This is a genomic window from Prevotella sp. P6B4, from assembly GCF_000619985.1.
Taxonomy (GTDB): domain Bacteria; phylum Bacteroidota; class Bacteroidia; order Bacteroidales; family Bacteroidaceae; genus Prevotella.
This window is the reverse complement of the sequence record NZ_JHVE01000023.1, coordinates 1-56,748: the sequence shown is the minus strand read 5'-3', so window position 1 is coordinate 56,748 and position 56,748 is coordinate 1. Positions and strand designations below refer to the sequence as shown.

Here is a 56,748-nt window from a genome sequence, read left to right as displayed (position 1 = left end):
GCTTTGATATTAGCACATTTCTTTAGTCCGGCTTTTCCAAATATTTTGTACTTTTCCCATAAAACTCTGAGTTGAACACTGTCTATACCATATTCTTTATGGATAGATTTGAATGATCTACCAGTTTCTAATAGCCGCATATACTTTAGACGGTCTGCGTAATCATGTTTCTTTCTTTTTCTTTCTAACATAATAAACCCCGAAAGTTTTTTGTCTAACTTTCGGGGTTCACCTCAGGTGGCGGGGATTTCTTTTTGGTATTACTGATGCTGTTCGCGCAGCAGATCGTTCACAGTCTTTACTGGATTGAAGGTGCCCAGAGGAACCTCTACGAAGATGGTGCTCCAATCGCTCATGGCACCATTCCATAGTCCTGGCAACTCAAGGGCTTTCAGTTCCTTGCCAGCCTTTGATTTCGAAGAGATGAAACCTGTGGTCTTATCGACAAATGCAGGCAGGTTGAATGGCTTGCCCTGATAATCCTTAACGGCGCATACCAGATCAACGGGATTGAAGTGTGTACCCTGGGTAAACATCTTCATGTAGGCCTCGTTGTTGGTGTCGATCTGACTGCTTTCCAGAATCTGCAGGCTTACGGTGCCGTCCTGATTATATGTAAGGAATGGACCACCACCAGGTTCGCCTACGTTCTTAACAACACCGCATACACGCATAGGACGGTTCAGCTTCTTACGCAGATAGTCGGCATCAACCTTGTTGTTCTTGGCATCGGTGCACAGGTTCTTGGCTACGAATGCTGCCATTTCCTGCAACTGAGCCTCGGTAGCACCGGCATCGAGCTGACGAAGATACTCGAAAGCCTGCTTCTGTAGGGTTACCAGCACACCTGCAATCACCTGCTTCCACTCCACAGTCTCGGGCTTCAAACGGTCGGGTACCACATTGTCGATATTCTTGATAAAGATGACGTCGGCTTCGATTTCGTTCAGGTTCTCAATCAGTGCGCCATGACCGCCTGGACGGAAAAGCAGACTGCCGTCCTCGTTGCGGAACGGGGTGTTGTCGGGATTGGCGGCAACGGTATCGGTAGAGGGCTTCTGCTCAGAGAAGGTGATATCATACTTAATGCCATATTTCTTAGCAAAGAAGTCGGCCTTCTCGGCAACCTTTGCCTTGAACAGCTCCATGTGCTCGTGACTCACGGTGAAGTGTACGTGCGACTCGCCGTTAGAAGCAGCATAGAGTGCGCCCTCAACCAAATGCTCCTCCATGGGTGTGCGGGATCCCTCGGGATACTTGTGGAACAACAACAGACCTTTGGGTAGCTGGCCGTAGTTCAACCCCTCGGCCTTCAGCATATTGGCAGCTACAGCCTTGTATTTGCCTTCGGCGATAAGAGCCTTGATGCCCTTGCCCTCATTCTTCTGGCAGACAGCATCCAGAGCCTCGAAGAAGGCGAATTTCTCAATAGAATCGAAATATTTCTTCTCGAAATCGGTGGTTGGTACGTCGTAGTCGGCATCGACAAATGCGAACATGTTCTTAAACATACGACTGGCCGCACCTGAGGCTGGCACAAACTTAACAACACGCTTGCCTTCGGCCTTATATGCGTTCCATGCTTCCACCAGTTTCTGGCGCTCGTTGGCATCGGGGGCGATAATGCCGTTGCCGACACCAGCAGCAGCCTCTAACTTCAGGAATGGAAAACCTGTCTTAAACTCGTTCAATTGATTCTCAATCTGCTCCTGGGTAATGCCCTTTTGAGCAATTTGCTTCAAGTCTTTCTCTGCTAACATAATAAAAAAAGGTATTTTGTCAAAAAACTACGGCAAAAGTAACCATTTTTTTCGAAAAATGAAAATAAATCCAAAGAAAAATGTATCTTTGTAGCGAAAAATAGAGTTTATGGCAGAAAAATTTGCATTTACATATGAACAGAAGAAACGCATGGCTTCGCAGACGGCCGAAATCCTGACTGAGGAGATCGGGCTGAAAGGTGATGCTATAGTGGCTGTAGAGTTGATACCGGAAATTGAGTCGGGGCATATCACGCTCGATGAGGTAGAGAAAACTCATGGCGAGTCTGTTTCACGAATTCTTCATGGATTGAACCGCATCCAGCAGCTATATGAGAAGAATCCGGCTGTTGAGAGTGAGAACTTCCGTAACCTGTTATTGTCGTTTGCGGAGGATATGCGCGTGATTCTCATTATGATTGCCAACCGTGTGAATCTGATGCGCCAGATCCGCGATACAGAGAATATTGAGGCAAGACTGGAGGTTTCGCAAGAGGCGGCTTATCTCTATGCGCCGCTGGCTCACAAGTTGGGTTTGTATAAACTGAAGAGTGAGCTCGAGGACTTGTCGCTGAAATATATGGAGCACGATGCCTACTACCACATCCGTGAGAAGCTGAGTGCTACCAAGGCGTCGCGTGATGCCTACATCGAAAGGTTTATCAAGCCTGTAGAACAGAAGATGATGGCGGCGGGTATCCGTTGTCATATCAAGGGACGTACTAAGAGTATCCACTCTATCTGGCAGAAGATGCAGAAACAGAAATGTCCCTTTGAAGGCGTTTACGACCTGTTTGCCATCCGCATCATCATCGACTGTCCGTTGCAGCAGGAGAAGATGCAGTGCTGGCAGGCATACTCGATAATTACCGATATGTATCAGCCTAACCCCAAGCGCTTGCGTGACTGGTTGTCGGTACCCAAGTCGAACGGCTACGAGTCGTTGCACATCACGGTGTTAGGCCCGGAACAGAAGTGGGTAGAGGTACAGATACGTACCGAGCGTATGGATGAAGTGGCTGAACGTGGTGTGGCTGCCCATTGGCGCTATAAAGGCGTGAAGGGTGAGACGGGTCTCGATGAATGGCTGACCAATATCCGTACCATGCTGGAACATGCTGACGGACTGGACGCTATGGACCAGTTTAAGATGGACCTCTATGAAGACGAGGTGTTTGTCTTTACGCCTGCAGGCGATCTGTGGAAGTTCCCGGTTGGTGCCACCGTGCTCGACTTTGCTTATCATATCCACTCCAAACTGGGGAATCAGTGTACCGGAGGACGTATTAATGGAAAGGTGGTGCCTATCCGCTATGTGCTGAAGAGTGGTGATCAGGTAGAGATTCTGACTTCGGCAAACCAGAAGCCTCGTCAGGAGTGGCTTAACATCGTGAAAACCTCACGTGCCAAATCCAAAATCAGACTGGCACTGAAGGAGACTCAGGTAAAGGATGGACTCTTTGCTAAGGAAATGTTGGAGCGAAAGTTCCGTAATCGTAAGATAGAACAGGACGACAGCATCATGTTCAACGTCATCCGTAAGATGGGCTATAAAGAGGTGAGCGACTTCTATAAGGCTATTGCTGATGGTGTACTCGATACAAATGATGTTCTTGATAAGTTCTTGGAACTCAGAGATAAAGAGTCTGTTGTTACAGGAGATAATCAGGCCCGTTCGGCCAGCGAGTTCGAACTCGATGAGTCGAAGATTGCTGGTTTGAATCAGCATATGAACGATGATGTGCTGGTGATTGACCGTAACCTGAAAGGACTCGATTATCAGTTGGCAAAATGCTGTTCGCCCATCTATGGCGACGATGTGTTTGGCTTTGTGACCGTGAACGGTGGTATTAAGATTCACCGTTGCGACTGTCCGAATGCGCCTGAGTTACGTCGTCGTTTCGGATACCGTATTGTCAAGGCGAAATGGAGTGGTAAGGGATCGTCGCAGTATAGTATTGCACTACGTGTGATAGGAAACGACGATATAGGTATCGTCAATAATCTTACTTCTATCATCTCGAAGGATGAGAAGCTGGTGCTTCGCAGTATCAATATCGATAGTCATGACGGTTTATTCAGTGGTAATATCGTTGTGATGCTCGAAGATACCTCGCGTCTGGAAGCACTGATAAAAAAACTCCGCACAGTGAAAGGTGTAAAACAAGTATCACGCATCTAAATACCCATTTCAGTATGAATAAGAAACTACTATTTGCAGCATCAGTCATGCTTGCTCTCGTGGCTTGTCGAGGAGGTCGTCAGCCTATGACTCCTGTAGAGGAAGAGAATATCGAGTATCGTCCCTTGGTTACTGATTCGGCAGCTATCGACTCGATAGCCTATTCGGGTTTGGTTGACAATGAGGCAGCTCTTGAGGTGCCTGACATCCCCCAAGACAAGGATGTTAATATGAATGCCTCTGACGTAGAGATTACGGATATCATGTCAGGGGGTAACGTTGAGGAAATCAAGAAGTAGCTACTCTCTGTATATCCATGATAACAAGGCATTCACCCATCGTATGGAAAAACGGAACCAGCGATAGGTGCTCTGCTCCTTACCGCCGAATCGCAGAATGAATTCGCGGTAGGGATTCTTCTGGAACGGCAGGCCGACATCCATAAACCGCATGTGTTGATAGCCTTGTTCGTAGGCGTGCTTCATGACATCCCAGATGATGATGGTGTCGGGATGCAGGGCGTGGTAACTCTTGCGTTTGAAGGCCGAATACCATAAGTAGGCATCGCCCTCACTATATACACAAGCTGCGCAGGCAATCACTTTGTGATGGTATTTGGTAACGAAGAGGTTACCGTTGGTGCTTGCCATTAACTCGCGGAAGAATATATCGTCAGGGATATAGCGCTTAGGCTTGAGGATGTGGTGCTTGCGTAGTAATTGTGAAAAAGCCTTGAAATCAGCTTCAGTGTTAACAATCTCGGTCTGTGCACCACGCTGGTGGGCGTGGTCTATGCGCCGCTGCAGTTTCTCGCTGATACGTTCTTCGGGAGCATGCCGATGCAGAGAGTTGTGAATCGATATCCAATTCACTGGGTAATAGTTGTTCTGACGCAACTGCTTGTAGCCCAACATCTTTTGGCTGAGGTTGCTGACCTCTATGAATAATACCCGATTGTCTAACTTACGAGTTAAAGCATCCAGCATACAGCCGAACAGTTCATCTTTCTTATAGGCAGGGTCGTCACAGTAAATGCCTTCGCTCAATATGCGGCAGTGTATCAGCAGAAAAGGGGGTAGTATCAACGTGCGGAAGCGAATGATGCCTAACATGTGGCAGAGTTCGCGACCAGTGCCGTCGGTTATCACCACCATATAGGGACGTTGGCGTGGAGCGGCCTCACATACTTCCATCAGTTCGCGGCTGTGGAAATAGCTACCTTCGCGAAGTGCGGGCATGCCTTTGGATTTTGTGTATATGGTAGTAATCAGTTGATTCATGGTGCAAAGATATATAAAAAAAGCTACACAGAGATATAAAGTTGCATTGTTTTTTGTTTTTTTATTATAATTCTCGGTGTCGTTGTGTCACTGTATTGAAAAAAAATAGTACCTTTGCAGTATAATAATTCGAATGATATGACAAATTTTAAAGATTTGGCGCAGTTGCGTCGTAGCCATCGCAAATTCTCGGCTGAAGAGGTTGATCCTGATCACCTCAAATTAATACTTCGTGCAGCATTGATGTCACCCACGTCTAAGAGTCAGCGCGCCTGGCAATTCGTAGTGGTCGATGACAAAATGGATCTTGAGAAACTGGCGGATGCCAAGGACATGGGTAGTCAGTTCCTGAAAGGGGCGCCTGTTGCCATTGCCGTAATGGGCGATCCTATGCAGAACGACTGTTGGGTAGAGGATGGATCTATTGCAACCATCTCTATGCAATACCAGGCTGAAGAACTGGGGCTCGGTTCGTGCTGGATTCAGATGCGTGGTCGCGGACTAAGTGATGGTACGACGGCTGATGAGGTGATTCGTGGTGTGCTTGGCATTCCCGACAACTACAACTGTCTCTGTATCTTGGCTTTAGGACATTGGCAGGATGAGCGTAAGCCTCAGGACGAGGAGAAACTGAAATGGGAAAACGTTCACCTGAACAAGTTTTAAAGTTCAAAGCTCAAAGTTCAATGATTAACTACGATTTAAATAAGATCAAGGCCATTATCTTTGATATTGATGGCGTGCTTAGTGCAGAGACCATCAACCTGAGTGCAGATGGAACACCTCTGCGTACGGTGAATATCAAGGATGGTTATGCCATTCAACTGGCCATGAAGTTAGGATTGCGTATTGCCATTATCTCGGGAGCACGGGTAGAAAGTCTGCGTGTGCGTTACGAGGGCTTAGGCGTAGAGGATATCTATCTGGGGTGTGCTGTTAAGATAGCTACCTATGATGAGTTCCTGGCTATTTATGGCTACACGGATGAGGAGGTGATGTATATGGGCGACGATATACCTGATCTGGAGATTATGCGCAGGGTGGGGTGCCCGGTGTGTCCCAAGGATGCCTGTCAGGAAATCCGTGATATCTCGCTCTATACCAGTGACCGACGTGGTGGTTACGGATGTGGACGTGATGTAATCGAACAGGTTCTTCGTGCACAAGGCAAGTGGGTCATGAACGAGAAAGCTTTTGGATGGTAATGAGGAAATACAAATATGTGTTGGCGAGTAATTCGCCTCGAAGAAAGGAACTCCTCGCAGGACTCGGATTAAAATTCGAGGTGCGTGTGATTGACGGAATCGATGAGAGCTATCCCGCATCGCTGCCTGCCAGTGAGGTGGCTCAGTATATTGCTGAGAAAAAAGCCGATGCCTATCGGAGTACGATGCAGGCGGATGAGCTGATTATTACGGCAGACACAGTGGTGATTGTGGGAGAGGATATTCTTGGGAAACCCCATGACGAGGCTGATGCCGTTCGCATGCTGCGTGAAATCAGCGGTCGTACGCATCAGGTGACAACGGGGGTATCGTTGCTGACATCCACACAGCAGTGTTCGTTCTCCGTTACGACCGATGTTACCTTCAAACAGCTAACTGATGAGGAGATACAACATTATGTATCGCATTATCGCCCCTTTGATAAAGCGGGCGCTTATGGAATACAGGAATGGATTGGCTATATCGGGGTGACGGGCTTGCATGGCAGTTATTATAATGTGATGGGGTTGCCTGTGCAGCGCATCTACACCGAATTGCAGAAACTAACTTAGTATTGCCAATGAAGAAAATTGTTTCAATCTTAATCGTCTTGATGTCGGTCGTTGTACAGACTGCTTGGGCCGACGAGAAGCATACAGCTGATTATATCCGTCAGCGTATTGATTCTGTCTATAGTCATCATGGTATGGCTGATATCGACTCGACTTACTGTACCTTGCGGTATCTCGAACTGGTACGTCAGGCCTGGGATGAGTTGGCTGAGGGTGAGATATTGTTTGATGCTGATCATTGGATTAATGCACAAGATTGGAGTAAAGATTTCACGGCAGAGGCTAAGGATATTGATATTCAGACCGATACAACAGCTATTGTTAGGGTTGGAATTCATAATTTTGGGCGTGATTACGAGGTGGTCTTAAGCCTGCATTATGAGCGTGATGACTGGTTTGTAGATGATTTTCTCGCTGCTGATGGCGGTGAAGGCGAGCGGGCCTACCTGACTCAAACCATCTGTACCATTCTGTGGCGTCGAATCGGACTGACCGACTCTGGTTTCCAGGATGTAGATGTGGCAAAATATTGCTATGTAGATATCGATGGTGATGGTTATGATGAAATCTGGTTGCGTTCAGAAGATAATCGTTTCGGTGCGTTAGTCAGTCTGGCGGGTAATGCGCAGTTGTTGGTGATTGAGCGTAGTCCGCAGAGAGTGGTCTTTTATCGTGGAGCTGTAGGGGTAATCGGTAAAGCTGGTTACAACAGCGAGATCTCAAAGGTGGTAACGCTTCGCAATAGTCGCAAGTTTCATACTGTTGAATATCTCGCCACCGTGCCACTGGAGCTGGGCACGCCTATTTATGAATATTATTATGATGGACATCCTATATCGCCAGTTAAAGGCCGCCAGTTGATGCAGCGTGCCAAACAGAAAAGGAGTCAGCCTAAGCCGACTTGGCAGAATCTGCCCCAGGAAGAAGGTAGTGCTGAAGTTTCCGGTGATTGATGTTAAAAAAAGGAAAGATTATGGCTACAGGTAAATGGATAGGAGGATTTGTAGGATGGATGGCTGGTGGTCCCTTAGGAGCGCTGGCAGGCTATCTTTTAGGCTCGTTGTTCGAAAGTATGCTGAATGGGGTGAATAATCCTGACAACTCTGGTACGTGGCAGTCGTATAACGATGCTTATCAGCAGGCTTATCAACAACGTCAGCAACAGGGCCAACGTAACAGTTTCTTGTTTTCGTTACTGGTATTATCGTCGTACATCATCAAGGCTGATGGAAAGGCCATGCACTCCGAAATGGAGCTTGTCAGACAGATGCTTCGACAGAATTTCGGTTCGGTAGCCGTCCAGCAAGGTAACGATATTCTCAATCGCCTGTTTGAGGAACAGAAGCGTGAAGGATGGACCCAGTTTAAGCAGACTGTGCAGGCTTGCTGTGGCCAAATATGTCAACAAATGGATTATAGTCAGCGTTTGCAGCTGCTGAATTATCTGGTCATGGTGGCCAAGGCTGATGGAAGTGTGCCTCAGAGCGAGATTTCGGCTTTGAAGGAATGCGCTCAGTGGATGGGACTACGTGCAACAGAAGTTGACCAAATGCTTCATTTGGAAGGAGGCACATTGGAAGATGCGTATAAGGTGTTAGGCGTTAGTCCTGAAGCTACCGATGACGAGCTCAAGAAAGCCTATCGAAAGTTGGCTTTGGAGCATCATCCGGACAAAGTGGCAGCCTTGGGCGAAGATGTAAGAAAGGCCGCTGAGAAGAAGTTTCAGGAGATTAATGCAGCCAAAGATCGCATCTGGAAAGCCCGTGGATTGTGATTTTTTTAGTTTTTTTGGGGAAAATATTTGGCGGTTTGGAGTTTTTTTTCTAATTTTGTACCCAATCAAGGCTTTATGCCTGATTAAGAATGACTATTATGAAGCTGAAACTGAACTACATATTGCTGTTCCTGACATTTACCCTCTCGGTAAGTGCAGACAACCTCGGCTTCACCAAAGAGAAACCTCTGCTTTTTGGAATCGACGAAGATTATCCTCCGCTTGAGTTTATCGATGAGCAAGGAGAACCTAACGGCGCTGATGTAGAGTTTACTAAGCTTCTGATGAAGCGTTTGGAAATTCCATTTGAGTACAAACCTAATAATTGGGGAGCTATAGCCAATGACGTCTTGCAGGGTCGAGTAGATCTGGGCATGATGGTGTATTCGCCATATCGAAAGGATGTGACCAATTATTCACGTGCCGTTATTCGCTTGTATTATCAGATACTGACTCGTAAAGGTGCTAAGAAAAATTACGGTCTGCGTGACATGCATAACATGGAAGTGGCACTGATGGCCAGTCGGCCAGTTCGTGATACACTGCAGAAGATCGGAGCAAAACTGATTATCGTTGAAGATCTGACTAAGGCTATTAAAGATTTGTCGAATGGCAAATACGACGCATTAGTATGCTATAGATATCAGGCCAGATTCCTGACCCAAAAATATAATCTGATGAACATTGAACAGGAGGATCTGACGCTGACACCACGTGAATATTGCTATGTGAGCAATAATAAGAAACTGATTGATGCCATCAATAAGGAATTGGATAAGATGGAGGATGAAGGCTTGATTGACGAGGTGTATGGTAACGTGGCATCTACATTCAACGGGGTGATTATACCAGGCTGGGTGTATGGTTGCATCTTGGCTGTGGTGTTTGCGACATTGATAGGTGTGATTCTGATGCAGAAACGCAATACACATAACTTGAAAAATGCTTTGGATTTAGCCCGCCAGAATGAGGAGAGGGCGCTGGAAAGTGAAGCTAAAGCACGAAAGAGTGAGGATGAGGCGCGGGCTAATGCTGAGATGGCTAAGGAGAGCGAAGCTATTGCCAGAGCGAACGCAGAAAGAGCCAAGGTCAGCGAAGAAGAGGCAAAGCGTAATGCGGCTATAGCTGAACAGAATGCAGAGATAGCACGGCGAAATGCTGAGGAAGCAAAGAAGAATGAGGAGAAAGCCCGTCAGAATGCAGAGGCTGCCCGTAAGAGTGAAGAGTTGAAGGATATCTTCCTGGGAAATCTCAGTCACTCGTTGCGTACACCACTGAATGCCATTATCGGATTCTCTGACTTGTTGATGTCTATGGAGGACGATACAATGTCACGAGAGGAGCGCGATAATTTATTGCAGTTGATTAATAAGAATGGACTTGACTTATTGCATCTGATTAATGAACTGCTCTCTCTCAGTGAGGTGGAAGGTGATAAGCAGCTATTCAAGCGTGAGGTGACAGATGTGGACTATGAGATGGGACAATATGCTTCAGAAATTCGTCTACAATTGCACAAAGGCGTACAACTGGATGTCGTAGAACCTGTGGGCGGTCTCCGTGCTCTCATTGACAAAAAACTTTTGCGCATCGTTACGATGCATCTCTTGGAGAATGCCATGCAACACACCACCGAAGGCAAGATTACGCTGACATATTACCTGAAGGCTGGTGGTCTGTATGTTGAAGTGAAGGATACCGGTGAAGGTTTACCAGAAAAATTGAAGAATAATATTTTCGGTCTGTTAAGCGACAAGAATACATATACCCACGACGAGAGTCAGGATAATCCGGGACTTGGACTTAGTGTTTGTAAAGCTATCATGGACCGTTGTAATGGTAAGATAGGAGCACGTGATAATACAGAAGACGGAAGAGGGTCTATATTCTGGTATTGGACTCCTTCGGAGATATTAAACTAGGAGGCATAGAGAAAATGACATTAATTATCGTCATACTGCTATTATTAGGATACGTTGTGATAGCTACTGGCCACACAACGGGGGTAAACAAGTCGGCAATCGCCATTTTTATCGGTACTGTAGGATGGGTGGTCTATATATGTTATGGTACCGACTTTGTGATGCAGCGCCATGCACAGGATTATTGGAAATTCCTTGCAGGTAGTCTGCCATCGAGCGAAGCAGTAAAATATTACATATATAATAATATATTCCTATATTACGTAGGTCGTGCAGCCAGTATCGTTATGTTTCTTCTGGCAACCATGAGTATCGTCGAGATACTGCATAATAACGGCTGTTTCGATTTTGTAACAAAGTGGATTAAGACCCACAACTCAAAACGACTATTGTGGACTATCACCTTGGCAACTTTCATTCTGTCGGCTAATCTCGATAACCTGACAACAGCAACGATGATGCTGGTCATCATGCATTCCATTGTCCAGAACCGTCGTCAGCGTATGCTGATTGGTGCAGCCATCGTTATTGCAGCCAACTGTGGGGGGTGTCTGACTGTGATAGGTGATCCTACCACCCTAGTACTTTGGGGGGATGAAGCCATTACTGCAACCAGATATACAACGTATATGGCACTGCCAGCTATTCTGGCTTGGATTGTGCCAACCATCCTGATTAATCGTGAACTGCCAGAGCGACTTGATACCCAATGGGCACCGATGCCGTTCCGTGGTGATGATACCAATCTGTTGCCTTGGCAACGCATAGTGATGCTCTTTGTAGGTATTGGCGGTTTGTGGTTTATTCCGACTTTCCATACCATTACGAAACTGTCACCATTCCTCGGTGCTTTGTGTGTGCTGAGTGTATTGTGGGTAGTCAACGAGATTATGAATCGCAAGCTGATTGGAGCTGACCAGATGATGCAGCGGTTGACTCCTCGTTCGGTGCAGTATGGCTCACTGCAGCAAATACTATTTGTAATGGGTATTATGTTGGCAATGGGTGTTGTTACCGAGACTGGCGTGTTTAGCGATGTGGCCCAGTGGATAGATGATACTTTTGAAAATGTGTGGATTCTTGGAATAGTTTCTGGACTGCTGAGTGGACTTGTCGACTCGTTCACGATTGCCATGAGCGACGTTTCGCTTTATCCGATAGCTGATACTGCCATGGAAGGCTCGTATGCCGAGAATTTCGTGGTGAATGGTGCTTATTGGAAAATTGTTGCTTTCTGTACCGCCGTAGGTGGCTGTCTGCTCAGTGTTGGTTCGGTGAGCGGACTGGCCTTGATGAAAATGGAGCACATGCGCCTTAGCTGGTATCTGAAGAACCTGACGCTGAAGGTGATGGCAGGTATGCTGATAGGCTTGGCTGTGCTGTGGATTGAAGTGAATTATGTATAACTAAACAATAAATGATTAGGTAATATGACAAAGATTAAGACGATTGGTATCCTGACGTCGGGAGGCGATGCACCAGGAATGAATGCCGCTATACGTGCCGTAACACGTGCCGGTATCTACAACGGTTTTAAGATTAAAGGAATATATCGTGGTTATGAAGGACTGATTCATGATGAGGTTCAGGAATTCACCACAGAGAATGTGAGTGGCATTGTAACCCGTGGTGGTACAATCCTGAAAACAGCCCGTTCAAAGGAGTTCCCAACACCAGAGGGAATGCAGAAAGCTTACGAGACCTGTGTAAAGGAAGAGATTGATGCGCTGGTGGTTATTGGTGGAAACGGTTCGCTCACAGGTGCCCGCAACTTCGGTATGGAGTTCGATTTCCCTGTGATAGGTCTGCCTGGTACTATTGATAACGACCTCTATGGCACCGACTCAACGATTGGCTACGATACCACGATGAATACCATCATGGAGTGTGTGGACCGTATCCGCGACACCGCCAATTCGCATGAGCGTATCTTCTTTGTGGAGGTGATGGGCCGTGATGCCGGTTTCCTGGCACAGAACTCTGCCATTGCCTGTGGTGCCGAGGCTGCCATCGTTCCCGAGGAGTCGACGGATGTTGACCAGTTGGCACAGTTCATGAGCCGTGGTATCCGAAAGTCAAAGAAATCATGTATCGTGATCGTATCCGAGAGTCCCAAGTGTGGCGCACTCTACTATGCTGATCGTGTGAAGAAGGAGTTCCCTGAGTTCGACGTGCGTGTGTCCATCCTTGGTCACTTGCAGCGTGGAGGTACCCCATCAGCCCGCGACCGCATTCTGGCTGCCACCACAGGTGTGGGTGCTATCGAGGCCATTAAGCAGGGACAGCGTAATGTGATGGTAGGTATCCGCAACAACGAGGTGGTATACGTACCTTTCAGCGAGTGTATCCGCACCGATAAACGTTTTGATAAACGCCTGATTAAGGTTCTTGATGAGCTTAGCATTTAATCTATGCCAGATATTAAAAAGATAGTATTAACAGGAGGCCCCTGTGCGGGCAAGACCACTGCCTTGGTAAAGATTACCGAGTACTTCTCGGGCTTTGGCTACAAGGTGTTTAATGTACCCGAAGTGCCCACGATATTCAGTACGGCAGGCTGGAACTACCTGACCCCCAATCGCAACCTGTATTATCAGGGCGAGCGAGCCATCTTGGAGACGCAGCTGGCGCTCGAAAACCAGTTCATGCGTTTGGCTGAGGTGTGCGAAGATCCCGTTCTGATTGTATGCGATCGTGGCGCGATGGATATCTCTGCCTATATCAAACCCGAGGAGTGGGAAGAGATTACGCACATGGCTGGTACCAATAGTAATACGCTGCGTGAGAGCTACGATGCCGTGCTTCACCTGGTGAGTGCTGCTGATGGTGCTGAGCAGTATTATACCACTGCCACCAATGCCACCCGCTATGAGCAAGCCAATGAAGAGGGACTGCGTATAGCCCGTGAACTCGACAAGAAGGTCATCAAGGCCTGGACGGGGCATCCTCATCTGCGTGTCATCAACAACCACGACGACTTTGAGAATAAGCTCAACCGTGTGCTAACCGAGATCTCCAAGGTGGTAGGGCTGCCTCAGCCAGTGCAAGAGGAGCGTATCTTCAGGGTGGAGATTACCGGCGAGATTCCAGAGTGTTCTGTCAGCGAGATCACACAGACCTATCTGGTGGCAGAGCCAGGAACAGAGGTGCGTCTGCGCCGTCGTGAGTGGAGTGGTGGAAAGGTGGTCAATGTGCACCGTTCCAAGAAGCGTATCTCTGAGACCGAGGTGATAGAGACCGAGCGTCAGGTGGACAACAATCTCTATGAGCAGATGTTGCAACAGGCTGATCCGTATCGTACCACCATCCGTAAGAAACGTCAGAGTTTCATTTGGAAAGGCCAGTTCTTCGAGATCGACAGTTTCCAGAACCCTGTTAGTAATCTGGTGATGATGGAGACCAAGGGCGTTACCGCTCAGGAAACGGTTAACTTCCCGCCGTTTATACGTGTGCTTGAGGATGTTACCGGCAATCCTAAGTATCTCAATTACAATATTGCGTTAAGACGATAAATATAGAATCAAATAATAACTTTAAAAATTAACAGCTATGTCAAAAATTATTGGACACATTTCGCAGATTATCGGTCCTGTTATCGATGTTTACTTCGATACAGAGGGCCAGGATGCTGAAAAAGTGTTGCCAAAGATTTACGATGCTCTGAAGATTGATCGTGGCGACGGACGCGACCTGATAGTCGAGGTGCAGCAGCACATCGGTGAAGATACCGTTCGCTGTGTGGCCATGGACAATACCGATGGTCTGCATCGTGGACTCGAAGCAATCCCTCTGGGATCACCGATTGTGATGCCAGCAGGTGATCAGATCAAGGGTAGAATGCTGAACGTGATTGGTCAGCCTATCGATGGTATGCAACAGCTCAATATGGATGGTGCATATCCCATTCACCGTGAGGCGCCCACCTTCGAAGAGCTCTCTACCAAGAAAGAGATTCTGGCCACAGGTATCAAGGTGATCGACCTGCTGGAGCCTTACATGAAGGGTGGTAAGATCGGTCTGTTTGGTGGTGCCGGTGTAGGTAAGACGGTGCTCATCATGGAGTTGATCAACAACATTGCCAAGGGTCACAACGGTTTCTCGGTTTTTGCCGGAGTAGGAGAGCGTACCCGTGAGGGTAACGACCTGATCCGTGAGATGATTGAGAGCGGTGTTATCCGTTACGGCGACAAGTTCCGTGAGGCGATGGATCAGGGAAAATGGGATTTGAGTCTCGTTGACCCCGAAGAGCTCAAGAAGTCGCAGGCCACTCTGGTTTACGGACAGATGAACGAGCCTCCCGGTGCCCGTGCTTCAGTAGCCCTTTCAGGTCTAACTGTTGCCGAGGGCTTCCGTGATGGTGGCGGTAAGGATGGCGGTGCTGCTGATATCCTGTTCTTTATCGATAACATCTTCCGTTTCACACAGGCTGGTTCCGAGGTGTCGGCTCTGCTGGGTCGTATGCCATCAGCCGTGGGTTATCAGCCTACACTGGCTTCTGAGATGGGTTCGATGCAGGAGCGCATCACCTCTACCAAGACAGGTTCTATCACCTCTGTACAGGCCGTTTATGTGCCTGCTGACGACTTGACCGACCCTGCGCCAGCTACAACCTTTACGCATCTGGATGCTACAACCGTATTGGATCGTAAGATTGCCGAGCTGGGGATATATCCCGCTGTGGATCCGCTGGGTTCTACCTCGCGTATCCTCGACCCGCTGATTGTGGGCAAGGCACACTACGACTGTGCTCAGCGTGTGAAGGAGATTCTGCAGCGCTACAAGGAGTTGCAGGACATCATTGCTATTCTGGGTATGGACGAGCTCTCTGACGAAGATAAGCTGACTGTGAACCGTGCACGTCGTGTGCAGCGCTTCCTGTCACAGCCATTCTCTGTGGCCTCTCAGTTCACTGGTCTGCCTGGTGTGATGGTGCCTATTGAAGAGACTATCAAGGGCTTCAATGCTATTCTCGATGGTGAGGTAGACGATCTGCCAGAGCAGGCATTCCTGAACGTCGGAACAATCGAAGATGCTAAGGAGAAGGCCAAGAAACTGTTGGAAGCAGCTAAAGGCTAATTGACAATTGAAATTTGACAATTATGTTACAGCTAAAAATAGTTTCACCCGAGAAGGTAGAGTTTGACGGAGCAGTCGAGAGCGTTCTTGTGCCTGGCACAGTTGGACAGTTCGAGATACTTACCAACCACGCGCCGATTATCTCGTCGCTGGAGAAGGGAACCGTAGTATATACCTTGGAGTCTGGTGAGAAGAACAGGCTCGACATCTTAGGCGGCTTCGTTGAAGTGCAGAAGAATGTTGTAAGCCTATGTGTGGAAATAAGGAGCATCGGTGACAATGGACTTTGATAAACTGAGTAAACGCTACGCACGGCAGAGCATTTTGCTGACGACAGGGCTGGCTCTTCTGGGTTTGCTGGTGGCAAATGTCTACCAGACAGACGGAATAATCATACCACTGGTTGTTAGTTCGCTCTTTGTGCTGATAACAGAGCTCGCTTCTGCATTTCTGTGGCGTTGGGTGGCTGTCAAGCATTCCGACATGCTACCATCGTTCTTTACAGGTGTGTCAGGATTCCGCTTTCTGTTAGCGCTGGCCGTTATGTTTGTTTGGTATCTGGCTACGAACAGACAGGCAATAATCACGTTCTTCGTGGTGTTCCTGATCTTTTACTTCGTGTCCCTTATTCACCATTCCATCTTCTTTTCGAGAGTATCAAATCGTTTGTAACGATCTTAAAATGAGTTATTTCAAATGAAACAATTAAAGTCAATATGTCTCTTGTTGATGGTCGCGTTTCTGCCGCTGTCGCTCTATGCCAATGAGCAGGAGGACGAGAAACTCGACATCCCGGAAATCGTGCTTGAACACTTGGCCGATTCCTACGAGTGGCACATTGCTTCTTATCAAGGTAAGCATCTGAGCATTCCGTTGCCGATAATCCTTAGGAGTTCGAACACGGGTGCTTGGTACTTCTGCACAGCACATAGTCTGCCTGATGGTTTCTTCTTCAACGAAGAGGCACACGGCAAGGTGTATGAGCGGATGGCCGACGGGACGACAGAACGTCCGTTGGATCTGAGCATTACGCGTAATGTGTTGCAGATATGGATTGTGGTAGCCCTCTTGCTGGGGGTATTCCTATCCTGTGCCCGCTGGTATAAGAAGCATGACGAGAAGAGTAATGCGCCCGGCGGATTCGTGGGAGCTGTGGAGATGCTTGTGATGATGATTCACGATGACGTCATCAAGTCGTCAATTGGTGAGAAGCATTACAAACCCTACGCACCTTATCTGCTGACGGTATTCTTCTTCATCCTGTTTACCAACCTCGTAGGACTGCTGCCCATCTTCCCAGGTGGTGCTAACGTTACGGGTAACATCAACATCACGTTCTTCTTGGCCTTCTGCACATTCCTTGCTATCAACTTGTTTGGCAATAAGGAGTACTGGAAGGATATTTTCTGGCCTGATGTGCCTATCTTCCTGAAGGCTATCCCCGTGATGCCTGCTATCGAACTGTTCGGCGTCTTCACTAAGCCCTTTGCTCTGATGATCCGACTTTTCGCCAACATGATGGCTGGTCACGCAGTAATCCTTTCGTTTACCTGTGTGATTTTCCTTGGTTGGTCGATGGGAGTAGGTTATGGTCTTGGGCTTAACCTGTTCAGTATCCTCATGCTTCTGTTTATGAATGCACTGGAGCTGCTGGTGGCCTTCGTTCAGGCGTATGTGTTCACAATGCTTAGTGCCGTATTCATCGGTCTGGCTCATCAGGACCATCACGCTGAGTAAAATTAAGATTTTAGAGAATTAAGTAACAACATTATTAATAATTAAAAATTAAAAGTATTATGATTTCAGCTTTATTTTTAGCCGAGGGTCTGGCTCAGCTGGGCTGCGGTATTGGTGCAGGTATTGCAGTAATTGGTGCAGGTTTGGGTATTGGTAAGATTGGTGGTAGCGCCGTTGATGCTATCGCTCGCCAGCCAGAGGCTTCTGGTAAGATTTTCACCCAGATGATTCTGACCTCTGCTTTCGTTGAGGGTTGTGCTCTTTTCGCTATTGCAGCTTGTGCATTCCTTATCAAGTAAGGATTGAAGAATTCAAAAACTGAAAAATTGAAGTTTTATGGATTTCAGTAAACTGCCAGCAATCCTCACCCCCGATCTGGGACTTCTGTTCTGGATGCTTCTGGCGTTTGCCGTCATCTTCTTCTGTTTAGCAAAGTACGGATTTCCTGCCATTACCAATATGGTTGAGGAGCGGAAAAAGTACATCGACGAAAGTCTGCTGAAGGCTCACGAGGCCTCTGAGCGACTGGAGAACATCAAGCAAGAAGGTGAGGCTATCCTTCAAGAGGCACGCGACCGTCAGGCTCAGATACTTAAGGAGGCTGCGGAGACACGCGACGCTATTGTGGAGCAGGCTCAGGAGAAAGCCAGGGCAGAGGGTGCCCGTCTACTGGAAGATGCCCGTGTGGCTATCGACCAGGAGAAGAAGGCTGCCATTGCCGATATCCGCCAGCAGGTTGCCGCACTGAGTGTAGGCATCGCTGAGAAGGTTCTCAAGCAGAGCCTGAAGGACGACAAGGCCCAGATGGATTTGATTGATCGCATGCTGGATGAAGTTTCTACTGATAAATAAGTAACCCAACGTATGGATATAGGAGTCATATCGGTAAGATACGCGCGCGCACTTCTCAAGAGTGCTACCGACGCCAAGATAGAGCAGCAGGTGTATGCCGAGATGCAGCAGATAGCCAAGAGCTACATCGAGGTGCCGCAGTTGCGCTCTACGATTGACAATCCGATGCTCTCGAAGGATAAGAAGGAGGGCTTGCTGCTCACCGCGGCAGGCCGCGAGCCTTCTGGTCTGATGAAGGCCTTCATCCAGCTGGTGCTGAAGGAGGACCGCGAGAATGTGATGCAGTTCATCGCCAATTCGTACGTCACGCTTTACCGTCAGCAGAAGAATGTCATCCGTGGACGTCTCATCACTGCTGCTGCCGTATCTCCTGAAACAGAACAGAAGATGCGCCGCATGGTGGAGAGTAAGACTAATGGAACAGTGGAGTTTGAGTCGCAGGTCAACCCCGACATCATCGGAGGTTTCATCCTGGAGTACGACACCTATCGCATGGACGCCAGTGTCAAAACCAAACTCAACTCAATTCTTAACACTTTAAAGAAATAATAACAATGTCAGATAAGATTAAACCAAGCGAAGTTTCCCAGGTGTTGCTCGACCAGTTGAAAGGCATCTCCGATGCCGAGAAGTTCGACGAGGTAGGTACCGTTCTCACCGTCAGCGATGGTGTGGCACGTATCTACGGTCTGCGCAATGCCGAGGCCAACGAGCTGCTGGAGTTTGAGAATGGCACCATGGCTATCGTGATGAACCTCGAGGAGGACAACGTGGGCTGCGTGCTCTTGGGCTCTACCTCAGGCATCAAAGAGGGCATGGTGGTGAAGCGCACCAAGCGTATCGCTTCTATCCGAGTGAACGACAACATGCTGGGACGTGTTATCAATCCGCTGGGCCAGGCTATCGACGGTAAAGGAGAAATCGATCTCACCGAGGCATTCGAGATGCCTCTGGATCGTAAGGCTCCTGGAGTTATCTACCGTCAGCCTGTAAAGGAACCGCTGCAGACCGGATTGAAGGCTATCGACTCGATGATCCCTATCGGTCGCGGACAGCGTGAGCTGATTATCGGTGACCGTCAGACGGGTAAGACCGCCATCGCTGTTGATACCATCATTAACCAGAAGAGTTTCTATGAGGCAGGAAAGCCTGTCTATTGTATCTATGTAGCTATCGGTCAGAAGGCCAGTACCGTTGCTGCTCTCGTATCTACACTGCAGGAGCACGGCGCTATGCCTTATACTATTGTGGTTGCAGCTACCGCTGCTGATCCTGCTGCTATGCAGTACTATGCGCCTTTTGCTGGTGCTGCTATCGGTGAGTACTTCCGTGACCGTGGTCTGCCCGCACTCGTAGTATACGACGACCTCTCTAAGCAGGCAGTGGCCTATCGTGAGGTATCTCTGATTCTGCGCCGTCCTTCTGGACGTGAGGCCTATCCTGGCGATGTATTCTATCTCCACTCTCGTCTGCTTGAGCGTGCAGCCAAGATGAACGAGCAGCAGGAGGTGGCCGAGCAGATGAACGACCTGCCTGAGTGTATGAAGGGTCACGTAAAGGGTGGTGGTTCGCTCACCGCTCTGCCTATCATCGAGACACAGGCAGGTGACGTGTCGGCTTACATCCCAACCAACGTTATCTCTATCACCGATGGTCAGATCTTCTTGGAGAGCGACCTCTTCAACCAGGGTTTCCGTCCCGCCATCAACGTAGGTATCTCAGTATCTCGTGTGGGTGGTTCTGCTCAGATCAAGAGTATGAAGAAGGTGGCTGGAACACTGAAGATCGACCAGGCGCAGTATCGTGAGCTCGAGGCCTTCTCTAAGTTCTCAAGCGATATGGATGCTGTGACAGCGATGACACTTGACCGTGGTCGTAAGAACAATCAGCTGCTCATCCAGCCTCAGTACAGCCCAATGCCGGTAGGCGAGCAGATTGCCATCCTGTATTGCGGTGTGCATGGTCTGATGCGCGATGTGCCCATCGCTAAGGTACGTGAGTGCCAGACCTCGTTCCTCGACAAGCTGCGCTCAGCTCATCCCGAGGTGGTCGAGACTCTGGCCAGCGGTAAGATCGACGACGAGACCACCAAGCTGATTGAGGCCGTTATGGCTGATATCGCCGGAACGTATAAAGCCTGATAGCCTATGCCAAGCCTGAAAGAAATTAAAGGCCGCATAGCCTCAGTCAATTCTACGCGAAAGATCACGTCGGCTATGAAGATGGTTGCCTCCAGCAAGCTGCACCACGCTCAGGTGGCTATTCAAAATATGCTGCCTTACGAGGAGCTGCTGGAGCACATCCTCAAGTCGTTCCTGGCTGCCGAGGCCGAGGCTCAGACCATCTACGATCAGGAGCGCCCTGTTAAGAGGGTAGCCTTGGTGGTGTTCTCAAGTAACTCGTCACTCTGTGGCGGTTTCAATGCCAACACCATCAAGCTCATGTCGCATGTGGTCGATGAGTATGCCGAGACCATCGGGCGCGACCAGGTGGAGATCTATCCCATTGGCCGCAAGGTGTATGAGAAAGCCCGTAAGATGGGTTTGCAGGTGCAAGGTGAATACTCTGCGCTGGCCGACCATCCCAACGTGCAGCAGTGCATCGAGATAGCCATGGATCTGGGCCGTAAGTTTGCTGCGGGCGAGATTGATAAGGTGGAGCTCATCTATCATCACTTCAAGAGTGCCGGTTCGCAGGTGCTCACCCGCAAAACGTTCTTGCCCATCGATGTGGAGTCGGAACTGCAGGCTGACCACGAGCGCGATCTCACTTCTACGATTGCCACCAAGCAGTCGCAGGAGTATCTGAAGAAGCGTGGTGAGCGCGAGACAGAAATGAAGCAGGAAGACGTGAAACCGCTGAACGATAACTTCATCGTTGAGCCCGACATGAATACTGTGCTTTCTCAGCTCATGCCAAAGTTAGCTCACCTGATGCTTTATACAGCGTTGCTCGATTCGAATGCCTCAGAGCATGCTGCCCGAATGGTGGCCATGCAAACCGCTACGGATAATGCTGATGAATTGTTGCGCGAGCTCAATTTGCAATATAATAAGAGTCGTCAGCAAGCCATCACCTCCGAACTGCTTGATATTGTGGGTGGCTCGGTGAATAACTAATAAAAAAGAAGTTTGCGCTATCAACCGTAAACTTCTTTTTTTATTTGTGTTGTGTAATAACCTTCAGATGTTGTTAGTCTTTGAGTGAATAGGTGATGGTGGTTACCACACGCAACTTCTTGATGTAAGGCGTGTTCATATCGCGGTCTTCGATTTCAAACTGTCCCTGACCTGCTGTTTGTATCTGACCTAATTCGCTTTTGCTGGCCTCGGCAAACTGTTCGGCAGTTTTCTGGGCATTCTTAATAGCTTCTGCCATCATCTCTGGTTTCATCTGCTGGAATGAAGCATACTCGTATTGGGGATTGCTGTTCTCGATAGCAACACCTTGTTTCAGTAATTCTGCCTGTTTAAAGATCGCCTTGTTCACCTCGCTCACCTTGTTAGTTGCCACGGTAATCGTAGTGTTCACAATATAGCGGAAGTTCTTTTGGTTGTCACCCCATTCACGAGCCTCTAAGTCGCTGATGGTTGGTGGATTCACCGTTATCTCTTTTTCTTCGATGCCGTTCTGTTGCAAGAACTTCTTGATCTTATTGGTCTGAACGTTGATGTTCTCATAGAGTAGGGGAAGGTCGTTACCCGTTACCTTAGTGCCGATACTCCATGTCACCTTGTCGGCGGGAACTTCACGTTCGGCAAGTCCCTTAACCGTTACCTTACGATCCTTGTTGGCAAAGTTGTCGATGCCACCTTTGATAAAAAGTCCTAAACAAACAATGCCCACTGTGATGAGTGCTGCAGCAATAATACGATTTTCTTTCATACGCTTACATGTTATTACCAAAAAAGTTCATCATTACTGAATTGAACGATAGATAGTCTATAATGTACATCTCTGTTATGGGCTTGGCTTATATTGTCTTCCTGAGCATCCATATATTGCAGCTTCTTTCTGAGCCATTTGTTTACGGCTGTTTCCTTTACCCAAAAAGTAGCATCAGGGTTGATGTGCATCTTGTTGTCGGCAAATTGATTCAGAAGAGTCTGGTTACCACGAATGATGTTAAGTGCCTCTTTTAATTCCTCAGCCGTTGGAAATGGGAAACTGTAATAGCGCTTTGCGTAAAACATCTCATCCAGCTCGTCTTTACAGAATGGTGCACCATTAATGATAGAAATGTTTTCGGCAGGTAGCTTACCCAGTGCTTTCACCAGAATACCTCGTTGCGTATTGGTTGCTTCGCGTATACATATATATCGCGAAGTAATAAACTCCGTGAAGGAATTATCCCCGTTCTTTTTAACATCTTTCACCTCTTTCGGCAGACTAACCAACTCCCCAAAAGTCCAATTGTTGTTTGTTTTCATATTGTGTATAATTAATATAATGAATTCTATCTGTCGTGCATTTATAAGTTTCAGTTTTTTTTCTAAAAAACGATGCAAAGGTAATGATTTTTTTAAATAATCGGGCAAAAAGTGATAAAAAGTAAGCTAAAAACGAAAAAAAAATGCTTTTAATTTGGTGGTTTCGCAAAAATGCTATACTTTTGCAGGCGAAATCAGCGAAATGCTGGACATTTGTAGAATTTAAGAATTAAAGTTATGTCAATGTTGAATAGTTATTTTTACGGTTATTATTTTTACTTTACAGGGAACTGTGAGGCGGGAAGTTGCGTATAAATTTCAACTTATGACAAGAGAAGATAAAAAACAAGGTCCCGCTTCACAATAAAGTGATAGCGGGATTCTTATTAAAATAAAGGTTATAGAAAAAGAATATGAAGAGAATAGCCATACAAGGACTGATAGGGTCGTTCCACGATATAGCGGCTCACCTGTATTTCGAGGGAGAACAGATTCAGCTGATATGCTGCAGTACCTTCGAACAGGTGTTCGAGCAGATCAAGCAAGACCCCACCGCCATTGGCATGCTGGCCATTGAGAATACAATTGCGGGCAGTCTGCTCCATAACTACGAACTGTTGCGCGATAGCGGTACAAGTATCGTTGGTGAGCATAAACTGCATATAACCCACTGTATCTGTTGTTTGCCTGAGGACGACTGGGATACCATTCAGGAAGTGCACTCTCACCCAGTGGCTTTGATGCAGTGCCGCGAGTTCCTGGCCAAACATCCGCAGCTCAAGAATGTGGAGGCAGAGGATACTGCCGGAAGTGCCAAGATGATTGCCGAGGGACAGAAACGTGGCTGGGCTGCTATCTGCCATGCCGAGGCTGCCAAACTGTATGGTCTGAAGGTTCTTGAAGACCACATTGAGGATAATAAGCATAACTTTACCCGCTTCCTGGTGGTAAGCAATCCAAACAAGGCCGATATGCTACGCCCGCTGACCGAAGCCAATAAGTCGAGTATCGTTTTCTCATTGCCTCACGAAGAAGGTTCGCTTTCGCATGTACTGGCTATTCTGTCGTTCTACAAAATCAATCTCACTAAGATTCAGTCGCTGCCCATCATCGGCAGAGAGTGGGAATACCTGTTCTATGTCGATGTGATGTACGACGACCTGACCCGTTATCGTCAGGCTATCGATGCGATTTTTCCATTAACAAAGGCCCTAAAGATTTTAGGCGAGTACAAGGATGGGCGACAGACGAATTAAACGTAAATAGAATTAATACTAAAAGATTATGATACAACCTGCAGATAGATTAAGTTTAGTACAGGAATACTACTTCAGTCGCAAGCTGAAAGAGGTGGCGCAGTTGAACGCCGAAGGCAAGGATATTATCTCGTTGGCTATTGGCAGCCCTGACATGCCACCTTCGCAGCAGACCATTGATAAGTTGTGTGAGGTTGCTCATCTGCCCGATGCGCATGGTTATCAGATGACAGTTGGTACCCCCGAATTGCGTGAGGCGATGGCACAGTTCTATAAGCGTTGGTACAATGTGAATCTGGACCCCAAAACCGAAGTGCTGCCACTGATTGGCTCGAAGGAAGGAATCCTGCACGTGACTTTGGCTTTTGTGAATCCTGGCGACGAGGTGCTGGTGCCCAATCCTGGCTATCCTACCTACACATCGCTTTCTAAGATCTTAGGCGCAAAGATTGTCAACTATAATCTGCGAGAGGACAATGGCTGGCAGCCCGATTTCGATGAACTGGAGCAGATGGATCTGAGCCGCGTAAAGCTGATGTGGACCAATTATCCCAACATGCCGACAGGCGGTCGTGCCCGTATGGAAACCTACGAGCGACTGGTGAAGTTTGCCAAGGACCACGATATCGTGATTGTGAACGATAATCCCTACTCATTCATTCTGAGCGAGGAGCATCTGAGTATTCTGCAGGTACCTGGTGCCAAGGACTGCTGTATCGAGTTCAACTCTATGTCGAAGAGTCATAACATGCCAGGTTGGCGTGTAGGCATGTGCCTGTCGAATGCGCAGTTCATCCAGTGGACGATGAAGATTAAGAGTAATGTTGACAGCGGAACCTTCCGTGGTCTCCAGTTGGCAGCTGCCGAGGCGCTGAAGAACAATGACGAATCATGGCACCACGAGTTTAATATCGAGACCTATGCTCGTCGCCGTCAGTGGGCCGAGCAGATTATGGATGTGCTGGGTTGCACCTATGATAAGAATCAGGTAGGCATGTTCCTATGGGGTAAGATTCCTGCTGATATTAAGAATGTAGAGGACCTGACTGAGCGTGTACTCCATGAGGCTCGTGTGTTTATCACCCCCGGCTTTATTTTCGGTTCAAACGGCGAGCGCTATATCCGCATCTCGCTTTGTGCCAAGGAAGAGAAAATCAAACAAGCATTAGAAAGAATTAAAAAAGCAATATAATTATGGAACTGGAATTATCACCATTGAATTTACCGAGTGACAACGAACGTCCCTTTGTGATTGCAGGACCTTGCTCTGCAGAAACTGAGGAACAAGTGATGACAACCGCTAAGCAGCTGGCCATGAAGGGCTGCCATAACTTCCGTGCAGGTGTATGGAAGCCTCGTACCAAGCCCGGTGGTTTCGAGGGTCATGGCGAACCCGCTCTGGTATGGTTGGAGCAGGTGAAGAAGGAAACCAAGATGCTGGTATCGACCGAGGTGGCTACACCCGAGCATGTAGAGCTGTGCCTGAAGCATAACGTCGATATCCTGTGGATTGGAGCCCGTACATCGGCTAACCCTTTTGCCATGCAGGCTATTGCCGACTCTCTGAAAGGTGTCGATGTCCCCGTGTTTGTGAAGAACCCTGTGAACCCCGATCTGGAGCTTTGGATTGGTGCTCTTGAGCGTATCAACCAGGCAGGAATCAAGCGCTTAGGAGCCATTCATCGTGGTTTCTCTAGCTATGAACAGAAGATTTATCGTAATGCACCTATGTGGCAGATTCCCATCGAGTTACGTCGTCGTATTCCCGAGTTGCCAATTATCAGCGACCCCAGCCACATCGGTGGCCGTCGTGAGCTGGTAGCACCACTTTGTCAGCAGGCTATGGACCTTGGTTTTGATGGTCTGATTGTAGAGAGCCATTGCGATCCTGATAAGGCCTGGAGTGATGCCAAGCAGCAGGTTACTCCCGATGTTCTCGACTACATTCTGAGTCTGCTGGTTATCCGTGATGAGAACACCACAACCGAGGGTATTACTCAGTTGCGTAAGCAGATTGACGAGTTGGATAATCAGCTGATGGAGCTTCTGGCTAAGCGTATGCGTGTATGCCGCGAGATCGGTCAGTACAAGAAGGAGCACAACATGACTGTGCTGCAGGCCAATCGTTACAATGAGATTCTGAATAAGCGCGGTGCCCAGGGTTCGCTCTGCGGTATGGATCCAGAGTTTGTGGCCCATGTATTCGAGAATATCCACGAAGAGAGCGTCCGCCAACAGATTGAAATCATTAACAAGTAATTATTACATTGTTACATTTTCTAATTTTTACATTGTAAATGAAGATTTTAGTAATGGGTGCAGGAAAGATGGGATCGTTCTTCATCGACCTGCTGAGTTTTGACCACGAAGTTGCTGTGTTTGAGCGCGATGCCAAACGCATGCGATTCACCTATAACTGTCAGCGTTTCACCTCTTATGAAGAGATCAAGGCCTTCGAGCCAGAGCTGCTTATCAATGCCGTGACGCTGAAGTACACCATTCCAGTATTCAAGGAGGTGATACCTTACCTGCCCAAGGAGTGTATCATCAGCGATATCGCATCGGTAAAGACCGACTTGAAGGATTTCTATGAGCAGACCGGCATGCGTTACGTCAGTACGCACCCCATGTTCGGACCCACCTTTGCCAATCTGCAGCAACTCTCTGAAGAAAATGCCATCATTATCAGCGAAGGCGACACGCTGGGCCGTTGCTTCTTCAAGGACTTGTATAGCAAGTTGGGACTGAATATCTATGAGTACAGTTTCGAGGAACACGATAAGACAGTGGCTTACTCGCTGTCAATACCTTTCGTGTCAACCTTTGTGTTTGCAGCTGTGATGAAACATCAGGATGCGCCTGGTACAACTTTCAAGCGTCATATGCGCATTGCCAAGGGTGTGCTCAACGAGGACGACTATCTGCTTCAGGAAATCCTGTTCAACCCCTATACCCACGAACAGGTGGTGCAGATACGTACGGAGTTGAAAGAGCTGCTCGAGATTATCGACAAGAAGGATGCTGCTGGTATGAAGGGATACCTGACTAAGATTCGTGACAATGTGAAGCGCGATATTGAGATTAAGCGCTGATACTATTTTGTCAGTTTCAAATATCTGTTGGTAAGATTGTCATAAAAACAAAACGAAAGTTTGCATGGTGTGATTCTTTTTCGTATTTTTGTGCGCAAAAATTAGAATCGCAACTGTTTATGAAGTATCTTACAACCTTATTATCGTGTATCGGTATGTGCGCTGTGGCTGCACCTGGAAATACCGATTACACGCGTGGCATCGGACGTTATCCGGGTGCCCAGAGTGAGTACTATGCCCCTGCTGTTAGTTGGGTGGACAACGGTCAGACACTGTCTAACGTAGCCCTCCATCGAGCGGCATGGGCATCGTCGTCTATTGACTATAACCATACGGCACATCTGGTGACAGATGGTATCTGCAACACAGCCCCCCCCGTCAGACTGAAGGTTTCAACTCAGGATGGGGTACTGCCCCGTAAGGAAGCAGAGTGGGCTATCGATGGCGGTGCCTATTCGAAGAATATCCTGATGGGTGAGAAGGCTTGGCTGCAGTACGATTATAGCGGTGCCATGAAGGTGAAAACCGCTGGGGTGCGTGTAGTAGGTATGATGGCGTATAATGACCAGTTGGCTACCAAGGGCTATAGTATCCGTTGTGAGGCTTCGGAGAACGGCAAAGACTGGCAGGTTGTGGGTGAAATCAAAGGTAGTCAGCTACCAGGAAAGCCGCTCTTATATAAGTTACATTCCGACCCTAACAAACAGACCGAAGAGAGCCTGTTGCCAGCCCGCCAATTGGATGAACTCATCAAATTCAAGACACCAGTAAACACCCAACATCTGCGCGTGGTGATGGATATGGCAGGCGCAGCCCACTGGGATGTGTACGAACTGAATTTCCAGGATGCGATTGGTGGCTATGTGGAGCTGTTACCATCGCAGAAGTTCAGTAGCGTGTGGATGAGCGATGGTGGTGGTAAGCAGTGGCTCTATACTGATCTGGGCAAGAGTCTGCCCATCCGACAGATTGAGCTCGATTGGCTGTATGCCCCCAAGGTAGGAATCATTCAGGTATCGGATGATGCTAAGACCTGGAGAAAGGTGGCTGATTTCAAAGCTCAAAAATCAAAGTTTACGGTTCAAGCTACCGCCCGCTACGTGCGTCTGCTGCTACAGGAACCTGGTGAGGCTGGTTGCTATGCCCTGCGTGAGATGGCAGTTCTTTCTAAGTTTAGGAAGATCTATGCACCGCATGCTTTAGCCGGCTTGAAGAATGGCCGCTACGAGTTGAGTGGTGGCTTGTGGCAGTTGCAGCGTGCATCGGAGGTTGATGCCCGTGGCGAACAGATTGCCTCAGCCGACTATGATAGTAGAAGCTGGATTCCGGCTACGGTTCCTGGTACGGTGCTGGCTTCGTTTATGAATATTGGTGCGGTGCCCGATCCAAATTATGCGGATGATGTGGACCAGATATCAGAGTCGTATTTCCGTTCCAATTTCTGGTATCGCCAGGAGTTTGACGTAACATCTGTTGATGGTGCCCAGCAGTGGCTGAATTTCGATGGTATCAACTGGAAGGCCAATGTATATCTGAACGGTCAGCGTCTCGGACGTATCGAGGGTGCATTTATGCGCGGGAAGTTTAATGTCACAGGGTTGCTGCGCAAAGGTAAGAATTACCTGGCCGTTGAGGTGGAATGCAATCAGTATTTCGGTGCTGTGAAGGAGAAGGACCGCAATACCACTCAGCTGAACGGCGGACTGCTCGGTGCCGATAATCCTACCTTCCATGCTACTATCGGCTGGGATTGGATTACTACCGTTCGAGGTCGTGAGGTAGGCATCTGGAACGAGGTTTATCTTACCTCTACAGGTAATGTGACCGTGAGCGATCCATACGTCAGCACCAAGTTGTCTGCCGATGGCAGGACGGCCAGCGTGAAGCCTTCGGTGTTTGTGCGTAACAACGATAATCAGCCGGTAAAAGGCACACTGAAGGGCTGGATAGGTGATGTGAAATTTGAAAAGCAGATCACTCTTCCTGCCAATACTGAGCAGGAGGTCAGCTTCTGTCCACACTGCAACAAACAGCTTACCAGCAGCAACTTCAAACTGTGGTGGCCTAATGGTTATGGCGAGCCTTATCTCTACGAGTCGGGGTTTACTTTCGAACCCGATCATGGCGAGGCCTCTACCATCAGCTATCAGGCTGGTATCCGTGAGATGAAATACGAGGGATTGAAGGATTCGCTCATCATGTATATCAACGGTCGCCGTTTTATTCCCTTAGGTGGAAACTGGGGTTTTGACGAACACAACCTCTTGTATCGTTCGCGCGAATACGATATTGCTGTGGGCTACCACAAGCAGATGAACTGCACCATGATTCGTAACTGGGTGGGACAGATTGGCGACGAGGCTTTCTATGAGGCTTGCGATAAGCATGGTATCATGGTATGGCAGGACTTCTGGTTGGCTAACCCTGCCGACGGCCCTGATCCCTACGACGATGTGCTCTTCTTGAGCAATGCCCAGGATTATCTGCGCCGTATCCGCAGCCATGCCAGTATCGGTATCTTGGTAGGTCGTAACGAGGGCTTTCCTCCTGAGACTATCGATCGTAAGCTGCGTGAGTATGTACACACCTTCGCACCAGGCTTGGAGTTCATCTCCAGTTCAGCCGATGACGGTGTGAGCGGACATGGACCATATTGGGCACTGCCTATGAAAGAATATTTTGCCCGCCAGAGCGGTAAGATTCACAGTGAGCGCGGCATGCCTAACGTGATGAATATCGAGAGCTTGACTCGTACACTCAGTCCTGATGCCCTCTGGCCACAGAGTGTGCAGTGGGGACAGCACGACTATACGCTGATGGGTGCCCAGCGTGCCCGTGAGTTTAACGGACTGGTAGAGATGGGGCTTGGCAAGGCCTCCAGCGCCGAGGAGTTCACCCGTTGGGCTCAGCTCATTAACTATAACGGCTATCGTGGCATGTACGAGAGCACCAGTAAGAGCCGTGCAGGACTGCTGATCTGGATGAGTCATGCCTGCTGGCCATCGATGGTTTGGCAGACTTACGATTACTATTTCGACCCCACAGCTGCTTACTTTGGTGTGAAGAAAGCCTGTGAGCCACTCCACATCCAGTATAACGCCCTGACTGACAGCATCGAGGTGGTAAACCACTCGGCAGGAAATGTGTCAGGTATCACCGCTACAGTTGCTGTATATGATCTGAATGGTAAGAAGGTTCGCCAGCAGAAGCTCCGTCTGAATAGCAATGAGGATACCACTCAGGCTATCCTGAGGCTGACCAAGTTGCAGCCTCAGACGCCATCGGCTGTTTGGTTCCTACGTTTATCACTCACTGATAAGCGTGGTGTGATTTCGGAGAATGAGTATATCATGGGCCGCGAGGAGAATAACTACCGCGCCCTGACCACCTTACCAAAATCAGCACTGCAGCAGAACGTAAAGGTTACTGGAACCAAGGCTGTGCTCACCCTGAAGAATACAGGCAAAACGGTTGCCCCGTTCCTGCGTGTCAACCTGAAGGGTGCCGATGGTGAGCAGATTCTGCCGGTTATCTATAGCGACAACTACTTTACCTTGATGCCTGGCGAACAGAAAATCGTCACCATTGAGTGGAAGGCCGAAGACGCTCGCGGACAGGCTCCAGTCTTTGAAGTAACCCCAATTAGTTAAGTGGCTTATACAAATTGGGGGTGCTTTTTTCTCTAAGTACTTTTCACGTGCAAAGCAGTTAGCGCGCAAAATATCTTTAGGTACTTTGCAAAATTCTTAGAACAGCCAACGACTGGGGAGTTGTCGATCGGGCCACAGATGTTTGGCATACTGATAGTGGTATAATTCGTACAGGCGGGTAAACACAGTCAGTCGCTCCTTAAAGGTCTCGAAATTCTTGTGTTCAGGCATTGTCCAAAGCACTTCGGCTAAAGCCGACATGCGGGGCAATGCCTGATATTCTACCATCCCCTCGGTAAACAGATGCTCAGTCCAGATATTGGCCTGACCGCCAAGGATATGCTTTCGTGCATCGGCTGGGATTGAATCAGGGGCAGGATCGAGTGCGTACACCTTTTCTACTGGGATATAGCCACTGCAGCGACTCGGTTCGTGCGAGGTCTCCTTGCTCTGCTGGTAGTCGAAATAGCAGTGAGAGGTGGGCGACATCACGACGTCGTGCCCCGTTTTGGCGGCTTGTGCCCCCGGAGCAGTACCTCGCCACGACATAATCATCGCATCGGCAGGACTGGCCTCAAGTATCTCGTCCCAGCCCAGAACCCTACGATGGTGGGCTGTGATGAAGTCGAACACACGTTTCGTGAAGAAGCCTTGATAGGTGGTGTGCTTCAGGTCGAGACTATTGCACTTGGCGCAGTGTTCCCACTTCTCGGTAGGCGCCTCGTCGCCACCGATATGAATAACCTCCGATGGGAAGATATCCATAATCTCTGTAAGCACATCCTCTACAAACTCATATACCTTAGGATTGCCTACACAGAGCACATCCTTGTACACGCCCCAATAGTGTCCTACCTGGTAGGGACCGCCAGTACAGCCTAGCTCGGGATAGCATGCCAGCGCAGCCAGCATGTGTCCTGGCATATCAATCTCAGGTACTACGGTGATGTGGCGTTCTTGGGCATATTCTACTATCTCGCGTGCCTGCTGCTGGGTGTAGTAACCGCCATGAGGAATACTGTCGTCGAGGTCGGCATTGATACCAAGCACCGTACCTGAACGCTGCGAACCGATGGTGGTGAGCTTTGGATATTTTTTGATTTCGATGCGCCAGCCCTGATCGTCGGTCAGGTGCCAGTGGAAGACGTTCATATTGTGCATCGCCAGCAGGTCGATATACTTCTTGACGAATTCGACAGAGAAGAAGTGGCGCGAGCAGTCGAGATGCATGCCTCGCCATGAGAATCGTGGTGTGTCGGTAATAGTGGCTGCAGCAAACTCAGTACCACTGGCGGCCGACTTGCGCAGTGTCTGTATGCCATAGAATACACCTGCAGCAGAACCGCCTTCGATACGGATACCTTTCTGCGATACGTTGAGCATATATCCCTCTTGGTTGGTGATTCTTGTTGATATTCCCAACTCGATATAGCGCATTTTTTTCGCACGCTTGTCGGTAATGGGTAGTTGTAAACCTGCCACTTCTTTCAGATACTGCTGCAGTAAAGCGGCTTCGCGTTGCAATTCGGCTGGTGCCAGAATCTGTACATCAGCATCCAACAGGAAGGCTGGACCTTTAGCCAGTTGGATAGACTGGGGCAGGGGAACTACATGATAGTCAGCCGGAGCGGCTGAAGTGAATAGTGATGAGTGAATAGCGAATAGTACCGTGAGCACTAATGGTTTTAAATTAAAGTTCATAATGCAATTTAGTTTACATTTTGCAACGAAAATTAAAATTTGTATTCTACAAATGCCTCCATCGCCTCGTAGCAGGCCAGTCCTAAGTTGTCGTAGCGTTTGGCGGTCTCGCGGTTGCGGTCTTCGGCACGTTGCCAGAACAGTCGCTCGTCGTTGCCTAAGAACGGTGCACTCTCCATCTGGCTCTGGTGGCGCAGAATGGCATTTCGCTTTTCGCGCAATTCCTCAGGGCTCATGGGCACACACATCTCGATGTCGGCCACATCCCATTCTGCCCAAGCACCACGATACATCCATACGCGACAGTCCTTGAGCCACTCGGCACCAGCTTTCTTTTCCTCGTCGATGGCTGCCAATACGGCATCGGTACACTTACGGTGTGTGCCATGTGGGTCGGCCAGATCGGCTGCCACATATATCTGGTTGGGCTTAATCTCACTGATCAGTTCGATAATCGGGGTTACATCAGCCTCAGTCATAGGCAGCTTCTCGATCTTGCCGCTTTCGTAGAAAGGCAGGTCGAGGAAGTGGATATGCTTACTGTCGATACCGCTATACTCGCAAGCCAATCGAGCTTCGACACGACGAATCAGTCCCTTCAGGCGCAGTATCTGTTCGTTGTCCAGATCGCCCTCTTTCTTATTCTTGATAAAAGCCTTTACAGCCTGATAGCTGTGCTTGATAACCTCATCGCTGCCATTGGCAAAGATGGAGTTGAACCCGTTGATGAAGTGCATGAATCGGCGCACTTCCTCGTCTCCCACAGCAATGTTGCCCGATGTCTCGTAAGCAATGTGTACATCGTGGTGCTGCTGCATCAGTCGACGGATGGTGCCACCCATCGAAATGACATCATCGTCGGGGTGGGGCGAGAATACAATGACACGCTTGGGGTATGGATTGGCACGTTCTGGACGTGTGGAATCATCAACATTCGGCTTGCCTCCCGGCCATCCGGTAATGGTATGCTGTAGTTCGTTGAAGACCTCAATGTTGACTAGACCAGCCTGGCCATCAAACTGTTCGACAAGGTGACCCAATCCGTTTTCAACATAATCCTTGGTCGACAGCTTCAGCAGTGGCTTTTCCACCTTATTACACAAATCGATAACTTGACGCCTCAGTTCATGATTAGGCATCTTAATGCTGTTTGTAAGATTCAAGTTCATCATGTTATAAAAGTAGTATATCTTAAATTTTCTGCGAAGTTATACAAATAATGCGAAATAAACGCAGAATTTGAGAAGATTAACAATAAAAATATGTAATTTTGCACCCGATGAAACAACCAGCTATACAGAAACCGGAAGGACTGAGCGAGGTGCTGCTGCATGCCTGCTGCGCCCCTTGTTCGTCGGCTATCGTCGAATGGATGATGGCTCACGATGTTCGTCCAACGATTTATTATTTCAACCCAAATATCTGGCCCAGAGAGGAATACGAAATCAGGAAACAGGAAAGTAAGCGCCATGCGGAGAGCTTGGGGCTCAAGTGGATTGATGGCGACTACAACCATGATGAGTGGTTGGGTGGCGTGTGTGGATTAGAGAAAGAGCCGGAACGCGGGCGCCGCTGCGAGCGTTGTTTTACGTTGCGCCTGATAGCTGCAGCCAAGCAGGCTCAGGCATTAGGCATTAAATATTTTACTACCACACTGGCATCGAGCCGTTGGAAAAGCTTAGAGCAGATTGAACGTGCCGGCCTTATCGCCGAACAAAAGGTTAATGAGGAAATGTTCAATGTTCAAAGTCCAAAGTTCAATGAAGTTAAATTCTGGGCACAGAACTGGCGTAAAGGCGGACTCTATGAGCGCCGTAATCAGTTGCTCAAGGAGTATGATTTCTATAACCAGCAGTATTGCGGGTGTGAGTTCAGTATGCGAGTTAAAACAACAGAAATAGGGGAAAAACAAAAAAACGGCGAGTAAAATTTGGGGGTATCATATTTTTTGTGTATCTTTGCGCCCTAAAAAAGAAAGGTGATATGTTTGAGAATTTAAGTGATAGATTAGAACGCTCGTTCAAGATACTGAAAGGTGAAGGAAAAATCACCGAGATTAATGTAGCTGAAACACTGAAAGATGTACGTCGTGCCCTGTTGGATGCCGACGTAAACTATAAGGTAGCTAAATCATTTACAGATACTGTCAAGCAGAAGGCTCTGGGTATGAATGTGCTCACAGCCGTGAAGCCCAGTCAGCTGATGGTGAAGATTGTTCACGATGAGCTGGCCGAACTGATGGGTGGAAAGGCAGCCGAGCTGAAAGTTGAGGGTCGCCCAGGCGCACCTGCCATCATCCTGATGTCGGGTCTGCAGGGTTCAGGTAAGACCACCTTCAGCGGTAAGCTTGCCAAGATGCTGAAAGAGCGTAATCACAAGAAGCCCTTGCTGGTAGCCTGCGACGTGTATCGTCCTGCTGCTATCGAGCAGTTGAAGGTTGTGGGTGAGAGTGTGGGTGTACCCGTTTACTCAGAGCCTGATAACAAGAATGTAGTAGAGATTGCCAACAACGCCATTCAGGAGGCCAAAGCCAAGGCCAACGATGTGGTGATTATCGATACCGCCGGTCGTCTGGCTGTCGATGAGGAGATGATGCAGGAGATCGAAACGCTGAAGAAGGCCGTTAATCCTAACGAGACCCTGTTCGTTGTCGACTCGATGACCGGTCAGGATGCTGTTAACACCGCTAAGGAGTTCAATGATCGCCTGGATTTCGATGGTGTGATCCTGACAAAGCTCGATGGCGACACCCGTGGTGGTGCAGCCCTTTCTATCCGTACAGTAGTTACCAAGCCTATCAAGTTTGTAGGTACGGGCGAGAAGATGGAGGCTATCGATGTGTTCTACCCAGAGCGTATGGCCGACCGTATTCTCGGTATGGGTGATATCGTTTCGCTGGTAGAGCGTGCCCAGCAGCAGTTCGACGAGGAAGAGGCCAAGAAGCTGGAGAAGAAGATCCGTAAGAACAAGTTTGATTTCGATGACTTCATGGGTCAGATTCAGCAGATCAAGAAGATGGGTAACATCAAGGATCTGGCAGCTATGATTCCTGGCGTAGGCAAGCAGATTAAGGATCTGGATATCGACGATAATGCCTTCAAAGGCATCGAGGCCATCATCAATTCGATGACTCCTAAGGAGCGTGCCAATCCCGACATCATCAACCAGAGTCGCCGATTGCGTATAGCCAAGGGTTCTGGTTCGAAACTCGAGGATGTGAACCGCCTGATGAAGCAGTTCGACCAGACGCGCAAGATGATGAAGATGGTGACCGGCCTGAACTCATCGAAGATGGCGCAGATGGCGGCAGCGATGAAGATGCGAGGCGGCATGCCGAAGTTCTAAGACATCATTAAGAATTACCTAATTATAAATTACTATGGCATTTGGACAATGGATTAGCAATCTGGTAGGCCTCTTCGAGGAAGGACCTATGAAGGATCTGACTGAGGAAATGGCAAAGGCCACTCAGCCGAAGAAGACGGCAGCGGAAGAGGTGATTATCACCGATGAGTTCCGTCAGACGTTTAACATCGATTCGCCAGTGCGTGAGAATCTGAAAAACAGTTTCCTGTTCTCAATGCTGCTCATGGCATCGCACATCGTGCTGGCCGACGGTAAGGTAGAACCAGAGGAATATGAGTTCTTAGGCAAGTTCCTCCGCATCAACTTCGGCAAGGAAGCCGAGCACGAGGGCATGGAAGTGGTCAAGAAGATCATCGCCAAGCGTGCTGTGATGGAAGCACAGAAGCCGATGGCGTTCCTCCAGATGATAGGCGACTGCGGTAATCAGATAGCTCAATCACTCAGCGAGGATCTGCGTTACCAGATGTTGAGCATGCTGGCACTGATTGTCAAGAGCGATGCCAATGTAACTAACACTGAGATCGAGGCCCTCAAGGAGGTGGCCATCTATATCGGACTGAAAGCAACCGATGTGGACACGCTGATGAACCTCGACGCTCAGAAAACCCAGAATGCCAAGGACGAATGGCAATGGATTAAACAATAACAACACATATGCAACTGATTGATGGAAAAGCAACAGCAGCGGCTATCAAGGCCGAGATTGCTGAAGAGGTAAAAGAGATTGTTGCCCAGGGTGGCAAACAGCCCCATCTGGCGGCCGTATTGGTGGGTCACGATGGAGGTTCGGAGACTTATGTAAAGAATAAAGTACTGGCCTGCGAGGCTTGTGGCTTTAAGAGTACGCTCATCCGTTTCGAGGATACTATCTCGGAGGATGAGCTTTTATCTTGCGTTGATAAGCTCAACAAGGACGACGATGTGGATGGCTTCATCGTGCAGTTGCCCTTACCAAAGCATATCGATGAGCAGAAGATTATCGAGGCAATCGACTACCGTAAGGATGTCGACGGTTTCCATCCCATCAACGTGGGACGTATGGCTATCGGTCTGCCTTGCTTCATCTCAGCCACTCCTTTAGGCATTATCACGCTGCTCAAGCGCTACGGCATTGAGACCAGCGGTAAGAAGTGTGTCATCCTTGGCCGTTCTAATATTGTGGGTAAGCCCATGGCTCAGCTCATGATGCAGAAGCAGTATGGCGACGCTACCGTTACCGTATGCCACTCGCGCTCAAAGACGCTGAAGGAAGAGTGCCGCGCAGCCGATATCATCATCGCTGCTATTGGTCAGCCCGACTTTGTTACCGCCGACATGGTAAAGGAGGGTGCTGTGATTGTGGATGTAGGTACCACCCGTGTGCCCGATGCTACACGCAAAAGCGGCTTCCGCCTGAATGGCGACGTAAAGTTCGACGAGGTTGCACCTAAGTGCTCGTATATTACACCTGTTCCTGGTGGCGTTGGTCCTATGACCATCTGCTCGCTCATGAAGAATACCCTGGCTGCAGGTAAGAAAGAATACTATAAGTAATGACGGCGCAAGAGTATTACGAACAAGGCAATGAGGCCCGCAAGCGCGGTCAGTGGCATGAGGCTATCAACAGCTATATCCAGGCTATTGAGCTCGACCCCGAGAGTCCCGCTGTGGAAGCCAAGCGTATGCTCGACGACATCATGGCTTTCTATTGTAAAGATATGTATAATCCATAAACAAATACTGAATATGGCAAAAATGAAAGGCGCTATTGAGGTGAATACCGAGAGGTGTAAGGGATGCAGCCTCTGCATCATCGCTTGCCCTCAGAAGGTTATCGCCCTTGCCAACAAAGTTAATCTGCACGGCTACCCCTACGTGGAGGCTGTCAACGAAGAGGCCTGCGTGGGCTGTGCTTCGTGTGGCATCGTCTGCCCCGATGGTTGTATCACCGTGTATCGTAAAAAAGTGGAGGAGTAATTATGGCACAGGAAAAAGAAGTTGTATTGATGAAAGGCAACGAGGCTATTGCCCACGCTGCTATTCGATGCGGATGCGACGGCTATTTCGGCTATCCTATTACTCCGCAGAGTGAAGTGATTGAGACGCTGGCTGAACTGAAGCCTTGGGAGACTACCGGTATGCAGGTGGTTCAGGCTGAGAGCGAGCTGGCCAGTATCTACATGGTTTATGGTGCTGCCGGAGCCGGTAAGCGTGCCATGACCTCTTCTTCGTCTCCTGGTATCGCACTGATGCAGGAGGGAATCACTTACATGGCTGGTGCCGAGGTGCCGGGTGTGTTTGTAAACGTGCAGCGTGGAGGTCCTGGCTTGGGTACCATCCAGCCATCGCAGGGTGACTATTTCCAGGCTACCCGTGGTGGTGGTAATGGCGACTACAAGGTGATTGTACTGGCTCCATCGTCAGTACAGGAGATGGCCGATTTCGTAGATCTCGCCTTCGAGCTGGCATTCAAGTATCGTAACCCTGCCATGATTCTGAGCGATGGTGTTATCGGTCAGATGATGGAGAAGGTGGTTCTACCTCCATTCAAGCCCCGTCGTACCGACGAGGAGGTGATCAAGGAGTGTCCTTGGGCTTCAACCGGTAAGCCAAAGAACCGCGAGCGCAATGTGATTACATCGCTCGAACTGAAGCCTGAGATTATGGAGCAGCGCAACCTGGCTCTACAGGAGAAGTATCGTAAGATTCAGGAGAACGAGGTTCGCTTCGAGCAGCAGCAGATGGACGATGCCGAGTATGCTATCGTAGCCTTCGGTAGTGCTGCCCGTATTGCCGAGAAGAGCGTAGAGATTGCTCGCGAACAGGGTATCAAGGTTGGCTTGTTCCGTCCTATCACACTGTTCCCATTCCCTGAGAAACAGATTGCCGAGCTTTCTAAGAAGGTGAAGGGTATCCTGGTAGCTGAGATCAATGCTGGTCAGATGGTACAGGATGTTCGTCTGGCTGTTAACGGCGCTGTGCCCGTAGAGCAGTTCGGACGTCTGGGTGGTATCGTTCCCGATCCCGAGGAAATTGTTGAAGCACTTAAAAAGGTCATGTAAGCTATGGATAGAAATCAAATAGTTCAACCAGAGAACATCGTCTGCAAGAAGCCGACGCTGATGAACGACAACAATATGCACTACTGCCCAGGCTGTAGCCACGGTGTAGTTCATAAGCTTATTGCCGAGGTCATCGAAGAAATGGGTATGGAAGACAAGACCGTAGGAGTATCGCCTGTAGGTTGTGCCGTCTTCGCTTATAATTATATTGATATCGACTGGCAGGAGGCTGCCCATGGTCGTGCCCCCGCACTGGCCACAGGTATCAAGCGCACCTGGCCCGACCGTCTGGTATTCACCTATCAGGGCGATGGCGACCTGGCTTGTATCGGTACCTGTGAGACCATTCACGCGCTGAACCGTGGTGAGAACATCGTGATTATCTTCGTCAACAATGCCATTTATGGTATGACTGGTGGTCAGATGGCACCAACCACACTGATTGGTCAGAAGACCTCTACCTGTCCTTACGGTCGTGATCCTGAGATTCACGGTTATCCTTTGAAGATGGCCGATATCGCTGCAGGATTGGAGGGTACTTGCTACGTTACTCGTCAGAGTGTGGAGAGTGTAGCCTCAATCAACAAGGCCAAGAAGGCACTGCGCAAGGCATTCGAGGCTTCGATGGCTGGCAAGGGCTCTTCGTTGGTAGAGTTCGTTTCAACCTGTAACAGTGGTTGGAAGCTTTCTCCTGCTAAGGCTAACGAATGGATGAAGGAGAACATGTTCCCCTTCTATCCAAAGGGTGACCTTAAAGACACGACCAACCTTTAAAGGTAAAAAAGTAAAAAGGTAAAACATGAAGAAGGAAATAATTATTTCAGGTTTCGGAGGTCAGGGCGTGCTCTCAATGGGTAAGATTCTGGCTTATAGTGGACTGATGGAGGATAAGGAGGTAACATGGATGCCGGCTTACGGCCCTGAGCAGCGTGGTGGTACAGCCAACGTGACGGTGATTGTGAGCGACGAGCGCATCTCTTCGCCTATCCTGAGCAAGTACGATATTGCAGTGGTACTCAATCAGCCCTCACTCGAGAAGTTTGAACCCAAAATCAAGCCCGGTGGCATTCTGATTTACGATGGCTTCGGTATCATCAACAAGCCAACCCGTAAGGATATCACCGTGTATGAGATCAACGCGATGGACAAGGCTGCCGAGATGAAGAACGGTAAGGTGTTCAACATGATTGTGCTGGGTGGACTCTTGAAGGTCGCTCCTGTTGTGAGCGACAAGGGTGTAGAGAAGGCTCTCTACAAGACACTCCCTGAGCGTCATCACGGATTGATTCCTCTCAACATGGAGGCTCTGAAAGAGGGTGCCAAGATTATTGAGGAGCAGAAATAAATAACGAAGAATCCCCTCCAGCAGTGGTGGGGATTCTTTTTTTCTTATAAGAGTTTTACGATAGCGTACGATGTAGGTGGCATGTGGATAGTCATGCTGCCATTCTTTTTATTGCTGAGAATGGTGAATCGGTCGCCAGCCAGCACCTTGGTCTTCTTGAATTTGATATTCACCGGGAATGTGGCGTTCGAAGCCTGGGCTCTGGGGTTGAGCATCACGAGCACCACATCTTTTCCAGCCGCACGCGCATACACAAAGGGATAGGCACTCTGCTCCTTGGTCAGCGGGTACAGTGGTACAAACTCCGCATAGTCGGCCAGTGCAGGCTCGCTATGATGGAGTGCTATCAGCTGTCGAGTCTTGTTCAGCAGCGAGTTGGGATTGCGCTCCTGCGCAGCTACGTTGGGTGCGTTGGGGTCGGGATCCACAGGCAGGTAGAGCTGCTCGGCATTGCATGTTGAGAATCCGAGATTCTTATCCTGGCTCCACTGCATAGGTGTGCGGGCTCCGTTGCGTGGCTGATAGGCACCTTCCACCTGCGGCCAGCTGGTTGGCAACTGGCGCATACCTATCTCGTTGCCGTAATAGAGGAAGGGCACGCCTGGCATGGTGAATCCGAAAGCATAGATAATCTCGAGCTCCTTGTCACTACGCTTATTACCCAGACGGGCGTTGTCGTGGTTACCCATTGGCAGACTGATATAGCCTTTGCCCAGCGTTTTCTGATACTGGTCCATATAGCTCTCCAGGAAAGCACGCACGTCGCCTTTGCCTTCGGCATCGAAGTAGCTGTGACCTTCGCTCACGCCGTTCAGAATGCGCCAGCTCTCCTTCTGGAACAAGTCGTTGTAGCCTTTGAACCAATGGAAGAAATCCACGTGGAAGCAGTTGTCGAGCGCATCGGCAGGATACGACCATTCTGCCACCATGAAGCCCTGTGGATACTCCTTTTCGAGCAGCTGTCGGATTTCGCGCCAGAAGAGTTTGGTTTCGTTCTCATTGGTATTGAAGAACTGCTCGTTGCCACGCACGCGACGCGTCTTGACCAGCGCGCCTGCCATATCGGCACGGAAACCGTCGCAGCCCATATCCATCCAGAATCGCAGCACCTTCTTCAGGTCCTCGCGCATCGCCAGCACATCGGGATGGTTGGTGGGCAACTGCCATTTCTGGTTGGGGTCGGGATTGGCGAAGCCGAAGTTGAGCGCTGGCTGGCACCAGTAGAAATTACGCATGAACTGACCGTTGCGCTGACCGTAGCCCTTCACAAACTGACCAGCAAACTCGAATGGGGGATCCACCCAGTTGGTCTCGGTCCAGATATAGTAGTTAGAGTATTTGTTCTTCTCCTGTTTCTGCGAGGCCACAAACCAGGGATGGTCGATGGCTGTATAACTGATCACGTAGTCGAAGATCACGTGCATGCCGCGCTTATGCGCTTCGTCAAACAGCAGCTTGGCATCCTCGTTGGTACCATAGCGAGGCGCAATCTTGTAGTAGTCGCGAATGTCGTAGCCAGCATCGTTAAAAGGCGAATCGAAGAATGGGTTGAACCAGATGGCATCTACACCAAGGCTTTTGACATAGTCCAGTTTGCTGATGATGCCCTTCAGGTCGCCGATACCGTCGCCGTCAGAGTCGCAGAAGGTCTGCGGATAGATTTGATAGAACACCGCGTTCCTTGCCCAATCGGGCACTTTCGGAACTTCGTACTTGCCTGTGATGGTCTGCGCCTGGAGAGATAGTGCCCCCATGACGGCCATCATGGATAAGATCATTTTCTTCATACGAGTTAATGTTTAGGAGTATTAATTTTTATAATCTCGTGGGGCAAAGATACGTTATTATTTTTTGATTCCCAAATTCTATAACATTCATTTTGATTTTTTTTATCAAGAAATACGTGTTTTTTCAAATTATTTGTGATAAAAGCATGGTTCATGCCAGAATTATTTGTATTTTTGCAATTCGGCCGTCTGATGAGCAATGCTTTGAAGTTTACCGATAAGGGTAGGATTACACCGCCGGCGCCCGCTTCGTCATCAGCTTGCCAGTGACTATTTAAAATACCTACTTGTGATTAATCGCAAATGTTGCGTTGTTTGAGAAGTGGAACAACCTGAAGGTGAGCGAGGCCCAGAAGCTGCAGGTAGATGGCGTGACCGGCGCCACCTATACGTCCGAAGCGGTGATCAAGAACGTACAAGCCGGTTTGGATTATTACAAGAAGCATAAGTAATTCCCAAATAATCATAAATCCCAAGGCAGAATTGCAATGCCTTGGGATTTATTTAAATGATGGTGCAGCGAAGGCTGAGCCAAACTATTTTATAGTCCGTCGTGGTCGCTGATGGCCTTGCGCCATTCGTCGGGAAACGGTATGGACTGCTTATGTTCCAAATCATATAGCACCAATATCGACAGGCAGCGGCTCTTTACCTCCTGCGTATCGGTGTCAAAGATTTCCTGTTCGAGATGGAAGCTCTTGTTGCCGAGCTTGGCGGTACGGGTGCGGACGGCAATATGGTCAGAGCCTTTTATCTGGGCAAAGAACCCCACCTCTATCTTCACTACGAAGATTGCATATCGATCCCAGTCGAAGCCTTTGCATACGGTGGACACATAGTCAGTCTTACCAGAGTCGTAGAACTGAAAATATATGGTATTGTTCACGTGTCCGAACTTGTCAACGTCGTTGAAACGTATCTGCAGGGGCACCACATTGTGAAACTCGTAAATTCTTTCTTCTGCCATCTTGATTTCCTCATCTTTTGTTTTCGCGTGCAAAGGTACTACTTTCTCAGCAGAATCCGCACAATGACGCTTGGAAAATAATAAAAACAGCGCAAAAAACAAAAATAAGTTAGTTTAACGCAGAAAACGAACAATAATTGAAAATTAATGCTTATCTTTGTCGCTGTAAACTTGATCTTCTGATTCGCAGAAAGAATCGGGGCGTTCGTTGAAGATATTTGGAGAAAGTGCCTATAATCTCTATCTTTGCAAAATAAATATATCTACGACGAAAGTATGAAAAAGAACTTGTTAATTCTGATGATGTTGGTAGGAGCGCTGACGGCGCAGGCCAAGGACTACACCTATTTGACTTTTGAGACGACGGATGAGGCGAAAGCCTCCGTGGATGTATCGTCGCTGCCAGTGACGATTAATCTCGACAGCTCGACACTCACCATCGGTTCGCAATCGTTCAGCCTCGCGAACCTGAGTAAGATGTATTTCTCGACATCGGATGAAACATCAGCTACTGGCATCAGCGAAGTGATGAAGGCCGACTTGGACGAGGCTACCGAAATCTATGATTTACAGGGCCATAAGGTGAGCAAGAACCAGATGCGCCGTGGCGTGTTTGTGATTAAGACAAAACAGGGAACCTTTAAACTGAACGTAAAATGAAACGCACATCATTCTCTATGATAGTCCTCGTGCTGACGATAGCAGCCTGGGGGCAGACGCTGAAGATCACTACGAGTAGCGGTACAACATCCTATAACGCAGCTGACGTAACATCGAGTTCGCCAGCTACATTCAGCAATGGCACATCGATGACCATTGGCTCTGATACATACACGCTCAGCAATATCACGAGTATGCAGATAGCCAGTAGCAGTTCTTCAACGGTAGATGCCAATACTGTAAACATTATATATAATGGATCTTCGGCTACGGTGACAATGGCCGACAATGTAGCCTCCTATGTTACGGCCGAGGTGAGTGGTGCTCATGTAAGCATCACCCAGAGTAACACAGCAGCTATCGACGACGACGAGATAACCTACGTGCTCAGCGGTTCGACGACCGACGGCTCGCTGACGCTGGCAGGATCGTACAAATGTACGGTATCGCTTGAAGGTGTAACACTGACCAACCCTAATGGTGCGGCTATCAACATCACCAACTCGAAACGTATACAAATCAACGCCAAGAAGGGCACTGAGAGCACACTGACCGACGGTAGTGGCTCGCAAAAGGCCTGCCTATACTCGAAAGGGCAGATACAGCTACAGGGTAGTGGTACGCTGAACGTGGTGGGTAACTATAAGCACGGCATCAAGTCGGCCTCGTATATCACCATCAAGAACCTGACGCTGAACATCACATCGACCGTAAGCGACGGCATCAACTGCGAGGAGTATTTCCAGATGAAGAGCGGTACGGTGACCATCAGCGGAGTGGGGGACGACGGCATACAGTGCGACCTGGGCGGTACAACATCGACGGGCGAGACCACCGACCACGAGGACGAAGACACCGGCAACGTATATCTGGAAGGCGGTACGCTGACCATAACCACTACAGCAGCGACCTCGAAAGGTATCAAGGCTGATGGAAGCATGACCGTCAGTGATGGAACTTACACCATAAGCACCACAGGAAGTGCTGCGTGGGATAGCGACGATAGTGAGGTGAAGGCTTGTGCGGCGATGAGTGCCGATGGTAATATGACAATCAGCGGTGGCACACTGACGCTTACCAGTAGTGGCAGCGGTGGGAAGGCCATCAGTGTGGATGGTACGCTCACCATCAGTGGCGGCGAAACTTCGGCTATCACCACCGGACAGATAGCCTACTGTTCGAGCACCAGCAATACCACCATCCGCACTGCTACCAGCTCGAGCACCACCGAGAATCTGGCCGACGCGCTGAAGACATCACCGAAGGCTATCAAGGCCGACGGAGCGGGCATACGAGTTAGAGAAACGGCTTGTTAATGCTGCAAAATAAAACCGCATACGGCAGTATTGTACGTATGCGGCAATATAATTGAAATCGAAGTCATGCTATCGCGTCAGCCTGATTTCCTCGTGGTAGAAATAGTTGACCACGACGGGATGGCCATACTCTGAGCGACCATAGGGCAGGTCGTTGATGACGTAGGGCATCTGGTGCTCCTTCGTGTAGGCTTCCACCTGCAGGGCGAGCGTCTGCCAGTAGTCGCGGCGCTTGCGCTTGTAGATGTCGTCGTAGAGCGGTAGCAGGTCGGGATGCTCTTCGCGGATGTACTGCATGATGGTGGGCTTGAACTGTCCGCGAAGGTTCAGGTTCTCCAGCCATACAAGGTCAGAATAATCCTTAACACGCTCGATGATGGCAAAGACATCGGTAATGCCTGGGAAGATGGGTGACACGAAGCAGACGGTGCGGATGCCCGACTCATAGACCTGCTTCATTGCAGCCAGTCGTCGCTCGATGCTGGGCGCATCGTCCATCGCTTCCTTGAACTGCTCGTCGAGGGTGTTTACAGACCACGATACCGTGACGCGCTTGAACGTTTTCAGCAGGTCGAGGTCACGCAACACGAGGTCGCTCTTCGTGGTGACGATAATCTCGCAGTCGGCACCCTGTAGCTGTTCCAGCAGTGCACGGGTACGCTTGTATTCAGCCTCCTGCTCGTTGTAGCCGTCTGTCACCGAACCGATGACGATGCGCTCGCCGTCGTACTTGTGCGGATTGGTTATGGCAGGCCAGTACTTCACGTCGAGGAAAGTCCCCCACGGCTCGGTATGACCTGTGAAGCGCTTCATAAAAGAGGCGTAACAGTACTTGCAGGCATGGGTACAGCCCACGTACGGATTGACGGAATAACCGCCCACAGGCAGCGATGACTTTGTCATCACCGACTGCACTTGTTTGTCATTTATAATCATAACCCTGTTGTTTTAATACTTCCTTAAATTCCTGTGGCAACTCCTGTACCATATTTGCCTCCCCCATAATGGGAACGAGGTCTTCCTTCATGAAAACGGGAATGTTCAGCCGGTGTGCCTGTTCTGTCAAATTCTCCACCCAACTGACTTCCGACACGGCCTTGCCTTTGCGCTTACCCGTTTCCGTTCCTATCACAATCCAGCTAATGCCGTGCAAGTCAACCTCTCCAATATCGTTGAACATCGGCTCGAAGGTGACATGCAGGTGAGTTGAACCTACATTCTCCCGCAACTGGTCGATACGCTGCTTTTCCTTCGAAGAGGTCACCGTGACTCCAAACCATCCGTTGTCGGGTGTAACTGACATGTGCAGCAGGTCGGGCCGTTTACTGAGAAACAGATATTGGTGCTGCACGTTCTGGCGCATCTTGTCGAACACCAGTTCACGCCATTCGTCTTTCCACCCCGCGAGGTCACTCATGCCTGTCAGCAGCCAGTTGTGGGGCTTCGGATTGCCCATCAGCCGCAGCTTGCCAGGATAGAATTCCGGCACAGAGAAATCGTCTGTAATGTGGTAGCGACGACAATTGTTGCGGGCATAGCAATAACTACAGCCGATATTACAGCCAATCACAAGATTCATGTTCTGAATCAGGTCTTTGATACAAACACTCATCGTCTCTCGTTTACTTGCTGACATTTACGCTCTCACCGTCCTCGGGAATGTGGACGCGCCCAGCCACTCCATGCTCCCTGGCAGCCTGAAGGAGTGCGGCACGGGTGACGTGATTGTGGTTCACGCCCTCCAGGTGGGTGGCCACGAAGGTGGCCTTCGGTGCGTAGTCCATCGTCTTCAGCACATCGGGAATGTGCATGATGACATGCCCTCCCACATGAAACTTGTTGCCGCCAGCATTGACTATCACCACATCGGGCTGCCAGCGGTCAAGGTTGCGACGCACACCACTATACCAGATGGTGTCGCCAGCCAGATAGGTCGTAGGCTCCGCAGGGTGCTGGAACACATAGCCGCAGGTGTGGCCGGCCTTCGGCAGCATCCACCAGTGGCCGTGATGGCTCTCAGCCTTCGACAGACGAACATCGCCCAGCTGCATCTCGCCCTCAATCACTTTCACCTGCTTGAACCCATGCGACACGACCACCTCACGGTCCAGCTCGTCCTGCACGACGATGAGCATTTCCTTCGGCAGCTGCTCATAAGCGGCATCGTCTATGTGGTCAGTGTGCAGATGGGTCAGCAACACGCAGTCCACATCCCTTAATAGTTCGTCCACCGTCATCGGCAGGTCGTGAATCGGGTTGCGCAATTCCTGATGGTGCGAGAACGGGAACGGAGGCATACAGCCCTTTTCGCCCAGCATGGGGTCTATCAGCATCACCTTACCGGCATACTCAATCTTAATCGTAGCGTTTCTAATCTGTTGAATCTTCATGTTCTTTTCTGTTTTTTTGATTTCTGGGTGCAAAGGTACGGCGAAATGTTAAAGATGTCTATACCAGAACAACATGTTGTTATGCCATTTTGATAAATCACGCTTTTTTCGTACCTTCGCAGCCGAAATCATATAAAGAGGTATGGCAAAAACAACATACAGGCTCGTAGAGGTGCCTTTCAGCAAGACGGAATGTGGTGTAGATTTCTTTATCAACACCGCCCATGGTAGTGAGCGGAGGGGCGTGCTGACGGAATACCCCGTGTTCAAGACCGATTTTTTCGAGATGTTCTTCTTCCGTAAGGCCAATGGCTATCTGTTGCTGGGCTACCAGAAGATAGAACTGCGCGATGGCATGGTGCTCATACTGAAGCCCCACCAGCAGCAGGAATGGCACATTGACGAAGATGCCCTCGACTACGATTTCCTTATCTTCCGCAACGACTTCATGCGTACGTTTATTGCCGACAAGTTCTTTGTCTATCGCCTGCAGTACTGCCAGCAGACCGACACGCCACCATACTTCATGGCAACAGCCGACGAACTGACGGAATACGAACGGCTGCTGAAGAAAATCCGCAGCGAACTGCGCCAGCCTGTAGCCGACAGCTACCATATCATCGTCAGCGTGCTCTACTATCTGCTGGCCGTCTTGAACCGACGCTATACCGAGACATATAGTCTGCCCTTTGAACTGCCGAAGAACCACTACGCTTTCCTGTTTGTGGAACTGATGGAGCAGCACATCCGCGACCTGCAGCGTGTGCAGGAATATGCCGACCTGATGCACGTCAGCCGGGTGACGCTTAACCAGAGCGTCATGGCGCAATATGGTGTTCCAGCCACCGTCCTGCTGAAGCAACGCCTGCTGGCCGAAATCAAGAACGGACTGTTGTTCAGCCACAAGACGGTCAGCGAGATTGCCTACGACTTCCACTTCTCAGAGCCTTCACATCTGATGCGGTTCTTCAAGAAAGCCACAGGCAAGACGTGTACACAATTCCAGCAAGAATACGAGAATGGAACGTTTGAATAACTCTTTTAGGTAAATTTCAATTTATGAAAGAATGGCTGTTTCTGATTGGTGCCATCTTCCTGGAGACGTTTGCCACCTCGATGCTCAAATGCCAGCGAGCTGCTTTCTGCAGTTATTGATGCCAATCCTAAGTTCCATAAACTCTATCAAATGTATAAATTAGTCGCTTGATGAATGAATATTCACTTGCGAAAGTTCAGTTAAATAAAAAAACGATGATTAGAAGGTAAGTTTAACGCAGAAAACGAACAATAATTAAAAATTAATGCTTATCTTTGTCGCTGTAAATTTTAAATAGAAAACGAATATGATACTTTCAACAACTCCAACAATCGAAGGTCACACTATCCGTGAGTACAAGGGTGTGGTGACAGGTGAGACAATCATCGGTGCAAACATGTTCAAGGATCTGTTTGCTGGTATCCGTGATATAGTAGGTGGTCGTGCCGGTAGCTACGAGAAGGTGCTGCGCCAGGCCAAGGACGAGGCTATGCAAGAGATGATGGAGCGTGCACATGCCTTAGGTGCCAACGCTATTGTAGGTATCGACCTGGATTACGAGACTATCGGTGCCAACGGCTCGATGCTGATGGTAGCCGCCAGCGGAACGGCTGTAGTCATCTGACATATCAGATATAGATAAAACGATGATTAGAAGAGCAGAAATAAAAGATATACCAGTAATCATTAAATCCCAAGGCAGAATTGCAATGCTTTATGAAACGATTTTTACTGAGTGGATTCATCCTGGTTCTAAGCACGCTGTTTTGCGTGGCCCAGCACCTGCATGGTATAACTATCGATGTGGGTAAGAACCATCAAGCCGATTCTACCCGTATCACTTATTTCAGTATCGGTTTGAGCAACCACACCGATACACTGAAAGGCGTGCAACTGAATGCGATATCAAACTATGCATATAATGTCAGAGGACTGCAACTGTCGGGCTTCTCAAACATATCATCCACGCCAATGAAGGGCTTACAACTAAGCGGTGTTACCAATATAGCGATGGGCGTGGATAAAGGTATGCAGCTATCGGGTATCCATAATATCTCGTCGGGCTATATGCGCGGTATGCAGTTGGGAGCATCAAACTATGCCGAGGAACTGGATGGTGTACAGATAGGGCTGCTGAATACTGCCCAGAAGCACACCAAAGGTTGGCAAGTGGGACTTATTAACTATACAAAGGATACTAGCGGGCGCAAGATAGGACTGGTAAATGTTAACCCGCAAACCACCATAGATTGGATGGTTTTTGGCGGTACCAGCTCGAAATTGAATGGTGCCATCAGATTCCGCAACAAGAGCACTTACAATATCATAGGTGTCGGTACACATTATATGGGTTTTAACGAGGATTTCTCGGGGGCTCTATTTTATCGTATCGGACAATACAAGCAGATTACGCCAAAACTGTCGCTCAGCGGCGATATAGGCTATTACCATATCGAAACATTTAAGAAACACAGTAACGACGGCCCCTCGCAATTGTTCTCGATACAGGCCCGTATCAATGCCGACTATCAGCTGTCGCCCAGAACGGCACTTTTTGCCTCGGTGGGATATGGCGACACGCGCTATTACTATCACGAACTAAAATATCGCCATCGTATGCTGGCCGAAGCCGGACTAACCTTCCGTTATCCGCACAATGTACACCGCGAATCTGCGGTGAACAAGCGAACCGAAGACCGTACGCCTGCCGATTCGGTGATGGCGATTGGGGTGGGGAAGAAACATCCCTGGTGGGCTCTGGGACAGGTGACAGGCGTGAATGCATTTGTACATCTGTTCGACCGTGTAATCACCAACCAGGACTTTGCGCAAACCACACTTCACACCTGGGGCGAGAACTTTAAGAACGGATTTGTATGGGATAACGACCAGTTCTCAACCAATCTGTTTATGCATCCCTATCATGGCAATCTGTATTTCAATTCAGCCCGAGCCCAGGGTCTCAACTTCTGGGAGTCGGCCCCGTATGCGATGATCGGCTCACTGGAATGGGAGTTTTTAGGAGAGATTGAACCACCAGCGCTTAACGACTTGATAGCCACCACCTTTGGAGGTATCTGCATTGGCGAAATCACCAATCGTATCAGCAAGATTTTCTTAAATGATTCGAAACGTGGCTGGCCTCGATTCTGGCGAGAGTTGGGAGCTACCATCTTTAACCCTATGGGTGAATTGAAGCGATTTGCCACCGGCGATGCGTGGAAAGTGCGCAGCCGAAACTACAGATACCACGATTATAATCGTAATCCTATCGACGTGTCGATATCGTTGGGCGATCGTTATTTGGCCGACGATGGTGGTTTGTTCAAGGGCGAACACAATCCATACATCAATCTCTATCTGCAATATGGCGACCCAGTAAACGAGGGTGAGCACAATGCACCTTACGACTTTTTTGAGATGGAGTTTACAGGCGGAATCTCCAGCAATCAGCCCATACTCAATCAGATACATCTTCTGGGACGTTTGTGGAGCACACCGATGATAGAACGCAGGAACATCAAAGCCGAATTCGGTCTGTATCAGCATTTCGACTATTTCGACTCGAAACCTGTAAAAAACGGTTCCGACCTCACGCCTTATCGCATCAGCGAGGCAGCAGCCTTTGGTCCTGGTGCTATTATTCAGATGCCCGAGGTAGGCGCACTCTCACACCTTGAGCAACGAATCTTTGCCAATGTAATCTTATTGGGCGGAACCAAGAGCGACTACTACAATATCATCGACCGCGACTACAACATGGGTAGCGGCTTCAGCGTGAAGACAAAAACCCACATGGAGATGCGTAACTTCGGACGTTTTATTCTTAATGCCCATTACTATCGTATCTTCACCTGGAAGGGCTACGATCGTGATACGGATTTTGCCAACCTTACCCACGAAGACATGCTACATCTGAACGCACAGGGCGACAAGGGAAACGCTGCTCTGCTGGTGATAAACCCGTTGACCGAATTCGACATTGCCCGCAACTGGAGTATTGTACTTTCCAGTTCATACTATGTTCGCAGAACACATTATAAATATGCTGATGATGTGAAAGCCAATACCTTCGAGATTCGCCTCGGTGCCACTGTACATCTGTAAGTTTGCCAAACAAATTCAAAATTCATCCATCGGATAGCTGACGCCCCATTTGCGACGGAGATTGTCCATCAGTTGCATGATGTAGAGCGTCTCGGCATGGGGCATCTCGCGCGGCTCTGTCAGTCCGTCGATAAGCGCCTGCCTACAAGCCAGGAACTGGTACTCATAGCCCGTTATCTGCTGTGGCACATGTATGGTCTCCACATATGTACGGTCGGGGCCATTCAGGGTTATCGTCTGCGGGTTGTTGATGTTGTCGATAATGATATTTCCCTCTGTGCCTGCGATGACGCCTATATTGTCGCCCACACACTGTGCCGACGACTGGACGTTGGCAAGGATGCCGTCCTTCAGGATGATGGTGATGGCATTGGTCAGATCCATGCCAGTGGCGCTCTTCACGCAATGCCCGTCAATGGTCTCAATATCGCTATCGCAGAACATACGCACGAAGTTCAGCGCATAGACACCGAGGTCGAGTAGGGCACCTCCGCAGAGGTCAGCGCGCATGATACGCTCCTTGTTACCCATCGAATAGCCAAGGGTGGCAGTTACCAGTCGCGGTTGCCCGATACGTCCGTCAGCGATAAGTCCTCTGACAATGCCCACGGCAGGTTGATAGCGCGTCCAGATGGCTTCGGCCAGGAACACATGCCGTTCGTGAGCCAAATTGATGATATCCTGCGCCTGCCTGGCGTTGGCCATAAACGCTTTCTCCACCAGACAGGGCTTACCAGCCAGTATAGCCTCGCGGGTCACGTCGTAATGATGCGAGTGCGGCGTGCCGATATATACGAGGTCAACATCCTGGTCTGCGATAAGCTCGCTGTACGAGCCGTACGCCTTCCTGATGTTCCACTTGGCAGCAAAAGCCGCTGCCTTTTCCTGATTACGTGAACCCACGGCATAGGCCTCGCAACGCTCTAATCCGTTCAAGGTGATGGCCGCCTTCTCGGCAATCCAGCCCGTACCAATAATTCCCACTTTCATCATACGTCTTTGTATTGCTTAATGATTCATAATCTTGTGGCAAAAATAGTGAAAAGTCGGCATTTATTTTGTATTTCTGCCGCAGATTTAAGAAGATTTGTGAAAATACAAGAAACATAATATTTACCCTCAGGCTTCGTATTTTTGAAACCTGAGGGTGAATTTTACCAAGCGCCTACGCAACTTGTAGCTCCCAGTGCAGTCAGGATGGCAGTTGCGATTGATGCAATCAGCTGCACGATAAACTTAATGCTTTCTTTCTTACTCATAACATTTAACTTTGAACTTTTAGCTTTGAACTTTCTTTAAAGCGCTGGGGCTTTCGCCCCTAAGCGCTAATCTTCGGTGCTTCCGTCGGGGTTAGGCTCACCGCCGCCACCGCCGTTGCCGCCTGTGTTGCCACCCTGGCCAGCGTTGGTAGGCTCATTAGTGCTGCCGTTCTCGTTCTCTGGATTCTCGTTGTCCTCAACCGTACCAGGATCGGTGCTGGTCACGCGCTTCACCTCGTTGCCGTCTCGATCGTAGCAGGTAATCTGGATGGTAGTGCCTGCCAGCGCCTGCTTCAGATCTACCGCTGGAGTGAAGATGATGCGGCGACTCGAAATCAGTCCGGTCTTAACCTCGTCCACCTTCTCCACGCTCTTGGCGCGCAAGCCGAATCGCATGGTTCCCAGACCTGGCAGCGCTACCGAGTGACCTTCAGTGGCCCACGCCTTGATTACCTCGCCGGCTGCATCCCAGCATACCTGCATCACACCCTTGCTCACGCCGCTGCGAAGGGCAGCTTCCTGGATCACCTTTTCCTGACTGAGTGAGGTGTACAACTCCGGCATCATGATGTAGCGATAAGTGCCCTCATACTTGCCAATCTTCTGCAACTTTTCCTGTGCTTTAACTTTAAGTGCCATAATTCTAATTTTGTTTTTGTGTTGTTGTTAAATTTTTTACCGTTTTACTTTTTTACTCTTTTATTGTCTCAAATTCGATGTTGGTTTGCGGCCACACGTGGGAGAATTTCTTAGTGCACGTGGGAGATTCTTTTTCCTCGCGCGGGAGCATCATCTCCATCTTCATCTTGACAATGCAAAGGTACGAAAATTTCGTTATATAATGAAATATTAATTGTTAATGAATTGTTAAAATTGATAAGTACCTTTATATGAGCACAGAGCACAGAGCACAGTTTTCTCATGAGCACCTCAAAATACGCAAGTAATATTTTTACTATATATATAATATATATATTATATATATAGTAATTATTATATAGAGTAAAACTCACTAACCACATGCACCCTCTCGCAAATAAACTGTGCTCTGTGCTCTGTGCGCTTTTGTGATTATTTTCTCCCCACAAAATTTGGTCAAATCAAGGAATTGTGTTATCTTTGCAAGCAAATCAACAATTGCTGAATAGAACGAAATGCCAGTAGATAAACAAGTGCTTTTGCGCTATCAGGTACTGAACGACTGTTTCAGAAATCCCTATCGGGAGTACGACATCGACGATCTGGTTGATGCTTGTAGCGAGGCTATGCGCGGTAAATTAGATATGACTGCAGGCGTATCAAAGCGTACAGTACAGAATGATATAGCCAATCTCCAACTGCCACCATATAGCATACGTCTTGACGAAACATTCTATCGCGGCAAAAAGCGTCTTTATCGCTATACCGATACCAACTATTCGCTGCCGATGTATCGCATGAACGACAGCGAGCGACATAAGATACAAGACGCTATTTATGTATTGAGAGATTTTGAGGGCGAACCTCTATACGACTGGGCTAGGACAGTGCTTATGCAGGTAGAAGGCGGACTCCTGAGCGAAACCACAAAGACAGTGGTGTCATTCCAGACTAATCCCGATCTTAAAGGCTTAAACCTGTTCAACGATCTGCTACAAGCTATACTCTCCAAGCGAGTACTAAGGATTACCTATGCCCCTTTCGGCAAGGATTCATATCAAGAGCGCATTTATCCTTATCATCTTAAGCAGTACAACGACCGCTGGTATCTTATAGCCCAGGCCGTTGGCTACGACACTTTGGCCCATTATGCGCTGGATAGAATCGATGGTTTTGAGGAGATCCAGATGAAATATAAGGAGGCTGATGTAGATTTCGAAGAGTATTTCGACGATGTGATAGGCGTAACAGTCCCTGAGGGAATCGAACCGGTAGATGTTCTCCTGCGAGTTAGTAACAACCGCTTTAACTACATCAAAACCAAGCCATTACACCTTTCACAGCGTGTAGTCAGAGATGAAGATGGCCATACCGTTATATCTATTAATGTAAAGATTAATAAAGAACTCATAGCCCTAATTCTGTCCTTCGGCCCTGATATTGAAGTGCTCGCACCCGCCCCTCTAAAAGCCGAAATTGCCAAGAATATCCGCGCTATGAGTGATAAATATAACATCAATGCAGAAAACTTGCACACATAAGCGCTAACTTTGCCAACGTAAAGTAATTGATGTTGGATTTTAAAGTTGGCGTTTATGGATAATTTGGCAAAAATGGCTTGGGCGATATTCCTTACATCACTGACGTTCGGAATATGGACGTTTCCTCTCTTATTTGGATTTTTTATAATCCATCTGGTGGTTCGCGCTAAGTGGCCTGATTTTTACGAAAAGTACTTTTAATACAACTGCTATGACTAAGTTTTCTTCTTTCTTGTGGACTATGGTCCTCGTAATCTTCTTTTTGGGATTTAAGGCGGCCATCATAATTTATGTTGTAACATTCGTGGTACTCTACATTCTCTACAAGATCAAGCCTGAATGGTTTAAGCCTTTTTGATTAAAATTCTATATATTATGGTTACAGAAGAGTATTTTGATGAGCTCACTGAGAGCATGGCAAAGCAGAGCGTAGAATCGCTTATCGACGAGTTCAACGCCAAGGTAGGCAGCACTGCATGGACATCTATTCGTGGTCTGCATGATAGTGTATTGATCGACACCCTTATCGCAAAGAACATCGATGTGTCAGCCATTTACGATGGCGCCAGTATCTCTTTCGTCCGTAAGGTTAAGCTGAACGGTAACAAGCTAGAACTAATTTAATTAGGAGGATTTGTTATGTTTGAAAATTGGATTATCCTACTTATATTAATACTTGCACTGATACGGATTGCATGAAAAAATACCTAATTTTATTTGGGGCTTTAAACTTTTATTCCTATATTTGCAACGTAAATTTAATAAATTATTATGTACGACGATTACGACGACTACAACGAAAGGAACGATGGTGACAACATGCGAGGCTGGGATCCCGCATCTGAGGACGATTCTAAAGATAATGGTATGGATCGCTGGTCAGAGAACAACGATGATAAAGGTTGGTGGTAAATAGTATAAAAGATTATCATGTTATGGCAGCCAAATCACGTATAATAGAGTGGGAGAATGCTCTTAATCTTAAGAGCAGATATGAACTCCAATATATCTTAGACCATCCAGAAGGCTACACTTCAGGGTTCCTTAAGATGGCCCAAGCCAAGTTGGCAGGATTCTCTGATATGCCTGATCATGAGGCAATGAGAGAAGTGCTTAAAAGATGCCTCCAAGAAATGGGTTGTCCCTATACAGAAGATGAGGATGGCGATCTTGAGATTTGGTTCCAAGGCACTCAATTCCTACTAATCTTATCACCTGATAATCATTATATTGAGATTATTGATTATTGCTGGATTAAGGCAGATATGGACGATGCTGAGGAAGTAGACAGGTTAAAGCAATCTATCAACAAGGCTAATACAGAGAGCGACATAACTACTATATATTTCACTGATGAGAAGAGTCATGTCATTGGGGCATATTGCTCTACCAACATTCTCTATCGCCCAATGATTCTTGATATGAAGAAATATCTTGAAATCAGGCTCAGCAATTTCTTCCTGGCTCATGATATTATTCATGCAGAGATGGTCCTTCTAAAAAAGCTGTAAATGATAACGCAAAAGTATACCAACAAATAATTCAATAGTATACCAGTCCAAAAGAGCGCTGCAAATATACAAAGAGTTGGTTATACATTACTTTTTTCTATTAATTTTTTTGTTTCTTTAATACGATATGACGTACCTGTCATGTTGACGAGATACGATTTGTGACACAGTCTGTCTACTAGAGCGGAGCACAAGACTTTATCCTTGAGCACCTCTTCCCACCTCGTAAAAGGCAGGTTCGTGGTGATGATGGTAGCTCTCTTTCCTGTCCGCAGAGAGAGGTGATTGAAAAG

At 48.5% G+C, this 56,748-nt stretch carries 58 protein-coding genes and 2 pseudogenes; 44 read left to right on the top strand and 16 right to left on the bottom strand.

The features are described 5' to 3' along the window. Together T491_RS18130 and T491_RS0113415 are read right to left on the bottom strand one after the other, a co-directional pair. A pseudogene (locus T491_RS18130) lies at positions 1 to 191 on the bottom strand (hypothetical protein); the annotation flags it as partial. A 69-nt stretch (positions 192 to 260) separates the two neighbouring features. Beyond that, the gene (locus T491_RS0113415) at positions 261 to 1,760 is read right to left on the bottom strand and encodes a DUF4301 family protein (protein WP_028904334.1); all 1,500 of its coding nucleotides are present in this window, start codon (positions 1,758 to 1,760) and stop codon (positions 261 to 263) included. A gap of 109 nt (positions 1,761 to 1,869) precedes the next feature. Between T491_RS0113415 and T491_RS0113410 the strand changes: the two genes are divergently transcribed. Next, complete coding sequence (locus T491_RS0113410; protein ID WP_028904333.1) at positions 1,870 to 3,942, top strand: bifunctional (p)ppGpp synthetase/guanosine-3',5'-bis(diphosphate) 3'-pyrophosphohydrolase; 2,073 nt, start codon at positions 1,870 to 1,872, stop codon at positions 3,940 to 3,942. 14 nt (positions 3,943 to 3,956) lie between these two features. Then, complete coding sequence (locus T491_RS0113405) at positions 3,957 to 4,241, top strand: hypothetical protein (protein ID WP_155950145.1); 285 nt, start codon at positions 3,957 to 3,959, stop codon at positions 4,239 to 4,241. On the opposite strand, the gene T491_RS0113400 is transcribed toward T491_RS0113405, so the two are convergent. Next, positions 4,242 to 5,222 (bottom strand): GNAT family N-acetyltransferase, encoded by a 981-nt coding sequence (locus T491_RS0113400; RefSeq protein WP_028904331.1) that lies wholly within the window; start codon positions 5,220 to 5,222, stop codon positions 4,242 to 4,244. Positions 5,223 to 5,360: 138 nt separating this feature from the next. Between T491_RS0113400 and T491_RS0113395 the strand changes: the two genes are divergently transcribed. From T491_RS0113395 to T491_RS0113310, 18 genes are all read left to right on the top strand, one after another. Next, entirely contained in the window at positions 5,361 to 5,888 is a 528-nt protein-coding gene (locus tag T491_RS0113395) for a nitroreductase family protein (protein ID WP_028904330.1), read from the top strand. Positions 5,889 to 5,908: 20 nt separating this feature from the next. Continuing rightward, positions 5,909 to 6,427, top strand: a complete 519-nt coding sequence (locus tag T491_RS0113390) for an HAD family hydrolase (protein ID WP_028904329.1) — start codon at positions 5,909 to 5,911, stop codon at positions 6,425 to 6,427. Then, entirely contained in the window at positions 6,421 to 6,999 is a 579-nt protein-coding gene (locus tag T491_RS0113385) for a Maf-like protein (protein ID WP_028904328.1), read from the top strand. The genes T491_RS0113390 and T491_RS0113385 overlap by 7 nt, the downstream gene beginning before the upstream one ends. A gap of 8 nt (positions 7,000 to 7,007) precedes the next feature. Beyond that, entirely contained in the window at positions 7,008 to 7,952 is a 945-nt protein-coding gene (locus T491_RS0113380; RefSeq protein WP_028904327.1) for a hypothetical protein, read from the top strand. Positions 7,953 to 7,972: 20 nt separating this feature from the next. Next, entirely contained in the window at positions 7,973 to 8,773 is an 801-nt protein-coding gene (locus tag T491_RS0113375; RefSeq protein WP_028904326.1) for a DnaJ domain-containing protein, read from the top strand. A gap of 98 nt (positions 8,774 to 8,871) precedes the next feature. Next, positions 8,872 to 10,695: a transporter substrate-binding domain-containing protein gene (locus T491_RS0113370; protein WP_197018877.1), complete on the top strand. Its 1,824-nt coding sequence runs from the start codon at positions 8,872 to 8,874 to the stop codon at positions 10,693 to 10,695. 14 nt (positions 10,696 to 10,709) lie between these two features. Further along, entirely contained in the window at positions 10,710 to 12,101 is a 1,392-nt protein-coding gene (locus T491_RS0113365) for an SLC13 family permease (protein ID WP_028904324.1), read from the top strand. Between the two features lie 24 nt (positions 12,102 to 12,125). Then, a complete protein-coding gene (gene pfkA / locus T491_RS0113360) occupies positions 12,126 to 13,103 on the top strand; it encodes a 6-phosphofructokinase (RefSeq protein ID WP_028904323.1) in 978 nt (325 codons plus the stop codon). A 3-nt stretch (positions 13,104 to 13,106) separates the two neighbouring features. After that, positions 13,107 to 14,207, top strand: a complete 1,101-nt coding sequence (locus T491_RS0113355; protein ID WP_028904322.1) for an AAA family ATPase — start codon at positions 13,107 to 13,109, stop codon at positions 14,205 to 14,207. 37 nt (positions 14,208 to 14,244) lie between these two features. Next, positions 14,245 to 15,771 carry a F0F1 ATP synthase subunit beta gene (atpD, locus tag T491_RS0113350; protein ID WP_028904321.1) on the top strand — a complete coding sequence of 509 codons (1,527 nt, stop codon included), beginning with the start codon at positions 14,245 to 14,247 and terminating at the stop codon, positions 15,769 to 15,771. 23 nt (positions 15,772 to 15,794) lie between these two features. Further along, positions 15,795 to 16,061: an ATP synthase F1 subunit epsilon gene (gene atpC / locus T491_RS0113345; RefSeq protein WP_028904320.1), complete on the top strand. Its 267-nt coding sequence runs from the start codon at positions 15,795 to 15,797 to the stop codon at positions 16,059 to 16,061. A gap of 34 nt (positions 16,062 to 16,095) precedes the next feature. Continuing rightward, positions 16,096 to 16,443 (top strand): hypothetical protein, encoded by a 348-nt coding sequence (locus tag T491_RS0113340; protein WP_231480258.1) that lies wholly within the window; start codon positions 16,096 to 16,098, stop codon positions 16,441 to 16,443. A gap of 24 nt (positions 16,444 to 16,467) precedes the next feature. Further along, positions 16,468 to 17,508 (top strand): F0F1 ATP synthase subunit A, encoded by a 1,041-nt coding sequence (gene atpB / locus T491_RS0113335; protein WP_028904318.1) that lies wholly within the window; start codon positions 16,468 to 16,470, stop codon positions 17,506 to 17,508. A gap of 56 nt (positions 17,509 to 17,564) precedes the next feature. Continuing rightward, positions 17,565 to 17,807, top strand: a complete 243-nt coding sequence (gene atpE / locus T491_RS0113330) for an ATP synthase F0 subunit C (RefSeq protein ID WP_028904317.1) — start codon at positions 17,565 to 17,567, stop codon at positions 17,805 to 17,807. A 37-nt stretch (positions 17,808 to 17,844) separates the two neighbouring features. Continuing rightward, entirely contained in the window at positions 17,845 to 18,360 is a 516-nt protein-coding gene (gene atpF, locus T491_RS0113325; protein ID WP_028904316.1) for a F0F1 ATP synthase subunit B, read from the top strand. A gap of 12 nt (positions 18,361 to 18,372) precedes the next feature. Further along, entirely contained in the window at positions 18,373 to 18,909 is a 537-nt protein-coding gene (locus T491_RS0113320) for a F0F1 ATP synthase subunit delta (protein WP_028904315.1), read from the top strand. A gap of 5 nt (positions 18,910 to 18,914) precedes the next feature. Then, the gene (gene atpA, locus T491_RS0113315) at positions 18,915 to 20,501 is read left to right on the top strand and encodes a F0F1 ATP synthase subunit alpha (protein WP_028904314.1); all 1,587 of its coding nucleotides are present in this window, start codon (positions 18,915 to 18,917) and stop codon (positions 20,499 to 20,501) included. Between the two features lie 6 nt (positions 20,502 to 20,507). Further along, a complete protein-coding gene (locus tag T491_RS0113310) occupies positions 20,508 to 21,479 on the top strand; it encodes a F0F1 ATP synthase subunit gamma (protein WP_028904313.1) in 972 nt (323 codons plus the stop codon). A gap of 73 nt (positions 21,480 to 21,552) precedes the next feature. Here T491_RS0113310 and T491_RS0113305 read toward each other — a convergent pair whose 3' ends face one another. Continuing rightward, a complete protein-coding gene (locus T491_RS0113305) occupies positions 21,553 to 22,245 on the bottom strand; it encodes an SIMPL domain-containing protein (RefSeq protein WP_028904312.1) in 693 nt (230 codons plus the stop codon). 14 nt (positions 22,246 to 22,259) lie between these two features. Then, positions 22,260 to 22,790, bottom strand: a complete 531-nt coding sequence (locus tag T491_RS0113300; RefSeq protein WP_155950144.1) for a hypothetical protein — start codon at positions 22,788 to 22,790, stop codon at positions 22,260 to 22,262. A gap of 413 nt (positions 22,791 to 23,203) precedes the next feature. On the opposite strand from T491_RS0113300, the gene T491_RS0113295 reads away from it, so the two are divergent. From T491_RS0113295 to T491_RS16645, 5 genes are all read left to right on the top strand, one after another. Continuing rightward, on the top strand, positions 23,204 to 24,046 hold the full coding sequence (locus T491_RS0113295) for a prephenate dehydratase domain-containing protein (protein WP_028904310.1): 843 nt from the start codon (positions 23,204 to 23,206) through the stop codon (positions 24,044 to 24,046). Positions 24,047 to 24,074: 28 nt separating this feature from the next. Beyond that, positions 24,075 to 25,238, top strand: coding sequence for a pyridoxal phosphate-dependent aminotransferase (locus T491_RS0113290; protein WP_028904309.1), 1,164 nt, complete (start codon positions 24,075 to 24,077; stop codon positions 25,236 to 25,238). Positions 25,239 to 25,240: 2 nt separating this feature from the next. Then, positions 25,241 to 26,305: a bifunctional 3-deoxy-7-phosphoheptulonate synthase/chorismate mutase type II gene (locus tag T491_RS0113285; protein ID WP_028904308.1), complete on the top strand. Its 1,065-nt coding sequence runs from the start codon at positions 25,241 to 25,243 to the stop codon at positions 26,303 to 26,305. Positions 26,306 to 26,343: 38 nt separating this feature from the next. Beyond that, positions 26,344 to 27,138, top strand: a complete 795-nt coding sequence (locus T491_RS0113280) for a prephenate dehydrogenase/arogenate dehydrogenase family protein (protein ID WP_028904307.1) — start codon at positions 26,344 to 26,346, stop codon at positions 27,136 to 27,138. Between the two features lie 119 nt (positions 27,139 to 27,257). Next, the gene (locus tag T491_RS16645; protein ID WP_051523166.1) at positions 27,258 to 30,788 is read left to right on the top strand and encodes a discoidin domain-containing protein; all 3,531 of its coding nucleotides are present in this window, start codon (positions 27,258 to 27,260) and stop codon (positions 30,786 to 30,788) included. 96 nt (positions 30,789 to 30,884) lie between these two features. On the opposite strand, the gene T491_RS0113270 is transcribed toward T491_RS16645, so the two are convergent. Together T491_RS0113270 and T491_RS16640 are read right to left on the bottom strand one after the other, a co-directional pair. Continuing rightward, entirely contained in the window at positions 30,885 to 32,489 is a 1,605-nt protein-coding gene (locus tag T491_RS0113270; RefSeq protein ID WP_036916132.1) for a beta-N-acetylhexosaminidase, read from the bottom strand. A 32-nt stretch (positions 32,490 to 32,521) separates the two neighbouring features. After that, positions 32,522 to 33,646 (bottom strand): annotated as a pseudogene (locus tag T491_RS16640) (PIG-L family deacetylase); the annotation flags it as partial. A gap of 122 nt (positions 33,647 to 33,768) precedes the next feature. Between T491_RS16640 and T491_RS0113260 the strand changes: the two are divergent. From T491_RS0113260 to T491_RS0113220, 9 genes are read left to right on the top strand one after another with little or no spacing between them, the layout of a single operon-like run. Next, entirely contained in the window at positions 33,769 to 34,416 is a 648-nt protein-coding gene (locus T491_RS0113260; protein WP_028904305.1) for an epoxyqueuosine reductase QueH, read from the top strand. A 56-nt stretch (positions 34,417 to 34,472) separates the two neighbouring features. Then, positions 34,473 to 35,834 carry a signal recognition particle protein gene (ffh, locus tag T491_RS0113255; protein WP_028904304.1) on the top strand — a complete coding sequence of 454 codons (1,362 nt, stop codon included), beginning with the start codon at positions 34,473 to 34,475 and terminating at the stop codon, positions 35,832 to 35,834. A 34-nt stretch (positions 35,835 to 35,868) separates the two neighbouring features. After that, positions 35,869 to 36,501, top strand: a complete 633-nt coding sequence (locus T491_RS16635) for a TerB family tellurite resistance protein (RefSeq protein WP_051523165.1) — start codon at positions 35,869 to 35,871, stop codon at positions 36,499 to 36,501. 8 nt (positions 36,502 to 36,509) lie between these two features. Next, positions 36,510 to 37,388: a bifunctional methylenetetrahydrofolate dehydrogenase/methenyltetrahydrofolate cyclohydrolase FolD gene (folD, locus tag T491_RS0113245; protein ID WP_028904303.1), complete on the top strand. Its 879-nt coding sequence runs from the start codon at positions 36,510 to 36,512 to the stop codon at positions 37,386 to 37,388. Next, positions 37,388 to 37,567, top strand: coding sequence for a tetratricopeptide repeat protein (locus T491_RS0113240; RefSeq protein WP_013065546.1), 180 nt, complete (start codon positions 37,388 to 37,390; stop codon positions 37,565 to 37,567). Before folD ends, T491_RS0113240 begins: the two co-directional genes overlap by 1 nt. 13 nt (positions 37,568 to 37,580) lie before the next feature. Next, entirely contained in the window at positions 37,581 to 37,811 is a 231-nt protein-coding gene (locus T491_RS0113235; RefSeq protein ID WP_028904302.1) for a ferredoxin family protein, read from the top strand. Positions 37,812 to 37,813: 2 nt separating this feature from the next. Beyond that, positions 37,814 to 38,896, top strand: coding sequence for a 3-methyl-2-oxobutanoate dehydrogenase subunit VorB (locus T491_RS0113230; RefSeq protein WP_028904301.1), 1,083 nt, complete (start codon positions 37,814 to 37,816; stop codon positions 38,894 to 38,896). A 3-nt stretch (positions 38,897 to 38,899) separates the two neighbouring features. After that, on the top strand, positions 38,900 to 39,670 hold the full coding sequence (locus T491_RS0113225; protein ID WP_028904300.1) for a thiamine pyrophosphate-dependent enzyme: 771 nt from the start codon (positions 38,900 to 38,902) through the stop codon (positions 39,668 to 39,670). A 25-nt stretch (positions 39,671 to 39,695) separates the two neighbouring features. Then, positions 39,696 to 40,241 (top strand): 2-oxoacid:acceptor oxidoreductase family protein, encoded by a 546-nt coding sequence (locus T491_RS0113220; RefSeq protein WP_028904299.1) that lies wholly within the window; start codon positions 39,696 to 39,698, stop codon positions 40,239 to 40,241. Positions 40,242 to 40,285: 44 nt separating this feature from the next. Here the strand turns inward: T491_RS0113220 and T491_RS16630 are convergent, their stop codons facing one another. Then, positions 40,286 to 42,028, bottom strand: a complete 1,743-nt coding sequence (locus T491_RS16630) for an alpha-amylase family glycosyl hydrolase (protein ID WP_081773392.1) — start codon at positions 42,026 to 42,028, stop codon at positions 40,286 to 40,288. Positions 42,029 to 42,339: 311 nt separating this feature from the next. Between T491_RS16630 and T491_RS17500 the strand changes: the two genes are divergently transcribed. After that, positions 42,340 to 42,480, top strand: a complete 141-nt coding sequence (locus T491_RS17500; protein WP_231480257.1) for an FMN-binding protein — start codon at positions 42,340 to 42,342, stop codon at positions 42,478 to 42,480. Positions 42,481 to 42,569: 89 nt separating this feature from the next. On the opposite strand, the gene T491_RS0113205 is transcribed toward T491_RS17500, so the two are convergent. Beyond that, complete coding sequence (locus T491_RS0113205) at positions 42,570 to 42,995, bottom strand: thioesterase family protein (protein WP_028904298.1); 426 nt, start codon at positions 42,993 to 42,995, stop codon at positions 42,570 to 42,572. Between the two features lie 276 nt (positions 42,996 to 43,271). On the opposite strand from T491_RS0113205, the gene T491_RS0113200 reads away from it, so the two are divergent. Further along, a complete protein-coding gene (locus T491_RS0113200; RefSeq protein ID WP_028904297.1) occupies positions 43,272 to 43,655 on the top strand; it encodes a hypothetical protein in 384 nt (127 codons plus the stop codon). Then, entirely contained in the window at positions 43,652 to 44,971 is a 1,320-nt protein-coding gene (locus T491_RS16620; RefSeq protein ID WP_036916130.1) for a carbohydrate-binding domain-containing protein, read from the top strand. Before T491_RS0113200 ends, T491_RS16620 begins: the two co-directional genes overlap by 4 nt. A 69-nt stretch (positions 44,972 to 45,040) precedes the next feature. On the opposite strand, the gene T491_RS0113190 is transcribed toward T491_RS16620, so the two are convergent. From T491_RS0113190 to T491_RS0113180, 3 genes are read right to left on the bottom strand one after another with little or no spacing between them, the layout of a single operon-like run. Then, positions 45,041 to 45,907, bottom strand: a complete 867-nt coding sequence (locus T491_RS0113190; RefSeq protein ID WP_027454042.1) for a radical SAM mobile pair protein B — start codon at positions 45,905 to 45,907, stop codon at positions 45,041 to 45,043. After that, entirely contained in the window at positions 45,894 to 46,583 is a 690-nt protein-coding gene (locus tag T491_RS0113185; protein WP_024990706.1) for a radical SAM mobile pair protein A, read from the bottom strand. Before T491_RS0113185 ends, T491_RS0113190 begins: the two co-directional genes overlap by 14 nt. Positions 46,584 to 46,593: 10 nt before the next feature. Further along, positions 46,594 to 47,361, bottom strand: coding sequence for an MBL fold metallo-hydrolase (locus T491_RS0113180; protein ID WP_024990707.1), 768 nt, complete (start codon positions 47,359 to 47,361; stop codon positions 46,594 to 46,596). 142 nt (positions 47,362 to 47,503) lie between these two features. On the opposite strand from T491_RS0113180, the gene T491_RS0113175 reads away from it, so the two are divergent. The 3 genes from T491_RS0113175 to T491_RS0113160 all read left to right on the top strand — a co-directional run bounded on the left by T491_RS0113175 (position 47,504) and on the right by T491_RS0113160 (position 51,505). Next, positions 47,504 to 48,397 carry an AraC family transcriptional regulator gene (locus T491_RS0113175; protein ID WP_024990708.1) on the top strand — a complete coding sequence of 298 codons (894 nt, stop codon included), beginning with the start codon at positions 47,504 to 47,506 and terminating at the stop codon, positions 48,395 to 48,397. 307 nt (positions 48,398 to 48,704) lie between these two features. Then, positions 48,705 to 49,022 (top strand): heavy metal-binding domain-containing protein, encoded by a 318-nt coding sequence (locus T491_RS0113165; RefSeq protein ID WP_028904296.1) that lies wholly within the window; start codon positions 48,705 to 48,707, stop codon positions 49,020 to 49,022. Between the two features lie 92 nt (positions 49,023 to 49,114). Continuing rightward, positions 49,115 to 51,505, top strand: a complete 2,391-nt coding sequence (locus T491_RS0113160) for a DUF3943 domain-containing protein (protein WP_028904295.1) — start codon at positions 49,115 to 49,117, stop codon at positions 51,503 to 51,505. 15 nt (positions 51,506 to 51,520) lie between these two features. Here T491_RS0113160 and T491_RS0113155 read toward each other — a convergent pair whose 3' ends face one another. From T491_RS0113155 to T491_RS0113150, 3 genes are all read right to left on the bottom strand, one after another. Next, positions 51,521 to 52,495 carry a Gfo/Idh/MocA family protein gene (locus tag T491_RS0113155; protein ID WP_028904294.1) on the bottom strand — a complete coding sequence of 325 codons (975 nt, stop codon included), beginning with the start codon at positions 52,493 to 52,495 and terminating at the stop codon, positions 51,521 to 51,523. Positions 52,496 to 52,659: 164 nt separating this feature from the next. Beyond that, positions 52,660 to 52,764 (bottom strand): smalltalk protein, encoded by a 105-nt coding sequence (locus T491_RS17735; RefSeq protein ID WP_155950143.1) that lies wholly within the window; start codon positions 52,762 to 52,764, stop codon positions 52,660 to 52,662. A gap of 66 nt (positions 52,765 to 52,830) precedes the next feature. Next, positions 52,831 to 53,403 carry a DNA-binding protein gene (locus tag T491_RS0113150; RefSeq protein WP_028904293.1) on the bottom strand — a complete coding sequence of 191 codons (573 nt, stop codon included), beginning with the start codon at positions 53,401 to 53,403 and terminating at the stop codon, positions 52,831 to 52,833. A 515-nt stretch (positions 53,404 to 53,918) separates the two neighbouring features. Here T491_RS0113150 and T491_RS0113140 point away from each other — a divergent pair. The 4 genes from T491_RS0113140 (at position 53,919) to T491_RS0113115 (ending at position 56,455) form a co-directional block, all read left to right on the top strand. Continuing rightward, the gene (locus tag T491_RS0113140) at positions 53,919 to 54,944 is read left to right on the top strand and encodes a YafY family protein (protein ID WP_028904292.1); all 1,026 of its coding nucleotides are present in this window, start codon (positions 53,919 to 53,921) and stop codon (positions 54,942 to 54,944) included. Between the two features lie 375 nt (positions 54,945 to 55,319). Next, complete coding sequence (locus tag T491_RS0113125; RefSeq protein ID WP_028904291.1) at positions 55,320 to 55,568, top strand: hypothetical protein; 249 nt, start codon at positions 55,320 to 55,322, stop codon at positions 55,566 to 55,568. Between the two features lie 147 nt (positions 55,569 to 55,715). Next, positions 55,716 to 55,856 (top strand): hypothetical protein, encoded by a 141-nt coding sequence (locus T491_RS17730; RefSeq protein ID WP_155950142.1) that lies wholly within the window; start codon positions 55,716 to 55,718, stop codon positions 55,854 to 55,856. A gap of 23 nt (positions 55,857 to 55,879) precedes the next feature. Further along, on the top strand, positions 55,880 to 56,455 hold the full coding sequence (locus tag T491_RS0113115) for a hypothetical protein (RefSeq protein WP_028904290.1): 576 nt from the start codon (positions 55,880 to 55,882) through the stop codon (positions 56,453 to 56,455). 80 nt (positions 56,456 to 56,535) lie between these two features. Here T491_RS0113115 and T491_RS0113110 read toward each other — a convergent pair. Continuing rightward, positions 56,536 to 56,748: ATP-binding protein (locus T491_RS0113110; RefSeq protein WP_028904289.1), on the bottom strand; the 213-nt coding region annotated here is incomplete at its 5' end.

Coding starts and splice junctions, on each gene's coding strand:
- T491_RS0113415 (WP_028904334.1), bottom strand. CDS start 1,760: ATGTTAGCAGAGAAAGACTTGAAGCAAATTGCTCAAAAGGGCATTACC.
- T491_RS0113410 (WP_028904333.1), top strand. CDS start 1,870: ATGGCAGAAAAATTTGCATTTACATATGAACAGAAGAAACGCATGGCT.
- T491_RS0113405 (WP_155950145.1), top strand. CDS start 3,957: ATGAATAAGAAACTACTATTTGCAGCATCAGTCATGCTTGCTCTCGTG.
- T491_RS0113400 (WP_028904331.1), bottom strand. CDS start 5,222: ATGAATCAACTGATTACTACCATATACACAAAATCCAAAGGCATGCCC.
- T491_RS0113395 (WP_028904330.1), top strand. CDS start 5,361: ATGACAAATTTTAAAGATTTGGCGCAGTTGCGTCGTAGCCATCGCAAA.
- T491_RS0113390 (WP_028904329.1), top strand. CDS start 5,909: ATGATTAACTACGATTTAAATAAGATCAAGGCCATTATCTTTGATATT.
- T491_RS0113385 (WP_028904328.1), top strand. CDS start 6,421: ATGGTAATGAGGAAATACAAATATGTGTTGGCGAGTAATTCGCCTCGA.
- T491_RS0113380 (WP_028904327.1), top strand. CDS start 7,008: ATGAAGAAAATTGTTTCAATCTTAATCGTCTTGATGTCGGTCGTTGTA.
- T491_RS0113375 (WP_028904326.1), top strand. CDS start 7,973: ATGGCTACAGGTAAATGGATAGGAGGATTTGTAGGATGGATGGCTGGT.
- T491_RS0113370 (WP_197018877.1), top strand. CDS start 8,872: ATGAAGCTGAAACTGAACTACATATTGCTGTTCCTGACATTTACCCTC.
- T491_RS0113365 (WP_028904324.1), top strand. CDS start 10,710: ATGACATTAATTATCGTCATACTGCTATTATTAGGATACGTTGTGATA.
- pfkA (WP_028904323.1), top strand. CDS start 12,126: ATGACAAAGATTAAGACGATTGGTATCCTGACGTCGGGAGGCGATGCA.
- T491_RS0113355 (WP_028904322.1), top strand. CDS start 13,107: ATGCCAGATATTAAAAAGATAGTATTAACAGGAGGCCCCTGTGCGGGC.
- atpD (WP_028904321.1), top strand. CDS start 14,245: ATGTCAAAAATTATTGGACACATTTCGCAGATTATCGGTCCTGTTATC.
- atpC (WP_028904320.1), top strand. CDS start 15,795: ATGTTACAGCTAAAAATAGTTTCACCCGAGAAGGTAGAGTTTGACGGA.
- atpB (WP_028904318.1), top strand. CDS start 16,468: ATGAAACAATTAAAGTCAATATGTCTCTTGTTGATGGTCGCGTTTCTG.
- atpF (WP_028904316.1), top strand. CDS start 17,845: ATGGATTTCAGTAAACTGCCAGCAATCCTCACCCCCGATCTGGGACTT.
- T491_RS0113320 (WP_028904315.1), top strand. CDS start 18,373: ATGGATATAGGAGTCATATCGGTAAGATACGCGCGCGCACTTCTCAAG.
- atpA (WP_028904314.1), top strand. CDS start 18,915: ATGTCAGATAAGATTAAACCAAGCGAAGTTTCCCAGGTGTTGCTCGAC.
- T491_RS0113310 (WP_028904313.1), top strand. CDS start 20,508: ATGCCAAGCCTGAAAGAAATTAAAGGCCGCATAGCCTCAGTCAATTCT.
- T491_RS0113305 (WP_028904312.1), bottom strand. CDS start 22,245: ATGAAAGAAAATCGTATTATTGCTGCAGCACTCATCACAGTGGGCATT.
- T491_RS0113300 (WP_155950144.1), bottom strand. CDS start 22,790: ATGAAAACAAACAACAATTGGACTTTTGGGGAGTTGGTTAGTCTGCCG.
- T491_RS0113295 (WP_028904310.1), top strand. CDS start 23,204: ATGAAGAGAATAGCCATACAAGGACTGATAGGGTCGTTCCACGATATA.
- T491_RS0113290 (WP_028904309.1), top strand. CDS start 24,075: ATGATACAACCTGCAGATAGATTAAGTTTAGTACAGGAATACTACTTC.
- T491_RS0113285 (WP_028904308.1), top strand. CDS start 25,241: ATGGAACTGGAATTATCACCATTGAATTTACCGAGTGACAACGAACGT.
- T491_RS0113280 (WP_028904307.1), top strand. CDS start 26,344: ATGAAGATTTTAGTAATGGGTGCAGGAAAGATGGGATCGTTCTTCATC.
- T491_RS16645 (WP_051523166.1), top strand. CDS start 27,258: ATGAAGTATCTTACAACCTTATTATCGTGTATCGGTATGTGCGCTGTG.
- T491_RS0113270 (WP_036916132.1), bottom strand. CDS start 32,489: ATGAACTTTAATTTAAAACCATTAGTGCTCACGGTACTATTCGCTATT.
- T491_RS0113260 (WP_028904305.1), top strand. CDS start 33,769: ATGAAACAACCAGCTATACAGAAACCGGAAGGACTGAGCGAGGTGCTG.
- ffh (WP_028904304.1), top strand. CDS start 34,473: ATGTTTGAGAATTTAAGTGATAGATTAGAACGCTCGTTCAAGATACTG.
- T491_RS16635 (WP_051523165.1), top strand. CDS start 35,869: ATGGCATTTGGACAATGGATTAGCAATCTGGTAGGCCTCTTCGAGGAA.
- folD (WP_028904303.1), top strand. CDS start 36,510: ATGCAACTGATTGATGGAAAAGCAACAGCAGCGGCTATCAAGGCCGAG.
- T491_RS0113240 (WP_013065546.1), top strand. CDS start 37,388: ATGACGGCGCAAGAGTATTACGAACAAGGCAATGAGGCCCGCAAGCGC.
- T491_RS0113235 (WP_028904302.1), top strand. CDS start 37,581: ATGGCAAAAATGAAAGGCGCTATTGAGGTGAATACCGAGAGGTGTAAG.
- T491_RS0113230 (WP_028904301.1), top strand. CDS start 37,814: ATGGCACAGGAAAAAGAAGTTGTATTGATGAAAGGCAACGAGGCTATT.
- T491_RS0113225 (WP_028904300.1), top strand. CDS start 38,900: ATGGATAGAAATCAAATAGTTCAACCAGAGAACATCGTCTGCAAGAAG.
- T491_RS0113220 (WP_028904299.1), top strand. CDS start 39,696: ATGAAGAAGGAAATAATTATTTCAGGTTTCGGAGGTCAGGGCGTGCTC.
- T491_RS16630 (WP_081773392.1), bottom strand. CDS start 42,028: ATGAAGAAAATGATCTTATCCATGATGGCCGTCATGGGGGCACTATCT.
- T491_RS0113205 (WP_028904298.1), bottom strand. CDS start 42,995: ATGGCAGAAGAAAGAATTTACGAGTTTCACAATGTGGTGCCCCTGCAG.
- T491_RS0113200 (WP_028904297.1), top strand. CDS start 43,272: ATGAAAAAGAACTTGTTAATTCTGATGATGTTGGTAGGAGCGCTGACG.
- T491_RS16620 (WP_036916130.1), top strand. CDS start 43,652: ATGAAACGCACATCATTCTCTATGATAGTCCTCGTGCTGACGATAGCA.
- T491_RS0113190 (WP_027454042.1), bottom strand. CDS start 45,907: ATGATTATAAATGACAAACAAGTGCAGTCGGTGATGACAAAGTCATCG.
- T491_RS0113185 (WP_024990706.1), bottom strand. CDS start 46,583: ATGAGTGTTTGTATCAAAGACCTGATTCAGAACATGAATCTTGTGATT.
- T491_RS0113180 (WP_024990707.1), bottom strand. CDS start 47,361: ATGAAGATTCAACAGATTAGAAACGCTACGATTAAGATTGAGTATGCC.
- T491_RS0113175 (WP_024990708.1), top strand. CDS start 47,504: ATGGCAAAAACAACATACAGGCTCGTAGAGGTGCCTTTCAGCAAGACG.
- T491_RS0113165 (WP_028904296.1), top strand. CDS start 48,705: ATGATACTTTCAACAACTCCAACAATCGAAGGTCACACTATCCGTGAG.
- T491_RS0113160 (WP_028904295.1), top strand. CDS start 49,115: ATGAAACGATTTTTACTGAGTGGATTCATCCTGGTTCTAAGCACGCTG.
- T491_RS0113155 (WP_028904294.1), bottom strand. CDS start 52,495: ATGAAAGTGGGAATTATTGGTACGGGCTGGATTGCCGAGAAGGCGGCC.
- T491_RS17735 (WP_155950143.1), bottom strand. CDS start 52,764: ATGAGTAAGAAAGAAAGCATTAAGTTTATCGTGCAGCTGATTGCATCA.
- T491_RS0113150 (WP_028904293.1), bottom strand. CDS start 53,403: ATGGCACTTAAAGTTAAAGCACAGGAAAAGTTGCAGAAGATTGGCAAG.
- T491_RS0113140 (WP_028904292.1), top strand. CDS start 53,919: ATGCCAGTAGATAAACAAGTGCTTTTGCGCTATCAGGTACTGAACGAC.
- T491_RS0113125 (WP_028904291.1), top strand. CDS start 55,320: ATGGTTACAGAAGAGTATTTTGATGAGCTCACTGAGAGCATGGCAAAG.
- T491_RS17730 (WP_155950142.1), top strand. CDS start 55,716: ATGTACGACGATTACGACGACTACAACGAAAGGAACGATGGTGACAAC.
- T491_RS0113115 (WP_028904290.1), top strand. CDS start 55,880: ATGGCAGCCAAATCACGTATAATAGAGTGGGAGAATGCTCTTAATCTT.